52 protein-coding genes, 1 tRNA gene and 1 pseudogene are annotated in these 57108 nt (G+C 69.9%); 30 read left to right on the top strand and 24 right to left on the bottom strand.

The window, feature by feature from the left end; translation table 11 throughout:
• The 9 genes from CXP56_RS08110 to CXP56_RS08150 form a co-directional block, all read left to right on the top strand.
• The coding region (locus tag CXP56_RS08110) for a cytochrome P450 (protein ID WP_286900617.1) at positions 1-733 on the top strand (733 nt) is incomplete at its 5' end.
• Positions 734-1148: 415 nt separating this feature from the next.
• A complete protein-coding gene (locus tag CXP56_RS08115; protein ID WP_028847477.1) occupies positions 1149-1610 on the top strand; it encodes an NUDIX hydrolase in 462 nt (153 codons plus the stop codon).
• 56 nt (positions 1611-1666) lie between these two features.
• The gene (locus CXP56_RS08120; RefSeq protein ID WP_028847476.1) at positions 1667-2107 is read left to right on the top strand and encodes a helix-turn-helix transcriptional regulator; all 441 of its coding nucleotides are present in this window, start codon (positions 1667-1669) and stop codon (positions 2105-2107) included.
• Positions 2108-2117: 10 nt separating this feature from the next.
• The gene (locus tag CXP56_RS08125; protein WP_286900619.1) at positions 2118-2528 is read left to right on the top strand and encodes a VOC family protein; all 411 of its coding nucleotides are present in this window, start codon (positions 2118-2120) and stop codon (positions 2526-2528) included.
• Positions 2525-3058, top strand: a complete 534-nt coding sequence (locus tag CXP56_RS08130; RefSeq protein ID WP_286900621.1) for a pyridoxamine 5'-phosphate oxidase family protein — start codon at positions 2525-2527, stop codon at positions 3056-3058. The genes CXP56_RS08125 and CXP56_RS08130 overlap by 4 nt, the downstream gene beginning before the upstream one ends.
• 118 nt (positions 3059-3176) lie before the next feature.
• Positions 3177-5564: an ATP-binding cassette domain-containing protein gene (locus CXP56_RS08135; RefSeq protein WP_286900622.1), complete on the top strand. Its 2388-nt coding sequence runs from the start codon at positions 3177-3179 to the stop codon at positions 5562-5564.
• Between the two features lie 134 nt (positions 5565-5698).
• Positions 5699-6397: a hypothetical protein gene (locus tag CXP56_RS08140; protein WP_286900623.1), complete on the top strand. Its 699-nt coding sequence runs from the start codon at positions 5699-5701 to the stop codon at positions 6395-6397.
• 222 nt (positions 6398-6619) lie between these two features.
• On the top strand, positions 6620-7135 hold the full coding sequence (locus tag CXP56_RS08145; RefSeq protein ID WP_028847471.1) for a putative immunity protein: 516 nt from the start codon (positions 6620-6622) through the stop codon (positions 7133-7135).
• A 157-nt stretch (positions 7136-7292) separates the two neighbouring features.
• Complete coding sequence (locus tag CXP56_RS08150; RefSeq protein WP_286900626.1) at positions 7293-10547, top strand: serine/threonine-protein kinase; 3255 nt, start codon at positions 7293-7295, stop codon at positions 10545-10547.
• 172 nt (positions 10548-10719) lie between these two features.
• Here CXP56_RS08150 and CXP56_RS08155 read toward each other — a convergent pair whose 3' ends face one another.
• Positions 10720-10863, bottom strand: coding sequence for a hypothetical protein (locus CXP56_RS08155; RefSeq protein ID WP_156899178.1), 144 nt, complete (start codon positions 10861-10863; stop codon positions 10720-10722).
• Between the two features lie 102 nt (positions 10864-10965).
• A tRNA-Gly gene (locus CXP56_RS08160) sits at positions 10966-11039 on the bottom strand.
• 330 nt (positions 11040-11369) lie between these two features.
• On the opposite strand from CXP56_RS08160, the gene CXP56_RS08165 reads away from it, so the two are divergent.
• Positions 11370-12632: an oxygenase MpaB family protein gene (locus CXP56_RS08165; protein WP_286900628.1), complete on the top strand. Its 1263-nt coding sequence runs from the start codon at positions 11370-11372 to the stop codon at positions 12630-12632.
• On the opposite strand, the gene CXP56_RS08170 is transcribed toward CXP56_RS08165, so the two are convergent.
• Positions 12575-13537, bottom strand: coding sequence for a DMT family transporter (locus CXP56_RS08170; protein ID WP_084609149.1), 963 nt, complete (start codon positions 13535-13537; stop codon positions 12575-12577). The genes CXP56_RS08165 and CXP56_RS08170 overlap by 58 nt on opposite strands.
• Between CXP56_RS08170 and CXP56_RS08175 the strand changes: the two genes are divergently transcribed.
• On the top strand, positions 13536-14948 hold the full coding sequence (locus CXP56_RS08175; protein WP_028847469.1) for an aminotransferase-like domain-containing protein: 1413 nt from the start codon (positions 13536-13538) through the stop codon (positions 14946-14948). The genes CXP56_RS08170 and CXP56_RS08175 overlap by 2 nt on opposite strands.
• Here the strand turns inward: CXP56_RS08175 and CXP56_RS08180 are convergent.
• Complete coding sequence (locus tag CXP56_RS08180; protein WP_051310111.1) at positions 14857-16125, bottom strand: MFS transporter; 1269 nt, start codon at positions 16123-16125, stop codon at positions 14857-14859. The genes CXP56_RS08175 and CXP56_RS08180 overlap by 92 nt on opposite strands.
• 145 nt (positions 16126-16270) lie before the next feature.
• On the opposite strand from CXP56_RS08180, the gene CXP56_RS08185 reads away from it, so the two are divergent.
• Genes CXP56_RS08185 through CXP56_RS08200 form a run of 4 tightly spaced genes read left to right on the top strand, consistent with a single transcriptional unit; the run spans position 16271 to position 18858 of the window.
• The gene (locus CXP56_RS08185) at positions 16271-17254 is read left to right on the top strand and encodes a GlxA family transcriptional regulator (protein ID WP_038044916.1); all 984 of its coding nucleotides are present in this window, start codon (positions 16271-16273) and stop codon (positions 17252-17254) included.
• Positions 17255-17263: 9 nt separating this feature from the next.
• Positions 17264-17845: a dCTP deaminase gene (gene dcd, locus CXP56_RS08190; RefSeq protein WP_028847467.1), complete on the top strand. Its 582-nt coding sequence runs from the start codon at positions 17264-17266 to the stop codon at positions 17843-17845.
• 57 nt (positions 17846-17902) lie between these two features.
• Positions 17903-18232, top strand: a complete 330-nt coding sequence (locus tag CXP56_RS08195) for a DMT family transporter (protein WP_028847466.1) — start codon at positions 17903-17905, stop codon at positions 18230-18232.
• On the top strand, positions 18229-18858 hold the full coding sequence (locus tag CXP56_RS08200) for a TetR/AcrR family transcriptional regulator (RefSeq protein ID WP_051310110.1): 630 nt from the start codon (positions 18229-18231) through the stop codon (positions 18856-18858). The genes CXP56_RS08195 and CXP56_RS08200 overlap by 4 nt, the downstream gene beginning before the upstream one ends.
• 18 nt (positions 18859-18876) lie before the next feature.
• On the opposite strand, the gene CXP56_RS08205 is transcribed toward CXP56_RS08200, so the two are convergent.
• Positions 18877-19428, bottom strand: coding sequence for a YbhB/YbcL family Raf kinase inhibitor-like protein (locus tag CXP56_RS08205; RefSeq protein WP_245566627.1), 552 nt, complete (start codon positions 19426-19428; stop codon positions 18877-18879).
• 162 nt (positions 19429-19590) lie between these two features.
• Between CXP56_RS08205 and CXP56_RS08210 the strand changes: the two genes are divergently transcribed.
• From CXP56_RS08210 to CXP56_RS08230, 5 genes are all read left to right on the top strand, one after another.
• The gene (locus tag CXP56_RS08210) at positions 19591-20310 is read left to right on the top strand and encodes a DUF4097 family beta strand repeat-containing protein (RefSeq protein ID WP_038044913.1); all 720 of its coding nucleotides are present in this window, start codon (positions 19591-19593) and stop codon (positions 20308-20310) included.
• 201 nt (positions 20311-20511) lie between these two features.
• Positions 20512-22398 carry a molecular chaperone DnaK gene (gene dnaK, locus CXP56_RS08215; RefSeq protein WP_028847463.1) on the top strand — a complete coding sequence of 629 codons (1887 nt, stop codon included), beginning with the start codon at positions 20512-20514 and terminating at the stop codon, positions 22396-22398.
• On the top strand, positions 22395-23087 hold the full coding sequence (gene grpE, locus CXP56_RS08220; RefSeq protein WP_286900629.1) for a nucleotide exchange factor GrpE: 693 nt from the start codon (positions 22395-22397) through the stop codon (positions 23085-23087). Before dnaK ends, grpE begins: the two co-directional genes overlap by 4 nt.
• A 27-nt stretch (positions 23088-23114) precedes the next feature.
• Positions 23115-24272 (top strand): molecular chaperone DnaJ, encoded by a 1158-nt coding sequence (dnaJ, locus tag CXP56_RS08225; protein ID WP_028847461.1) that lies wholly within the window; start codon positions 23115-23117, stop codon positions 24270-24272.
• On the top strand, positions 24269-24685 hold the full coding sequence (locus CXP56_RS08230; protein WP_028847460.1) for a heat shock protein transcriptional repressor HspR: 417 nt from the start codon (positions 24269-24271) through the stop codon (positions 24683-24685). Before dnaJ ends, CXP56_RS08230 begins: the two co-directional genes overlap by 4 nt.
• Positions 24686-25000: 315 nt before the next feature.
• Here CXP56_RS08230 and CXP56_RS08235 read toward each other — a convergent pair whose 3' ends face one another.
• Positions 25001-25327: a PepSY domain-containing protein gene (locus tag CXP56_RS08235; protein ID WP_286900631.1), complete on the bottom strand. Its 327-nt coding sequence runs from the start codon at positions 25325-25327 to the stop codon at positions 25001-25003.
• A 151-nt stretch (positions 25328-25478) separates the two neighbouring features.
• Positions 25479-26669, bottom strand: coding sequence for a globin domain-containing protein (locus tag CXP56_RS08240; RefSeq protein WP_286900632.1), 1191 nt, complete (start codon positions 26667-26669; stop codon positions 25479-25481).
• 238 nt (positions 26670-26907) lie between these two features.
• Between CXP56_RS08240 and CXP56_RS08245 the strand changes: the two genes are divergently transcribed.
• On the top strand, positions 26908-28164 hold the full coding sequence (locus CXP56_RS08245) for a pyridoxamine 5'-phosphate oxidase family protein (RefSeq protein ID WP_286900633.1): 1257 nt from the start codon (positions 26908-26910) through the stop codon (positions 28162-28164).
• Here the strand turns inward: CXP56_RS08245 and CXP56_RS08250 are convergent.
• The 4 genes and pseudogenes from CXP56_RS08250 to CXP56_RS08265 all read right to left on the bottom strand — a co-directional run bounded on the left by CXP56_RS08250 (position 28140) and on the right by CXP56_RS08265 (position 32706).
• Entirely contained in the window at positions 28140-29312 is a 1173-nt protein-coding gene (locus CXP56_RS08250; RefSeq protein ID WP_028847458.1) for an FAD-binding oxidoreductase, read from the bottom strand. The genes CXP56_RS08245 and CXP56_RS08250 overlap by 25 nt on opposite strands.
• Before the next feature lie 776 nt (positions 29313-30088).
• A pseudogene (locus CXP56_RS08255) lies at positions 30089-31565 on the bottom strand (aldehyde dehydrogenase).
• Positions 31565-32176 (bottom strand): thiamine pyrophosphate-dependent enzyme, encoded by a 612-nt coding sequence (locus CXP56_RS08260; RefSeq protein WP_286900634.1) that lies wholly within the window; start codon positions 32174-32176, stop codon positions 31565-31567. The pseudogene CXP56_RS08255 and the gene CXP56_RS08260 overlap by 1 nt, the downstream one beginning before the upstream one ends.
• On the bottom strand, positions 32176-32706 hold the full coding sequence (locus CXP56_RS08265; RefSeq protein WP_286900635.1) for a thiamine pyrophosphate-binding protein: 531 nt from the start codon (positions 32704-32706) through the stop codon (positions 32176-32178). The genes CXP56_RS08260 and CXP56_RS08265 overlap by 1 nt, the downstream gene beginning before the upstream one ends.
• 116 nt (positions 32707-32822) lie before the next feature.
• Here CXP56_RS08265 and CXP56_RS08270 point away from each other — a divergent pair, with 116 nt between their 5' ends.
• A complete protein-coding gene (locus CXP56_RS08270) occupies positions 32823-33785 on the top strand; it encodes a LysR family transcriptional regulator (RefSeq protein WP_286900636.1) in 963 nt (320 codons plus the stop codon).
• A 127-nt stretch (positions 33786-33912) separates the two neighbouring features.
• Here the strand turns inward: CXP56_RS08270 and CXP56_RS08275 are convergent, their stop codons facing one another.
• Both CXP56_RS08275 and CXP56_RS08280 read right to left on the bottom strand, forming a co-directional pair.
• Entirely contained in the window at positions 33913-34575 is a 663-nt protein-coding gene (locus tag CXP56_RS08275) for a biotin/lipoyl-containing protein (RefSeq protein ID WP_286900660.1), read from the bottom strand.
• The gene (locus CXP56_RS08280) at positions 34482-35003 is read right to left on the bottom strand and encodes an ATP-binding protein (RefSeq protein ID WP_286900637.1); all 522 of its coding nucleotides are present in this window, start codon (positions 35001-35003) and stop codon (positions 34482-34484) included. Before CXP56_RS08280 ends, CXP56_RS08275 begins: the two co-directional genes overlap by 94 nt.
• 244 nt (positions 35004-35247) lie before the next feature.
• On the opposite strand from CXP56_RS08280, the gene CXP56_RS08285 reads away from it, so the two are divergent.
• Both CXP56_RS08285 and CXP56_RS08290 read left to right on the top strand, forming a co-directional pair.
• On the top strand, positions 35248-36084 hold the full coding sequence (locus CXP56_RS08285; RefSeq protein WP_286900638.1) for an urea carboxylase-associated family protein: 837 nt from the start codon (positions 35248-35250) through the stop codon (positions 36082-36084).
• 119 nt (positions 36085-36203) lie between these two features.
• The gene (locus tag CXP56_RS08290; protein ID WP_286900639.1) at positions 36204-36980 is read left to right on the top strand and encodes a LamB/YcsF family protein; all 777 of its coding nucleotides are present in this window, start codon (positions 36204-36206) and stop codon (positions 36978-36980) included.
• Here the strand turns inward: CXP56_RS08290 and CXP56_RS08295 are convergent.
• Positions 36940-37824 (bottom strand): SDR family oxidoreductase, encoded by an 885-nt coding sequence (locus CXP56_RS08295; protein ID WP_286900640.1) that lies wholly within the window; start codon positions 37822-37824, stop codon positions 36940-36942. The two genes, CXP56_RS08290 and CXP56_RS08295, sit on opposite strands and share 41 nt — an antisense overlap.
• 123 nt (positions 37825-37947) lie before the next feature.
• Here CXP56_RS08295 and clpB point away from each other — a divergent pair, with 123 nt between their 5' ends.
• From clpB to CXP56_RS08325, 6 genes are all read left to right on the top strand, one after another.
• A complete protein-coding gene (clpB, locus tag CXP56_RS08300) occupies positions 37948-40542 on the top strand; it encodes an ATP-dependent chaperone ClpB (RefSeq protein WP_286900641.1) in 2595 nt (864 codons plus the stop codon).
• Between the two features lie 27 nt (positions 40543-40569).
• Complete coding sequence (locus tag CXP56_RS08305) at positions 40570-41289, top strand: TtfA family protein (RefSeq protein ID WP_245566623.1); 720 nt, start codon at positions 40570-40572, stop codon at positions 41287-41289.
• A 280-nt stretch (positions 41290-41569) separates the two neighbouring features.
• Entirely contained in the window at positions 41570-42340 is a 771-nt protein-coding gene (locus CXP56_RS08310; RefSeq protein ID WP_286900642.1) for an SDR family NAD(P)-dependent oxidoreductase, read from the top strand.
• Between the two features lie 166 nt (positions 42341-42506).
• Entirely contained in the window at positions 42507-43082 is a 576-nt protein-coding gene (pyrE, locus tag CXP56_RS08315) for an orotate phosphoribosyltransferase (protein ID WP_028847455.1), read from the top strand.
• On the top strand, positions 43079-43732 hold the full coding sequence (locus CXP56_RS08320; RefSeq protein ID WP_028847454.1) for a TrmH family RNA methyltransferase: 654 nt from the start codon (positions 43079-43081) through the stop codon (positions 43730-43732). The genes pyrE and CXP56_RS08320 overlap by 4 nt, the downstream gene beginning before the upstream one ends.
• A gap of 73 nt (positions 43733-43805) precedes the next feature.
• Entirely contained in the window at positions 43806-44858 is a 1053-nt protein-coding gene (locus CXP56_RS08325; protein WP_286900661.1) for a glycoside hydrolase family 76 protein, read from the top strand.
• Positions 44859-44864: 6 nt separating this feature from the next.
• On the opposite strand, the gene CXP56_RS08330 is transcribed toward CXP56_RS08325, so the two are convergent.
• The 10 genes from CXP56_RS08330 to CXP56_RS08375 form a co-directional block, all read right to left on the bottom strand.
• Positions 44865-45500 carry a DedA family protein gene (locus CXP56_RS08330; RefSeq protein ID WP_286900643.1) on the bottom strand — a complete coding sequence of 212 codons (636 nt, stop codon included), beginning with the start codon at positions 45498-45500 and terminating at the stop codon, positions 44865-44867.
• 142 nt (positions 45501-45642) lie between these two features.
• Positions 45643-47268, bottom strand: coding sequence for a DHA2 family efflux MFS transporter permease subunit (locus CXP56_RS08335; RefSeq protein WP_051310109.1), 1626 nt, complete (start codon positions 47266-47268; stop codon positions 45643-45645).
• Positions 47265-47828 carry a MarR family winged helix-turn-helix transcriptional regulator gene (locus CXP56_RS08340; protein ID WP_051310108.1) on the bottom strand — a complete coding sequence of 188 codons (564 nt, stop codon included), beginning with the start codon at positions 47826-47828 and terminating at the stop codon, positions 47265-47267. Before CXP56_RS08340 ends, CXP56_RS08335 begins: the two co-directional genes overlap by 4 nt.
• A gap of 690 nt (positions 47829-48518) precedes the next feature.
• The gene (locus tag CXP56_RS08345) at positions 48519-49211 is read right to left on the bottom strand and encodes a DedA family protein (RefSeq protein ID WP_286900644.1); all 693 of its coding nucleotides are present in this window, start codon (positions 49209-49211) and stop codon (positions 48519-48521) included.
• Positions 49212-49604: 393 nt separating this feature from the next.
• A complete protein-coding gene (gene shbA, locus CXP56_RS08350; RefSeq protein ID WP_084609155.1) occupies positions 49605-50285 on the bottom strand; it encodes an RNA polymerase sigma factor ShbA in 681 nt (226 codons plus the stop codon).
• Between the two features lie 243 nt (positions 50286-50528).
• Entirely contained in the window at positions 50529-50795 is a 267-nt protein-coding gene (locus CXP56_RS08355; protein ID WP_156899174.1) for a hypothetical protein, read from the bottom strand.
• 3 nt (positions 50796-50798) lie between these two features.
• On the bottom strand, positions 50799-51416 hold the full coding sequence (locus CXP56_RS08360; protein WP_028847450.1) for a SigE family RNA polymerase sigma factor: 618 nt from the start codon (positions 51414-51416) through the stop codon (positions 50799-50801).
• A gap of 579 nt (positions 51417-51995) precedes the next feature.
• Positions 51996-55049 carry a beta strand repeat-containing protein gene (locus CXP56_RS08365; protein WP_028847449.1) on the bottom strand — a complete coding sequence of 1018 codons (3054 nt, stop codon included), beginning with the start codon at positions 55047-55049 and terminating at the stop codon, positions 51996-51998.
• A 178-nt stretch (positions 55050-55227) separates the two neighbouring features.
• Positions 55228-56223, bottom strand: coding sequence for a hypothetical protein (locus CXP56_RS08370; protein ID WP_286900645.1), 996 nt, complete (start codon positions 56221-56223; stop codon positions 55228-55230).
• Positions 56224-56606: 383 nt separating this feature from the next.
• Positions 56607-56867: a hypothetical protein gene (locus CXP56_RS08375; protein WP_038044912.1), complete on the bottom strand. Its 261-nt coding sequence runs from the start codon at positions 56865-56867 to the stop codon at positions 56607-56609.
• Between the last annotated feature and the right edge of the window lie 241 nt (positions 56868-57108).

Raw genomic sequence — 57108 nt, forward strand, 5'->3', positions numbered from 1 at the left:
GCTGCGGAAGTTCGGCCCGTGGCGGCGGTTCCGGGAACTGGTCGCGCACGTGGACGGCCTGCTGTATGCCGAGATCGCGGAGCGGCGGCAAGTCGGCGACCTGGCCGACCGGACGGACGTGCTGTCCCAGCTGCTCAGCGTGCGCATCGACGGCGATCAGCTCTCCGACGCCGAGCTGCGAGACCAGATGGTCACGTTGCTGCTGGCCGGCCACGAGACGACGGCGACCGCCCTGGCGTGGGCATTGCACGATCTGGCCAGGAACCCCCGGCTGCAGAACCGCGCGATCCAAGCCGCCGAGGAAGGCGACGAGAAGTACCTGGAAGCGGTGCTGAAGGAAGCCATGCGGCTGCACCCGGTGATCTACAACGTGGCCCGCACGCTGACCGAGGACATCGAGCTGAACGGCTACCGCATCCCGAAGGGCCACACGGTACTGCCGGGCATCGGCGTCATCCACTTGAACGGCGCGTATCACGAGGACCCGGGGGTCTTCCGGCCGGAGCGGTTCCTCGACGGCAGCGCCACACCGGCGACATGGTTGCCGTTCGGGGGCGGGGTGCGGCGTTGCCTCGGCGCCGGGTTCGCCCAGCTGGAGGGCACGATCATCCTGAAGGAGATCCTGTCGCGGTATCGGTTGGAGCCGGAGCGCCCGGCACCGGAACGCACCAAGGCGCGGCACATCACCCTGACCCCTGGGCGAGGGGCACGCATCCGAGTGCACCGCCGCTAACCCGGCCAGACCGCGCACGCATCACCCCCACCCGGCTGGCCGACCCCCGACTCCCGCACCCGGCCGACCCGACCCCCGCATCCGGCCGGGCCCACCTCGGCCCCCGGCCGGGCCGCACGTCCGCCCCCGGCCAGCCCACCTCCGCACCCGGCCGGGCCGCACCTCCGTACCCGGCCAGCCCCGGCCTCCGTCCCCACCGGCGCCAGCCGAGCCGAGGCACCACTCGCCACCGCCGACATCCACACCCGCCACCACCAGCCACAACAAAGCACACCCGCGAGCGCCAACCACACCCATCGACACCGACCGACGCACACACCAACCGCCACCGCCGACATGCATGCCCGCCGCGTTCACCGGCGCGTTCGCGTCCGGGCTCGTCGCCGCACGGCCGGCAATGGACGAGGATTGACCCGTGGCAGTACAGCGCAGCGCCGGCATCCTCGTCTATCGCCATCCACCCCAGCCCGAAGTTCTCCTCGGCCACATGGGTGGGCCGTTCTGGCGGCGCAAGGACAACGGGGCGTGGACCATCCCGAAGGGCGAGTACGGCGACTCCGAAACCCCGGAGGACGCCGCCCGGCGCGAATTCACCGAAGAACTCGGCATCCCGCTGCCGCCGGGAGACCTGCAGCCGCTGGGCGAGATCCGCCAATCAGGCGGCAAAGTGGTCACCGCGTGGGCGCTGCACGCCGACGTCGACTTGTCGGCGTTTTCCCCCGGCACGTTCGAGATAGAGTGGCCGCCGCGCTCCGGCCGGCGGCAATCCTTCCCGGAGCTCGATCGGGTGGCGTGGTTCGACGTCGCCACGGCCCGCAGCAAGGTGGTCAAGGCGCAAGCGGTGCTGCTGGATCGGCTCGTCGAGCTGCTGCAGTAGGTGGATCCTGAATCATGTCCCGGCCGGGTGTCGGCCGATCGTGGCACGATGAGCGCATGGCGAGGTCAGCCGAAGAGGAGCGCCTGCGCGAGCTGGTGCTCATGCGGCGCGTGCGCGACCGGATCGACCGCGAGTACGACAAACCGCTCAACGTCGAGGCGCTGGCTCGCGGCGTGAACATGTCGGCGGGCCACCTGAGCCGCCGCTTCAAGGCCGCCTACGGCGAGTCCCCGTACGGCTATCTCATGACCCGGCGGATCGAACGAGCCAAAGCGCTGCTGCGCCGCGGCGATCTGAGCGTCACCGAAGTGTGCTTCACCGTGGGCTTTTCCTCTTTGGGCACGTTCAGCACCCGGTTCACCGAACTGGTCGGGATGTCACCGAGCACCTACAAGCGCGGGTGCGCCCAGGAGCTCGCCGGGCTGCCCACCTGCGTGAGCAAGCACGTCGCCAGACCGATCAGGAATCGAGAAGCAATGCCCGCGCAACGCGTCTAGCGTTTTCGGCATGGATATCACGATTGCCCATTCGTTCCTCCCCCAGAACGACCCGGACGCCGCGTTGAAGTTCTACCGCGACGCCCTCGGATTCGAAGTACGCAACGTCGTCGGCCACGGCGACATGCAGTGGATCACCGTCGGTCCGCCCGCCCAGCCCGACACGTCCATCGTCCTGCACCCGCCGTTCGCCGACCCGGGCATCACCGACGAGGAGAAGCGGGTCATTCAAGAAATGATGGCCAAGGGCACCTACGGGATGGTGGTGCTGGCGGCGAAGGACGTCGACGCCGCGTTCGAGCGGATCCAGTCGCACGACGTGGAAGTCGTCCAGGAGCCCACCGACCAGCCGTGGGGCGTGCGCGACTGCGCGTTCCGCGACCCGGCAGGCAACATGGTCCGTCTCCAGCAAGCGCAATGACGGACACGGCAAGCCCAGCGCAGGAAAACACGGCGGCCGGTCCGCTGACGGAGCCCACCGCAGCCCCTTCGCCGGGCCGGCTGCCCGAACCCCGGTCCCGTGCCCAGCGACGCCGCGACACGGAGTACCGGCTGAACCACGACATCGACCTGTGGGTGAGCAGCGCTTCGCCGGACGGCGTGCCGCACCTGGTGCCGTTGTCGTTCGAGTGGGACGGCCGGACGCTGCTGATGGCTACCCCGACCGACAGCGTCACCGGCCGGAATCTCGCCTCGGCCGGGCAGGCGCGGGTGGCGCTCGGGGACTTCCGGGACGTCGTGATGATCGACGGCACCGTCGAAGTCTTCGCCATCGACCAGATCCCCCGGGAACGCGCGGACCGCTTCGCCGCCAGGGCGGGCTTCGATCCACGGCCGCTGTCCGAGCCGTTCAGCTGGTTCGTCATGACCCCGCGCCGGATTCAGGCGTGGCGCGAGGTCAACGAGATGTCCGGCAGGTTGCTGATGAAGGACGGCCGGTGGCTGGCCTGACCGGCCAGCCCCGCCAGCCGGGGCGCTTCGGCCGGACGACGGGGTAACGCCACCCGCAGCCCGCACCGACAACCCACGAGCCACACCTGCCCGACCGCAGGTCCGACGAAGGAGAGCGATGAGCACCGCCAGCCAGGACGGAACGACGACCGTCGGCCATCCCGCCGACGTCCACGACGTGATCCGCGTGCAGGGCGCGCGGGAGAACAACCTGCGTGACATCGACGTGGAGATCCCCAAGCGCAGGCTCACCGTGTTCACCGGGGTCTCCGGCTCGGGAAAGAGCTCGCTGGTGTTCAGCACCATCGCCGCCGAATCGCAGCGGTTGATCAACGAGACCTACAGCGCGTTCGTCCAGGGCTTCATGCCGTCGCTGGCCAGGCCGGACGTCGACGTGCTGGACGGGCTGACCACCGCGATCATCGTCGACCAGGAGCGGCTGGGGGCCGACACCCGGTCCACCGTCGGCACGGTCACCGACGCCAACGCCATGCTGCGCATCCTGTTCAGCAAACTCGGCGAACCGCACGTCGGCTCGCCCGCCGCGTACTCGTTCAACGTGCCCTCGGTGTCGGCCAGCGGGGCGATCAAGATCGAACGCGGCAACAAGACGATCGCCGAGAAGGCCACGTTCAACCGCCTCGGCGGCATGTGCCCGCGCTGCGAGGGCAAGGGGTCGGTCACCGACTTCGACTTGACCGCCCTCTACGACGAGAACAAGTCGCTGAACGAGGGCGCGATCACCGTCCCCGGATACAGCATGGACGGCTGGTACGGCCGCATCTACCGGGGATGCGGCTTCTTCGACCCGGACAAGCCGATCAAGAAGTTCACCAAGAAGCAGCTGCACGACCTGCTGTACAAGGAGCCGACCAAGATCAAGGTCGATGGGGTCAACCTGACCTACGCCGGCCTCATCCCGCAGATCCAGAAGTCGTTCCTGAACAAGGACCGGGAGGCGATGCAGCCGCACATCCGGGCCTTCGTCGACCGGGCGGTCACGTTCACCACCTGCCCCGAGTGCGACGGCACCCGGCTGGCCGAGCACGCCCGCAAGTCCAAGATCCACGGCAAGAGCATCGCGGACGTCTGCGCGATGCAGATCAGCGATCTGCCGGAGTGGCTGGCCAAGATCGACGACCCCGGGGTGGCGCCACTGGTGCAGGGGCTGCGGCACCTGGTGGACTCGATGATCGAGATCGGATTGGGCTACCTGTCGCTGGACCGGCCGTCCGGCACGCTCTCCGGTGGCGAGGCACAGCGGGTGAAGATGGTCCGCCATCTCGGCTCGGCGCTGACCGACGTCACGTACGTGTTCGACGAGCCGACCATCGGCCTGCACCCTCACGACATCCGGCGGATGAACGACTTGCTGATCCGGCTGCGGGACAAGGGCAACACGGTGCTGGTGGTCGAGCACAAGCCGGAGACCATCGCGATCGCCGACCACGTGATCGACCTGGGGCCGGGCGCGGGCCACGACGGCGGCCAAGTGTGCTACGAGGGTGACGTCGCGGGACTGCGCGCCAGCGGCACCATCACCGGCCGCCACCTGGACGACCGGGTCTCGCTGAAGGAGACGGTGCGGGAGCCGACCGGGAAGCTGGAGATCCGCGGGGCGAACGCGAACAACCTGCAGAACGTGGACGTCGACATCCCGCTCGGCGTGCTGTGCGTGATCACCGGTGTGGCCGGGTCCGGGAAGAGTTCGCTGATCCACTACTCGATGCCGAAGGACGCCGACGTCGTCACCGTCGACCAGTCGCCGATCAGCGGCTCGCGGCGCAGCAACCCGGCCACCTACACCGGGCTGCTCGACCCGATCCGGAAGGCTTTCGCCAAGGCCAACGGCGTGAAACCGTCGCTGTTCAGCGCGAACTCCGAAGGTGCGTGCCCGAACTGCAACGGCGCCGGGGTGGTCTACACCGAGCTGGGCATGATGGCCACCGTCTCCCACCCGTGCGAGGAGTGCGAGGGGAAGCGGTTCCAGGCGGCGGTGCTGGAGTACACGTTCGGCGGCCGGAACATCAGCGAAGTGCTGGAGATGTCGGTGTCCGAGGCGGAGGCGTTCTTCGCCGAGGGCGAGGCACGAGTTCCCGCGGCGCACAAGATCCTGCAGCGGCTGTCCGACGTCGGCCTGGGCTACCTGACCCTCGGCCAGCCGTTGACCACGCTGTCCGGCGGCGAGCGACAGCGGTTGAAGCTGGCGACGCACATGGGCCAGGAAGGCGGCATCTACGTCCTGGACGAACCCACCACCGGGTTGCACCTGGCCGATGTGGAGCAGCTGCTCGGCCTGCTGGACCGGCTGGTCGACTCGGGCAAATCGGTGCTGGTGATCGAGCATCACCAGGCGGTGATGGCGCACGCGGACTGGATCATCGACCTGGGCCCGGGCGCAGGCCACGACGGCGGCCGGATCGTGTTCGAAGGTACTCCGGCGAAGCTGGTGGCCGACCGGTCCACGCTGACCGGGCAGCACTTGGCCGAGTACGTCGGGGCGTAGCAGAGGCGCCACGAGTCGCCCGCCGCGACAGCGGCGGGCGCCTTGCTCTGTGCGCGTGAACTTGGCGCCAGCAGCTCCGCGGGCGTGACCTGCGATGACATCATCGCCGCGGGCAGTACTGGGGGAGGAGGAGCATGACGCCACCGATCAGAACCAGACCGGACGGCACGAAGTATCCGATCACCGGAAAAGGCGGCGGCAAAGCGCGCACGGTCGTGGCGGCAGGTGCGGCGGCCACCCTGATCGCGGCCGGCCCGAGCCTCGGCGGCATCGGAGTCGTCGGCGGCACGGGAGCGAGCGTGACCGGTGGCTTCAGCTCGATCACCAGCTCGGTCATGCGGGCCAAGGTCGTCAAGGCCAAGAAGGTGATGCGGAGCGGGAAGCCCGCACGGGCGTGGCGGCAACTCGGGCTCCGCAAGGGCAAGCCCCGCCGCATTGCCCGGGCGTCCTGCGTACGGAATTCCTACGGCCAGGTGCAGACCTGGCTGCGCTTCCACCCATGTCGGTCACTCAAGCGACTGGCGCTTCCGCTGACCGACGGCCGCGGGAACACGGTGCTCCTCACCGTCGCCTGGGTGAAGATGCGGAACGCGAATGATGCGCGCAACTTCAAACGCTTGATCGACGTGCACGGCACGGGCGACATCAAGCCCGTCGCGATGGAAATGTGGGAACGCAAGTTCGGCGTGGAGTTCACCGGGCTCAACTACGAGTCGCGGAGGAGCCGCACGACGGTCGTCGTGGCCGAATCCGAGCCACTGCGTGGCAGTGCATCGCGCGATCTGTTGCAGGCGACGGCAAGCGTCGGCGCATATCTCCGGTGGCCGGGCTGAGACCCGGCGCTGGCCGTTCGAGCTCACATCCGGTCGCGAGCGGCCGAACGGAGAGCCAGCGTCGACCGGCGCGGCCGCTTGCGAGCTCACCCGAAGCCTTCGACATGTCGCCCGGACCGCAGCAATGAGCGGAGCGTCGGGCCGACGGCGGTGTTCTGCCACCACACATGGCCCGCACACCGGTTACGCTTCGCGGCGAGGCGCCGCCGGAAAGGAGTGCCGGTGATCCTGCCCAAGGTGCGCGACCCGCGGTTCATCACGATCCGCCGGGGCGGAACGCTGACCGACGAGCACCACCACCTGCTCGCCTTGTGGGCAGCCACATGCGCCGAGCATGTGTTGCCGCTGTTCGAAGCGGCTCGCCCGGACGATCCTCGCCCGCGCGCGGCGATCGAGCACGCTCGTGCCTGGGCGCGCGGCGCGGTCAAGATGATGCAGGCGCGGGCAGCGGGCGGGCACGCCATGGGGGCCGCTCGCGACCTGCGCGGCGCTCCGCGCTTCGCCGCATATGCGGCCGGTCAAGCGGCCGTCGTGGCACACGTCGCCGAGCACGAGCTGGGCGCTGCCGCATACGCGATCAAGGCGGTTCGTGCTGCGGTGCCGCCGGAACAAGCTGACGCCGCAGGCCGCGAAGAGTGTCGATGGCAGCGCGACCAGCTTCCGCCGGAGATTCGCGACCTGGTGCTGGAGGATCAGCGGCGCCGGAACGACCTGTGCTGGTCGGTCTTCGACGTGTGACCGCTGCCCCGGCGGCGGCTCGCCGCTGCACCCGCTGCATCCCTCCGACCCACTTTCGGTCGACTTGTGATTGACCGGGCACCGAAAGTGATCACGCTGCGTCCAAGACGGCGTTCGGGAGATCTTCAGGCCTTGGGTTGTTGTCAGAGGTGCGGTTGTGGGACAGCTGGCTGGCTACACCGAGTTGCAGACGGTGGGTACCGGCGGGTTCGGCCGGGTGGTGCTCGCCCGGCATGACGCTTCGGGCACGGTGGTGGCGATCAAGTACCTCCACCAGCGGTATCTGACGAACTACGCGGTGCTGGAGGGCTTCCGCCGGGAGGCGGCGATGATGGCGGCGGTCCAGTCGCCGTACGTGGTGCGCTTGTTCGACTTCCACGTCTCGCCCGATGTCGCCGCGCTGGTGATGGAGGCCGTGCCCGGCGTCTCACTGCGCCAGATCCTGGAAGCCGAGCGCGCCCTGATGGTCGAGGCGGCGCTGTCGGTGCTCAAGGGCTCGCTGTTGGGCCTGGCCGCCGCCCACCAGGTCGGAGTGGTGCACCGCGACTACAAGCCCGACAACGTGCTGGTCACCAGCCAGGGCGTGTCGAAGCTGGTGGACTTCGGCCTGGCGGTCCTCGACGGCCAGCTCGGGCTCACCGCCGGGTCGCCGTCGTACATGGCGCCGGAGCAATGGGCCGGCCAGCCGGGCACTCCCGCCACCGACGTGTATGCCGCGACCTGCGTGTTCTACCAGTGCATCACCGGCAAGAAGCCGTTCGTCGCCGAGTCGAACGAGGAACTGCGCAGGATGCACGAAATGGCCGCCCCCGACCTGTCCCAGGTACCTCAGCACCTGCACGGGCTGATCGCCGCGGGCATGGCCAAGAACCCGTATGCCAGGCCCACGAACGCCGGGGTCTTCGTCGCCGAGTTGGAACGCGTCGCCGTGGCGGTCCACGGCCCCGACTGGGAGCGGCGCGCGTGGCACGCGCTGGCCACCGCAGCGGGCACCCTGGTGGCTCTCACCCCGCTGGCCATCCTGGCCGGCACCGCGACGACCACCGTTGCCGGAACCGCGACCAGCGGGCTCTCCGCCCTCGGGGCTACCGGCACCACCGCCGGCACCACCACCGTCAGTGGGTCCGCGACCGCCGTAGCGGAGTCGGCCAGCACTGCCGGGACCGGTGTCGGGTCCGCCACGAGCACCGTGAGCGGCGCCGGTGTCGGCAGCGGCTCCGCGGGGACCGTCGGCTCCGGAACCACAAGCACCGCGGCTGGCACCGGTGCAGGGTCCGGCGCGTCCGGATCAGCTGCCTCGGCCGGAACGTCCGGTGCTGGTACTGCCACGACCGGCGCCGGTGGCACAGCGGGCGGAACGACGTCGGCAAGTACCGGGACGGCCGGCACTGCTGGAGGTACGGGCACCGGTGCATCCGGCGCCGGTGGCACGGCCGGTACCAGCTCAGCAGGCGGCACAGCCGGGACCACATCGACGAGCGCAGGCAGCACGACATCCGGCGCGAGCTCCGCAGGGACCGGCACGAGCGCGACATCCGGAAGCGGGGCCGGATCGGGGGCCACTGGCGGCACCACGACCGGCTCGGGCACCGGGACCTCGGCCGGAAACACGGGGTCCACTGGAATCGAAGCGACGAGCAGCAGCGGCGGAACCGGCTCCACCGGCACAGGCTCGACCGGCACCGGCTCCGGCCCGACCGACGGCACTGGCTCACCCGGACCGGACGCCACGCCGGGCGGGCCGGGAACCGAACCGATCGACGGCACGAGCAGCCCAGGAACGGGAGGCACCGACCCCGCCGGTGCCGCTCATCCGGGCACGGTCCCGGACTCCACCGGCGCCAGCACAAGCGGCGCACCCGAGCCCGGCGGCCCCGCCACACCAGCCAGTGACCCCGCCGGTGCCGTTCACCCCGGCACAGTCCCCGACTCCACCGGCGCCAGCACAAGCGGCGCACCCGAGCCCGGCGGCCCCGCCGGCCCGGCCGACGCAGGCTCGTCTGCGGGCTCGGCAGGAGCGGGAACTGGCACGGGAAGCGGAACCGGTGCTGGAACGGCCGCCGGTGCGAAAGCGACGGTGGCCGGGGTCGCGGGAGCCGGTGCCGCGGCCGCGGGCGGCCTGCTGGCAGGCACCGCGGCCAAGCTCATCGCCGCAGGACTCGCCGCGGCTGCAGTCGTCACCGGCGGTGTGGTCGTCGCGAACAGCCTGGGCGAGGAAGCCCGGCCCGCGGCCACTGCTTCGGAAGGTGGCGAAGCCGCTCCGGCTGCCGACTGCTCGACGACTCCGCCGGAGAATGCCATCCCCGGCGCCGACCGCGAGGCCTGCCAGTGGCAATCCACCGCCGAACAGATCGTCGGCTACCAGGACAAGGTCGTCCTCGTCGGGCACGACGGCGAGAACTTCGAAATGCGCGCGGTCGACGGCAAGACCGGCAAGGAGCTGTGGTCGACCGGACCGTTCCCCGGCCGCGTGGAAGCTCCTTACACGCCGCAGACCGAGGACGCACCCCGCACATTGAAGATCATCCAGCATGAAGGCAAGCCGTACGCCGCGTTCATGTACACCACCGACGACGGCGTGGCCACGACGATCATGCCGATCGACGCCGGCCCCGGAACCCAACCGGTCCACTGGGAGCTGGAGTCTCTGACCTACGACTGGGTGGACACCGACGACGCGGCTGCCTTCTACGACCACCGCATGCTGTCCGGGACGGTGGTCGACCCGGACACCGGCGACCCGATCGAATTGCCGGTGGATCTCGATCTGCGGGTGCACGCCATCGGCGACGGCTGGTTCGCCGAAGGGTGGGACGATTCGCTGGTCATTCGTGACTTCGACGGCGGCCTGCTGTGGGAGGTCGCGAGCTACCGGCCGGGTGACCTGCACAGTACGGTCGAGAACCGGTGGATCATCGGCGCCCACGGCGAGTACGTGCTGCTGCTGACCGTAGTCCGGCCGCCGGAGGGCGGTCTGGCGCCCATCCTGTCCGTCCACGACCGGACCGGGCGCGTCGTCGCCGAAACCTTGTACGGCGACAACGCGACTTTCGACGCAACCGTGGTGGCCTCACCGAACCAGCAGTGGCTCGCGGTCCATGCCGGCACGGCCTCCGCTGCGATCAACCTGGAGACCGGGCACGCGCAGGTACTCGACGACGCGGTGCGGCCGCTCACCATCAGCGACGACGGACAGGTCGTCGGCGTGGTGCCCGGTATCACCGACAAGGCGGTCGTCGCCGACGGCCACACCGGGCAGATCACGTGGGAAGGCGACCGCGAGACCCGGCTGCCCCATGTCGTCGGCGATGGCTACCTGGTCATCAACGACCGGATCCACCCGGTGCTGTCCAACTATCCGATCTACCAGACCGGCCCGGTGTGGGCGCTGCGCGGATCCCTCGGCGGATGAGGTCAGCGCCTGGCCCGGACGACCGGCGGTCGGTAGGCGCCGTTCGCGCAGCAGTCGACGAAGCTGGTTGGTCGTGGCCAAGTCGACAGCATCGACCAGTTCGGCCAGCCTGCGAATGGTCACGTAGTCGATGCCGCGGTTCGCATCGACGACGTCGTAGCAGACCGCGAGACTACGTGACCTGCTCCCAGCACCCGCGGCTGACGACCAGCGTGCCGTCGAGCACTTCGAAACCCACCGCCCACGGCGAACCGTTCTGCCGCAGGGTCCACGCGAAGATGGGCTTCGAGGTGGCGAAGACGCGAACGATCGACACTCGGACGACGTTGCCTGCCGTGCCGCGTCAGGCCGGGCTCACCCCACTCGTCACGAAGGCCCAGGTCCGAAGTGGATGGCTTCTGACCTGGGCCTTCGTGCGTGGAGCGGATGACGGGAATCGAACCCGCGTCTTCAGCTTGGGAAGCTGACGTTCTACCATTGAACTACATCCGCATCGCCGCTCCAGCATACAAGGCGGCCTTCGCATGGTGCACCGAACCCCGGGTTCGGCGTCGCTTCTCTTCTCGATCTACCGCATCATCCGCTCGCGATCAACGTCGCACGACCGTCCTTGCCGCTTCGCGAGCGCTGTACCTGGCGCTCCGCGTCGGCGCAAGGCCGGGGAACCCCACGCACCATGACGCCCGTGTGCGGCTGTTCGTCGCGCCGCCAGCATCGGCCAGGGAACCCCACGCACCTTGACGCCCGGCCAGAAAGTGACAACACTTGTTGTCGCTAGCGAGGCGTCCGCGGCGCCGGCGCGACAACGACGGGGAGAACGCGATGCCCGAGGAGCTCACAGCGGAACCCACCGAGCTGCCCGAGCCGGAGCTGTTCGCCCGCGGGCCGCTCCGGCTGGCGGCCCGCCTGTTCGGCCCCGGCGAGCTGCGCGCGGACCGCACCCAGGTGGCCCGCCTCCGCTCGTTCGCCGAGAAGGCCGACCCACTGGCCGACCGGCTCGCCGCCGTGTTACGCCGCGACCCGCGTGCCGGGGAGCTGTTCGAGCAAGCCCTCAAGCACGGCGTCGACAGCCTGGACACCGCCCCGGAGGAACTGTGGGAGTTCTTCCACGAAGTGGAGCGCACCCCGTACTGGGTCGACCACGACCGGATCGACCGCGGCGCCCGCGCCATCGTCCGCACCGGGCTCATCGGGCTCATCCCGCTCGGTGACATGTCCCTGATGGGCGGCTACCTGGCCTCCCGTGCGGTCAAGACCCTGATCGGCACCGGTGACCTCGAATACGCCGCGGCTCGCAGGCTGGCGGAGACCGCAGCGTGGTGGATCGACGTCACCACGCCAGGCTCGCTACGGCTCGGCGGTGACGGTTACGCGGCGGCCCTGCGCGTACGCCTGGCGCACGCGCACGTACGGGCGGCGATGAATCGCCGCGACGACTGGGACTACGAGAAGTGGGACCACCCGGTCAACCAGGTGCAGACAGCCGGCACACTGCTGCTCTTCTCGCACGTCTTCCTCCTCGGCATGCGCATGCTCGGCGTCCGCTACACCCAGCGCGAGCGGGAAGACGTGCTGCACCTGTGGCGTTACGTCGGCTGGCTGCTCGGAGTCGACGAGGCCCTCCTGCCCGCCGACGAGGACGACTCATGGCGGCTGCTGTGGCTGTTGGCCGCCACCGAGTTCATCCCGGACGAGGACTCCCAGCGCCTGGCCCGCGTCCTGCTCGAGCAACACGCCGCGATCGGCCGCCACTTCGGCCCGCTCGACAAGGTCGTCGGCCGTGCGGCGGTCAACCTGCACGCCGCGGTGAGCCGCATGCTGCTCGGCGACGCCAACGCGGACTACCTCGGCTTGCCGCCCGCACGGATCTCCTCAGCGGCGGTGCTGACCTTCGCGGCGGTGAACTTCCTCGCCGAGACGGCGCGCCAGGCGCTTCCCGGTGCCACCACCGTCCAGCAGTTCCTGGGGAAACGCTCCCTCCGGTGGTATCTCAAGCAGGTCGACCGCGCCTTTCGGCTCGACCGTACCTACTCCCGCCCGGCGCGAACCGCAGCCCGCTCGCCCGCAGGCTCGTCGGCGGCATGACGGGGACCCCGCGAAACCCGGGCCCGCTGCGTCCACACCACGGTGGCCAGCACGGCGAGGGCAACGCACACGGCCAGGAGCGTTACCTCCTCGCCAAGTAACACCGCCGACCACCCGAGCGTCAGCACCGGCTGCATCAATTGCACCTGTCCCATGCGGGCGACGCCGTCCCTGGCCATCGCGGCGTACCAGGCGAAAAACCCCAGATACATCGTGCAGATCGCCAAGTAGCCGAACGCGATGCCTTGCGACCAGGTCACCTCGCCGATCCCGTCGGCGGTCAGGACGGCCACCGGCAGGGTCAGCGGCAGCGCCAGCACCACGGCCCACGAGATGGTCCGCGCCCCGCCGATCTCGCCGGCGAGCACGCCCCCTTCCGCATACCCCCAGCCACCGAGCACGACCGCGCCGAGCAGAAACACGTCCGCCCAGGAGAAGGCCCCGTCGAGCCCGCCGCTGACCGCGACGAACACCAGGACCGTGGCCATTCCCAGCGCGCTGGCCAGCCAGAATTCGGCGTGCGGCCGCTCCTTGGCACGCAGCACGGCGAACGTGGCGGTGGCCAGCGGCAGGCACGCGATCACCACCGCGCCATGAGCGGAACTCTCGCTGACCAGAGCCACGGAGGTCAGCAGCGGGAATCCGACACCCACCCCGACAGCGACCACCAGCAGCCGCCGAACCAGCCGCCGTCCGGGCCACGGTGCCCGCGTCAGAAGGAGGTATCCGAGCGCAAGCAGGCCCGCAACGGCCGCACGCCCCAGCCCCACGAAGAACGGGTCCATCCCACCGACCGCGACGCGTGTGGCGGGCAGCGACAAACTGAAGCAGACGACGGCGAGCACCGCCAGCCCCAGGCCGCCCGTTATCCGCCGCGGCGCAGTAACGTTATCATTGGCTCTCATGTCCAATGATAACGCCGTCGCACGCGTCACCGCTGCGCTGACGGCGGTGATCGAGGCAGGCAGCCCTGGGGACAAGCTTCCGTCGGTGCGCGAGCTCATGGCGCGGTACCGGGTTTCCCCCACCACGGTCCAGACCGCCGTGCAGCACCTGGCCGCGCGCGGCCTGGTCGACGTGCGTCCCGGACGCGGCACTTTCATCGCCGTTCCGCCCGCGCCCGAGTCCAGCGCACCGCCCGACCTGTCCTGGCAGAGCGTCGTGCTGGGCGACGCCCGTGCCGGGGAGGAGGAGCTGGCCGCCCTGCTGGCCACCCACCACCCGGAAGCCATCCCGCTCAGCTCCGGCTACTTCGACCAGCAGCTCCAGCCGCACGGCGCGCTCGGTGCGGCGATGGCGCGCGCGGCACGAAAGCCGGCGGCATGGACCCGGCAACCCACCGAAGGGCTGCCCGAGCTGCGGGAATGGTTCGCCCACGACATCGGCGGCGGATTGCGCGCGGCGGACATGACCATCTGCTCCGGCGGTCAGCCCGCCCTGGCGGCGGCATTCCGCGGCCTGGGCCGTCCGGGCGACGTGGTGCTCGTGGAAGCGCCCACCTATCTCGGCGCGATCGCCGCTGCCCGCGACGCCGGCCTGCGGGTCGTCGGCGTCCCGGCCGACGAGCACGGAGTCCGGCCGGACCTGCTCGCCTCGGCGTTCCGCTGCACGGGCGCTCGGCTGTTCTACTGCCAGCCCCTGCACGCCAACCCGCACGGTGCGGTGCTGTCCGCCGAGCGGCGCGCCGCGGTACTGGACACAGTCGCGAAGGCGCACGCGTTCCTCATCGAGGACGATTACGCGCGCGGACTCACCCTCGACGGCGTCGCCCCGGCTCCGCTCGCGGTGGACGATCCCGACGGCCATGTCGTCTACGTGCGTTCGCTGACCAAAGTGGTGGCCCCGGGCATGCGGTTGTCCGTCATCGGCGCCCGGGGCGTAGCGGCGGCGCGCTTGCGCACGGCCCGCCTGCTGGACGATCTGTTCGTCGCGGGCCCGCTGCAACACACGGCGGTCGAATTCCTCACCTCGCCCTCCTGGCCACGGCACCTGCGGGCGCTGCGAGCCGGACTCCGGCAGCGGCGCGACGCCCTGGTGCAAGCCCTGCGCACACACGTCCCGTGGCTGCACGTACCGCGGCCGTCCGGCGGCATGCACCTGTGGGTGCGGTTGCCGGACGGCTCGGACGAGCAAGCGGTGACGGCCAAGGCGATGGCGCGCGAACTCGTCGTCTTCCCCGGCCGTCCCTGGTTCCCGGCCGAGCCGACCGGGCAGTACCTGCGGCTCAGCTTCGGCGCGCTGACTGCAGAACTGGCGGCTGCGGCGGCAAGCCGGCTGGCCGAGGCGCTTCGTGCCGCCGGATCAGGCCCGACATGAGTGCGGCGAACCCGCACAGGCCGCCCGCCACGTACCACGCGAGGTCGTAGCTTCCGTGCACGTCCCGGATCGCCCCGGCGCCGTAGGCGGCGGCCGCGGCGCCCAACTGGTGCGCGGCGAACACCCAGCCGAAGACGATCGGCCCGCTCATCCCGAAACGTTCCCGGCACAGGGCCACGGTCGGCGGCACGGTCGCGACCCAGTCGAGCCCGTAGAAGATCACGAACACCCACAGGCTCGGCTCGACGTGCGGCTGCAGCAACGACGGCAGAACCAGCAGGGACAGCCCGCGCAGCGTGTAGTAGCCCACCAGCAGGTAGCGCGCATCGAACCGGTCGACGAGCCATCCGGACAAGATCGTCCCGGCGATGTCGAACACGCCGACCAGCGCCAACAGTCCGGCCGCCGTGGTGTGCGGCATTCCGTGATCGTGGGCCGCGGACACGAAGTGCGTCCCGACCAGGCCGTTGGTCGACGCACCGCACACCGCGAACCCACCGGCCAACATCCAGAAAGTCCTGGTCGGGATCGCTTCCCGGAGCGTGTGCAAGGTGCGCAGCACGCTGCTGCCTGCCACCGGGCGAGCGACTTCGGCCGCTTCGGTCGCACCGTAAGCGGTGGTGCCCACGTCGCTCGGGTAGTCCCGCAGGAACAACACGACCAGCGGAACCACGGCGAGTGCCGTAGCCGCCACGGTGATCGACGGGACCCGCCAGCCGTGTTCGGTGGCCAGCGCGGCCAGCAATGGCAGGAAGATCAGCTGACCGGTCGCCCCCGCGGCGGTCAGCACGCCGCTGACCAGACCCCTGCGCTTGACGAACCACCGGCCGGTGATGACGGCGACGAACGGCATCGACATCGACCCGGTCCCGACGCCGACCAGCACACCCCAGCACATCAGCAGCTGCCACGGCTCGGTCATGAACACCGTCAGCCCGGCCCCCGCCGCCACCAGAACCAGCGCCCCGGCGACCACCCGGCGAACACCCAACCGGTCCATCAACGCCGCGGCGAACGGCGAAATCACCCCGAACAGGATCAAGTTGACGGACACCGCGGAGCCGATCGTGCCGCGCGACCAGCCGAACTCGTCGTGCAGCGGATCGATCAGGACCCCGGGCACGGTGCCGAAGGCCGCCGCCGCGATCAGCGTCAGGAACGCGACCGCGGCGATCATCCATGCCCAGTGCAGCCGCCACCGCCGAGATCCGGCAGGCGCACTCGCTTCGATCTCAACCCCTCGCTGAATCACGCGGCCAGTGTTGATCAACAAGCACGTCGGCAACAGTGGCCTGATTGCCAATATGTGAAAGAATCTGGCCATGTTCCGCGACCTGCACCGCGTCGTCGTGCTGGCTTTGGATCCGGTGGTCGGCTTCGACCTCGCCATCCCGCCGATGGTCTTCAGCTGCGCCACCGACGCCGACGGCTCACCGCTGTACGACATCCGCGTCTGCGGCCTCGGCACGGCGCCCATGCCGACACCGTCGAACTACGCGATCGTTCCCGGCAGCGGCCCGGAGGCACTGCGCGACGCGGACACCGTGATCATTCCCGGCACCAAGATGCCGGGGCCCTTCCGGCACGGCGTCCTGCCGGACGACGTCGCTCGCGCGCTCGACATGATCCCGTCGCACGCCCGCGTGATGTCCATCTGCACGGGCGCGTTCGTGCTCGGCGCGGCAGGCATCCTGGACGGCCGCCCGGCGACCACGCACTGGCATCACGCCGACGAGTTTCGCCAGCTCTATCCGCGAGTGAAGCTCGACGAGACGGTGCTGTTCGTGGACGACGGCGACGTACTGACGTCGGCCGGCCTGTCCGCAGGGATCGACCTCTGCCTGCACGTGGTGCGCTCCGACCACGGGAGCGAAGTCGCCAACCGTGCCGCCCGCTACTGCGTCGTCCCGCCGTGGCGCGAAGGCGGGCAATCGCAGTTCATCGAACGACACGTGCCCGACGACGACACCGCCAGCACGGCCCCGACCAGGGCGTGGGCCTTGCAGCACCTGGCCGAGCGGCTCGACCTGGCCACGCTGGCCGCGCACGCCCACATGAGCGTGCGCACCTTCTCCCGGAAGTTCCGGGCGGAGACCGGGATGTCGCCCGGTGCATGGCTGACCCAGCAGCGCATCGACCACGCCCGGCACCTGCTGGAGACCACCGACCTGAGCATCGACGAGGTGGCCAGGGTCTGCGGGCTGGGCACCGCGGCGTCGCTGCGCCAGCACCTGAGGTCGAGCATCGGGGTGAGTCCGCTGGCCTACCGGCGCACGTTCCGTGCCCCGGACGAACGCGCGGGCTAGGGTGAGTCCGTGCTGCTGAGTGACCGCGACCTGCGCAAGGAGTTGGAATCCGGGCGGCTGGTGCTCGACCCGTACGATGCGGAGATGGTCCAGCCCTCCAGCATCGACGTGCGGCTGGACAGGTACTTCCGGGTGTTCGACAACACCAGGTACACCCACATCGACCCCTCCCAGCAGCAGGACGAGCTCACCTCGTTGGTCGAGAAGTCCGGTGACGAGCCGTTCGTGTTGCACCCTGGCGAGTTCGTGCTCGGCTCGACGTTCGAGATGGTGACCCTGCCCGACGATCTGGCCGGACGGCTGGAAGGCAAGTCGTCACTGGGCAGGCTGGGCCTGCTCACCCATTCCACCGCGGGATTCATCGACCCCGGCTTCTCCGGGCACATCACCCTGGAGCTGTCCAACGTCGCCAACCTGCCGATCACGTTGTGGCCGGGGATGAAGATCGGGCAGCTGTGCCTGTTCCGGCTGTCCAGCGCCGCGGAGCACCCGTACGGCTCGGAGCGGGCCGGGTCGCGCTACCAGGGCCAGCGCGGGCCGACGCCGTCGCGTGCCTATCTGAACTTCCACCGCACCGACACCACCCGCTGACCCGGCGGGCACCAGGGGCCAGAACTTCCTGGACGTTCGTTCAGATACTCTGGAGCGATGTACGCCTACCTGCTGCTGGGTCTGGCCATCGCGGCCGAGGTGACCGGCACGGTCGCACTGAAGTTCTCCGACGGCTTCACCAAGCTCGGGCCGTCGCTGGTGGTGGCGGCCGGCTACGGCCTGGCCTTCTACCTGCTGTCCCTGGTGCTGAAGGCAGGGATCCCGGTCGGCGTGGCCTACGCGATCTGGGCGGCGTTCGGCATCGCCCTCATCGCCCTGGTCGGCGTCGTCTTCCTCGGCGAACGGCTGAACGTCACCATGATCGCCGGGCTCGGGCTGGTCGTCGCCGGCGTCGTCCTGGTCGAGTTGGGGAGGTCGGCGACATGACCACCATGCAACGCGACGGCCGCAAGGCCCGCGGCGAGAAGCGCCGCCAGGAGATCATCGAAGCCACCCTGCGGGTGATCGAACGCGACGGCGTCGCGGGCGTGACCCATCGCAGCGTGGCGCGCGAGGCAGGCATCCCCACCGCCTCGATCACCTACCACTTCGCCACGCTCGACGACCTGCTCATCGCGACGCTGATCTCGTGCGCCAGGGACATGGCCACCGAGGTGTACTGGATGATCGACCGCGCCCGCTCGCGCGAGGGCCTGCGCCGGTCGAGCGGTTCCCCGTACAGCGGCCCGAGCGCCGCCGACGAGGTCTCCGCGCTGCTGGCCGAGGCCCTCGGCCCGCGCCGCGGCCGCACCATGGCCGAATACGAGCTCTACCTGCTGGCGGCGCGGCGGCCGTCGCTGCGTCCCGCCGCGCGCCGCTGGCTGGACGTGCTCACCTCGATGGTCAAACACGACGACGAGGTGGCCTTTCGGGTCTTCCTCGCCGGCATCGACGGCCTGCTCATTCAGGGACTGATCGACGACGAGCCGCCGACCGCCGAAGAACTGCGCCCGGTCGTGGAATACCTGCTCAACCCGACCGAGCGCCGCCGGCGTGCCCGGCAGGAGGCCTGAGCACGCCGGCGTGCGGCATCAGCCCTTGTTCTCGTAGACGGGGGTGATGTAGGCGCGGGCCAGGGTGTGGAAGAACAGATTGAAGCCCAGCACCGTCGGCGTGGTGTCCGGGGAGAGGTCGAGCTTTTCCACGTCCACCGCGTGCACCACGAACATGTAGCGGTGCGGACGGTGCTTCGGCGGCGGGGCGGCACCGATGTAGCCCACGTGACCGCTGTCCGCGCGCAGCTGGACAGCGCCCTCGGGCAGGCCGGAGCCGTTCTCGTCCCCCGCGCCGGACGGCAGTTCGGTCACGCTCGCCGGGATGTTGAACACCGCCCAGTGCCAGAAGCCCGCCGCGGTCGGCGCGTCCGGGTCGAAGCAGGTCACCGCGAAGCTCTTGGTCTCCGCCGGGAAACCTTCCCACCGCAGGTGCGGCGAACGGTCCTCGCCGCCCGCGCCCATCTTGCCGGACAAGTGCGGCTGCGGCAGGGTCTCGCCGTCTTTGATGTCGTTGCTGGTCACCGTGAACGTCGGGACCTGGGGCAGGAAGTCGTACGGGTTCGGTGGTGCAGGAGTCTGCTCAGTCACGGGCACCTCCATCCGGTTGGGTCAGATGCGCTTGCGAGGTTAGCGGACCCCGGGGTCCGTTCCCCGGTGACAACCAGGGTCGAACCTGGGGATTTCCCCGATGCCGCGCGGGTTCCCCCGGCCTACCGTGAGCACCGTAAGCACGAACGAGGAGACCAGTACATGTCACGTACCGTCAAATTCGTCGCCGGAGTCGCGCTGCTCGCTGTGGCTGTCGGTTTGGTGACCGGATGGTTCTGGCGGTCGGAGGCCACCACGGTGGAACGCGTCGACCAGCGCATCAACACCGTGGAGATCGACAACGAATCGGGCGACGTGGTGGTGCGTGCCGCGGACGTGACGACCATCGAGGTCCGGCAGAAGTTCTCCTACCGGTTCACCGCCCCCGACCGGGCGTTCTCGGTCGACGGCAGCACCCTCACACTGGACGGCTGCGGCTGGTGGTGCGCGGTCGACTACGAGGTGATCGTGCCGCGCTCGGTCAAGGTCGTCGGCGAGATCGACTCCGGCGACCTGCAGCTGGTCGGAACCATCGGCGGCGAGATCGAACTGAACAGCGGCGACGCCGTGGTGCGCGATGTCACCGGACCGCTGTCGATCAGGGCGAACTCCGGGGACGTCACGGTGACCGGGATGTCGTCCGACCTGACCGTGAAGGCGAACTCCGGGGACGTCACCGCAGAGCTCGCCAAGCCGGCGAACGTCACCGCGGACATCGACAGCGGCTCCATCCAGCTGACCGTCCCGGAAGGCCGCTACCAGGTGGACGGGCAGACCGACTCCGGGCGCAGGGACATCCGGATCGGCAACACCCCCGGCGCGCCGTATCGCCTGCAGCTGGACACCGACTCCGGCAACGTACTGGTGCGCACCGCGAGCTGAGTCACATCGACCCGCCCACCGGACCCTTCGGGAACACACGGCACAGCCCACTCGTTGTCCGGGCAGCAAGGTTGAGTGTGGCAGACTCAAGTTCGCACTCCGTCGCCGAACCGGCGGCATCCCAAACTTGAGCGAGTCAGACTCAGGGGTCGAGTCGCACCCCGACGCAACACCACGAACGACTTACAGGAGGAACACCCCATGGCGCGAGCGGTCGGCATCGACCTCGGCACGACCAACTCGGTCGTCGCTGTCCTGGAGGGTGGCGAGCCGACGGTCATCGCCAACTCCGAAGGGTCCCGAACCACCCCGTCCGTCGTCGCCTTCGCCAAGAACGGCGAAGTGCTGGTGGGTCAGCCCGCCAAGAACCAGGCGGTCACCAACGTCGACCGCACCATCCTGTCCGTCAAGCGCCACATGGGCGAGGACTGGAAGAAGGAGATCGACGGCAAGCAGTACACCCCGCAGGAGATCTCCGCCCGCGTGCTGATGAAGCTGAAGCGGGACGCCGAGGCCTACCTGGGCGAGGAGGTCACCGACGCGGTGATCACCGTGCCCGCGTACTTCTCCGACGCCCAGCGCCAGGCCACCAAGGAGGCCGGGACGATCGCCGGGCTGAACGTGCTGCGCATCATCAACGAGCCCACGTCGGCGGCGCTGGCCTACGGCCTGGACAAGGGTGAGAAGGAGCAGACCATCCTGGTCTTCGACCTCGGTGGCGGTACGTTCGACGTCTCCCTGCTGGAGCTGGGTGACGGCGTCGTCGAGGTGCGCGCCACGTCGGGTGACAACCACCTCGGTGGTGACGACTGGGACCAGCGCATCGTCGACTGGCTGGTCAACAAGTTCAAGATGTCGCACGGCATCGACCTGACCAAGGACCGGATGGCCATGCAGCGCATCCGGGAAGCCGCCGAGAAGGCCAAGATCGAGCTGTCCAGCTCGACGACGGCGAACATCAACCTGCCCTACATCACCGTCGACGCGGACAAGAACCCGCTGTTCCTGGACGAGACGCTGACCAGGGCGGAGTTCCAGAAGATCACCGCGGACCTGCTGGAGCGCACCCGCGAGCCGTTCAACAACGTGCTGCGTGACGCCGGCATCTCGGTCAGCGACATCGACCACGTGGTGCTGGTTGGCGGCTCCACGCGTATGCCCGCGGTGAGCGACCTGGTCAAGGAGTTGACCGGCGGCAAGGAGCCGAACAAGGGCGTCAACCCGGACGAGGTGGTCGCGGTCGGCGCCGCGCTGCAGGCCGGTGTGCTCAAGGGCGAGGTGAAGGACGTCCTGCTGCTGGACGTCACCCCGCTGTCGCTGGGCATCGAGACCAAGGGCGGCGTGTTCACCAAGCTGATCGAGCGCAACACCACGATCCCGACCAAGCGCTCGGAGATCTTCTCCACCGCGGAGGACAACCAGCCGTCCGTGCAGATCCAGGTCTACCAGGGTGAGCGGGAGATCGCCGCGCACAACAAGAAGCTCGGCATGTTCGAGCTGACCGGCATCCCGCCCGCCCCGCGCGGCGTGCCGCAGATCGAGGTCACCTTCGACATCGACGCCAACGGCATCGTGCACGTCACCGCGAAGGACCTCGGCACCAACAAGGAACAGTCCATGACGATCACCGGTGGATCGGCCCTGCCGAAGGAGGAGATCGACCGGATGATCAAGGAGGCCGAGGCGCACGCGGAGGAGGACCGGCGGCGCCGCGAGGAGGCGGAGACCCGCAACCAGGCCGAGTCGCTGGTCTACCAGACGGAGAAGTTCGTCAAGGACAACGAGGACAAGCTGCCGGACGACGTCAAGACGAAGGTCAACGACGCCATCAAGGAAGTCAACGAGGCGTTGAAGGGCAGCGACGTGGCGGCCATCCGCACCGCCATGGAGAAGCTGACCAAGGAGTCGCAGGCCATGGGCACCGCGCTGTACGCCAACACGCAGGCGGCGCAGCAGGCCGCGGCGGGCAGCGACGGTCCCGCTTCCGGCACGAACGCCGGTGGCGCCACGGCCTCGGCGGGCGCGGGCGCCTCGGGCGATGACAACGTGGTGGACGCCGAGATCGTCGACGAGGACGAGAAGAAGTGACTGAACTGCGCAACGACGGCAACGGTGAGGAGCCACGGGTAGTAGTGCGTGACCGTCGCAAGATCGACCCGGAGACCGGTGAGGTCCGGCGGCCGGAGGCCGCCGAGGCCGAGCCCCAGCAGGCCGGTGAAACCGGCCCGGCCGGGGCGCCGGGTGGCTCCGCACCGGCGGCCGGCAAAGCTGACAGCGACAGCGGCGCCGCTGCTGCGGATCTGCAGAAGCAGCTGGAGGAGCGCACCGCGGACCTGCAGCGAGTCACCGCCGACTTCGCCAACTACCGCAAGCGGGTCGAGCGCGACCGGCTCGCGGTGATCGAGTCGGCCAAGGCCTCGGTGCTGACCGAGCTGCTGCCGTTGCTCGACGACCTGGAGCGGGCCGACGCGCACGGCGACCTGACCGGCCCGTTCAAGGCGGTCGCCGACAAGCTGCACAGCACGCTGCGCAGTATCGGCCTGGAGTCCTTCGGCAACGAGGGTGATCCGTTCGACCCGCTGGTGCACGAGGCGGTGCAGCACTCGACGTCACCGGACGTGAAGGAGCCGACGGTGACGACGGTGCTGCGGCGCGGCTACCGGTTCGGCGAGCGGGTGCTCCGGCACGCGCTGGTGGCGGTCACCGACCACGAGCCGGAGCCGTCTGCCGAGCAGACCGCGGACCAGGCGGAGCAGCAGTCATCTGCGGACAACTGACGAAGCGAGCGAAGGGAGGGGCGTCCGGTGAGTGCACGGGAGTGGATCGGTAAGGACTTCTATCGCGAGCTGGGCGTCTCTCCCGACGCGTCGCAGGAGGAGATCAAGCGGGCGTACCGGAAGCTGGCGCGGGACTACCACCCGGACGCCAACCCCGGTGACGCCAAGGCCGAGCAGAAGTTCAAGGCCATCTCCGAGGCGTACGGCGTGCTGTCGGACCCGAAGAAGCGCCGCGAGTACGACGAGGCGCGCGCGCTCTTCGGGTCCGGCGGCCAAGGCGGGTTCGGCTTCCCCGGCGGCGGGGCGGGCGGCTTCGACTTCGGCGACCTGTTCAACGCCGCCAGGGGCAGCGGGCTCGGTGGCCTCGGGGACATGCTCGGCAACCTGTTCAACCGGCGCTCGTCCGCCACGGCCACGTCGGCCCGGCGCGGCGCGGACGTGGAGACGGAGATCCGTATCGACTTCGTCGAGGCGGTGCGCGGTGCCACGGTGCCGTTGCGGCTGTCCAGCCCGGCGAAATGCGGCACGTGCGGCGGGACCGGCGCCCGGCCGGGCACCCAGCCGCGGACCTGCCCGACCTGCGGCGGCGCCGGTTTGGTCAACAGGAGTCAGGGGGCGTTCGCGTTCTCCGAACCGTGCCGTGACTGCCGCGGACGCGGGGCGATCATCGACTCCCCGTGCCCGGAGTGCGCGGGCGAGGGCGTGAGCACCCGGACGCGCACCTTGACGGTGCGCATTCCGCCGGGTGTGGACAACGAGCAGCGCATCCGGCTCGCCGGTCAGGGTGAGCCGGGTCGCGGCGGCGCCCCGGCCGGTGACCTGTACGTGAAGGTCTTCGTCACGCCGCACCCGGTGTTCGGCCGCTCCGGCAACAACCTCACCATCACCGTCCCGGTGCACTTCTCCGAGCTCGCCCTCGGCACCACCCTGAGCGTTCCGACCCTGGACGGCAAGGTGTCGGTCAAGGTGCCGCCGGGCACCAACAGCGGGCGCGTGCTGCGCGTGCGCGGCAAAGGCATCACGAAGCGAAACGGCCAGACGGGTGACTTGCTGGTGACCCTGCAGGTCGCCGTGCCATCGTCGTTGAACGGCAAGGCAAAAGAGGCCTTGCAGGCCTACGCCGATGCGGTGGCGCAACACGATCCGCGGCCGGAGATCACGAGGTTGCTGCAGGAGCGAGCATGAGCGGGCGTGAGGAAAAGACATACGTCATCTCGGTGGCCGCCCAGCTGGCCGGCCTGCATGCGCAGACGCTGCGGGCCTACGACCGGCAGGGCCTGGTGACCCCCATGCGCACGCCGGGCGGAGGCCGCCGCTACTCGGCGCGGGACATCGAGCTGTTGCGCGAAGTGCAGCGGTTGTCGCAGCAGGAAGGCGTCAACCTCGCGGGTATCAAGCGCATCATCGAGCTGGAGAACCAGATCGACGAGCTCAAGGCCCAGGTCAAGCAGCTCACCGAGGAACTGGCCAGGGCGTACGCGGCGGCCGAGCAGGCCGCGGCCGCGGTGCACGCCAGCTATCGCCGGGAGCTGGTGCCCGCGCGGCAGGAGACCGCGTTGGTGATCTGGAAGCCGCGGAGCCGCCAGGGCGGTCGCTGACGCGCGGAGAATGCCAGCCACTGCGCTGTTCGTTCCGAGAGCCGCTGCACAGGTAGCTGCCGGAGACAGCAAGACGGGTAACTGCCGGAGACAGCGCAAGACGGATAACTGCCGGAGACAGCACGGGACGGGCAGCTGCCGGAGGCAGAACGAGACGATCGCCGGCGAGAAGGCCCGCCCAGGCCCGCTGACGAGCGCGGCATCGACCCACGCGGGTTCGTTCCAGTGCGCGGCGCGGGTGAAGCCTCCAGCGGAGCCTCCGGCAGCGCGCCGATCATGGTGTCGAGGCGCTGCCACCCCCGTGGAAGTGACAGGTCAGTCCTCGTACCTGTCGTCGCCGTCCCGGGCCTCCCGCTCGACGCGCAGGACCTTCCCGTCCCTGGCTACCACGTCGACCTCGATCTCCTGACGCTGGTGCACGACCTCCACGTGCCACACGCGGCCACCGAACTCGTAGTCCCGCTCGATGTCGACCACCTTGTCGCCCACATGCCCGACGGCGACCGCGACGGCCTCTTTCGCGCTGATCCCGTCGGCGGTGGACGCTAGCTTGCTGACCGCGGCGAGCTGAGCGGACCTCTCGACGGTCTGCCGCTGCATCGTCAGCTCGACCTGAGCCACCTCGGTGCCGTTCGTCGCCAACGGGACAGCACCGGCTACCACCACCGCAGCCGCCGCCAGGCCCGCGAGGGTCGTATCGGCGTCATGACCGTCCTTTCGTCGATCCTTGCTGTCGCCGACGACGATCCCGCGAGTCGCTCGAACTCCACGCTGCTCGACGGTCGAGACAGCCCTAGATGCGGCCCTCGGTGATGAACGAGTCGTAGGAGATCTGGTCGTACGACGTGCCTTCGACCAGCAGCCGGGAAACCGTCGCGCGGATCATCCCCGGTGATCCGGCCACCAGCACGTCGTGTCCGCTCCACGCACCGCCGAGTGCGGTCACGACCTCGGGCAGCTTGCCGCGCTCGCCGTCGTCGACGCTGCCGTCCTCGGTCACCGGGACGAGCTTCAGCCACGGGAGATCCGCCGCCAGCTCGCGCAGCTCCGGCAAGAAGTACAACGCATCTGCGGTCGGGCCGCCGAAGAACAGCGTCACCGACGACGGCTGCGTGGCACGTCCGGCCAGATCTTCGACCACCGCATGCAGTGGCGCAACGCCCGTCCCGCCGGCGATCAGCACGAGGTCGCGCTGCACGTCGCGGTCCCGCCACAGTTCGCCCATCGGCGCACCGACACGCCACCGGTCACCGGGCACCGTCTGCCGCACCAGCGCCCGGCTCACCCAGCCACCGGCCACGACCCGCACGTGGAAGTCGACGGTCCCGTCCTCGCGGGGCACGTTGGCCGGGGAGAGGTAGCGCCACAACCGCGGCCGTCGGGGCGACTCGACGCTGACGAACTGGCCCGCCAGATAGGGGATCTGCGACTCCGGCCGGACGCGGATGATCGCCGTGTCCCAGTCCCGCCGCTGGTGCGAGACCACCTCGGCGGTCCACCACGCGGGCAGGCTGTCGTCCGCGACGCCCTCCTGCATGATGCGCGCGACGACCTCGTAGGCCTGTGTCCAGGCCTGCTCGACCTCGTCGGTCCACTCGACCGTGGTGTAGGTGCGGACCGCCGCCCGCAGCGCCACCCCGAACGCGCGGAAATGCTCCTGCCGGACGCCGAACTTGCGGTGATCCCTGCCCAGCCGTCGCAGGTACGGAGTCAGTTCCTCCGGCCGATCGGCCGCCTCCACCAGCTGCACCAGCGCCCGGAACAACCTGGTGCGCTGCTTCTGCATGTTCACCGGGAACAGGTCCCTGGCGCTCGGGACGAGCGAGAACAGCACCGCGTAGAAGTGCTCTGCCATCTCGTCCGCCCTGAGCTCGACCGGAGCGAAACTGGCCTGGATGATCCGTACCATGCGATCGCTTCCGGTGCCGCGCGGCCGGGGCTCCGGCGGATCGGCGAAGGAGTTGAGCACAGCGTTAACAGTCATGGACGACGCATTCACTCCAGATGGTGAGGGCGAAGCCCTGCCGAAACGGTGGTCGATACCGATTCTGACGGAAAAATCCGCTGGTGACTGGGGCCAAACGGGGCTTGTGGGGTCTTCCCTGACGGGATTGACACAGAGTGCGGACCGGATGGAAGATGGCGCAATTTCCGCCCAATCGCGTGAGTTCCTTACCCCAGTCGTGGCACAGTAGGCGGCACCCGACCCGAAGTGATCCGGTATGGACCCGACGCTGAAGCACTCGCTCCGGCTGGCCCGCATGGCGCGGATGGACCTGCCGCCGAATCCGCGCCCACGCAGGTCCCGGCGATCCCGGCCCGAAACGCCTGCGGAGGCGGCCCCTTCGACGCACTCCGGCGACCGCGCCGCACGGCCCGGCCGGTCAGCCGCCGACCGTGCGCCCGCGCGGCCGGCGGACCCCGCCCCGCCGACCGAGGCCCAGCAGCAACCCCCACCGGACGAAGAGCCGACCGAACAGCTCCCGGTGGTGCGGCCGCCCGCGTTCGCCGACGTGCCACCACCGGACGACCCGCTCGACGGTGCGGCCGACGACCTGCCCGGATCGGCAGGGGAACACCTGCTGCAGCTCGCCTACGACACCCGGGAACAGGCCGAGCGGTTCTACGCCGAGCAGATGACCGACCGGCTGACGCCGACCATGGTGGAGTTCGTCGGCCGGATGGAGATGGCGTTCATCGCCACCGCCGACTCCCGCGGCGAAGCCGACTGCTCGTTCCGTGCCGGGCCGCCCGGGTTCATCCGCGTGTTGGACGACAAGCACGTGGCCTACCCCGAATACCGGGGCAACGGCGTGATGGCCAGCCTGGGCAACATCAGCGAGAACCCGCACATCGGCATCCTGTTGATCGACTTCGCCCGCGACCGCGTCGGCCTGCACATCAACGGGCGCGCGATGATCGTGGAGAACGACGCGATGCGCGCGGAGTTCCCGGACCTGCCGGTGACGGAGGATCGGGGACGACGCGCCGAGCGTTGGGTACTGGTGGAGGTCGACGAAGCCTACATCCACGGCAGCAAGCACATTCCGGCGATGCAGCCGGTCGCCGCCGACCCCGGGCCCGAGCACGACGACTACTTCTGCGTCCGGGCATCACGGCTTGCCGACGCGCGAGCCGCACGCGACACCAGCCAGCCGAAAGCGCCGGCGGCCGATGGTGCACCTGATCCGCAGCCTGCGAACGCCGAGGCGGCACCGGATCGCAAGGCGCAGCGGGCGAATGGCAGTCCGGCGCGCAACGGACGGCCGAATCCGCCGGAGACCGATCCGGCCGACGGCGATCACCAACGGTCCGAGGCCGCCGGGAGCAGCCCCGCGCCGCAAGCCGGATCAGCCGGGCCCGATCGAGGCCGGGACGGCCGCCCGGACAGCAGGCCCGACGTGCCAGGGCGGTCCAACGGTGCGGCGCGCCGACGGTCCACGGTTGCGGCCGGTCAGTCCAACGTGAACGGGTCGTAGGCGATCTGGTCCAGCGACGTTCCGGCCACCAGCATCCGTGACACGGTGGCCCGGATCATCTGCGGCGAGCCGGACACCAGGATGTCGTGATCCGGCCAGGCACCTCGGCGGGTCACCGCTTCGGCCAGCGTGCCGCGCTCCGCGCCTGCCACCTCGCCGCGTTCCACCACCGGAATGACGCGCAGCCACGGGTTCGCCGACGCCAGGCGGTGCAGGTCGTCCACCACGTACAGGTCGTCGACCGTGCGACCGCCGAAGAACAGCGTCACGTTCGGGTTCTTCCCCCACCTGGCCAGGTCGTCGAGCAGCGCCAGCAGCGGCGCCACCCCGGTGCCACCGGCGATCATCAGCACGTCCCGGCCCGACTCCCGGTCCACGCTCAACCGCCCGAGCGGCGGACCGATCTGCCATACGTCCCCGGGCTGGGTGTGGCTCACGATCGCCCGGCTCACCCACCCGCCGTCCACCGCGCGGACATGGAACTCCAGCGAGCCGTCCGGGCGCGGCGCGTTCGCCGGGGAGAGGTAGCGCCACAGCCGTGGCCGCTGCGGGATCTCCACGCTCACGTACTGGCCCGCCCGATACGGCAGCCGGGCCTCCGGTTCGACCCGCACCATCGCCAGGTCCCAGCTCAGCCTGCGGTGATCGGTGACCGTGGCGGACAGCCGCGGCGGGGAGGGGTCGGATGCGGCGGCTTCTTGCATCGAGCGGGCCACGATCGTGTAGCCCTCGGCCCACGCCCGCTCCACCTCGGGTGTCCACGCCGGACCGAGGTGGTCGCGCAGCGCCGCCAGCATCGCGGTGCCGATCGCCTCGTAGTGCCTGCTCTGCACGTTGTACTTGCGGTAGTCGCGGCCGAGCTGGGTGAGGAACGGGACCAGGTCCCCCGGCCGGTCCACCATCTGCACCACCCGGGCGATGGCGCGCAGCAGCTTGCCCCGCCGGATCTCGACGTTCACCGGGAACATCTCCCGGATGTCCGGCGCCAAGGTGAACAACAGACCGTAGAAGCGCTGCGACATCTCCGGCAGATACGGCGACGCCTGCCGCCAGGTGTCGGAAATGAGCCGCACCATCGCGGTGACCGCCGGCGGTGCTTCCCGCGGCGCAGCGGACCGCGGCACAGGGCTCACGTCGTCGGTGCTCATCGATCTCCGGGGGATGGTCTCGCCGCATGTCGGGCGGAGGGGCGAACGGGTGCGCGCACCTTGCCCAGCACAGTATCCGCTGTCGCCAGGAAAAACAGGATCAAGCTGCGGAAAGACCCGACTGGCGCATCCGTGAGAGTAACCACATGATCACGCCATTTCGGCGTGTGATCACCCGAACGAGGACCGTGACCATCCCGCCGTGGCGAGCCCCGGTCGGACGCGCCCGGATCGCCACCGAACACGAGCATCCGACGCCCGTGGTTCGGCGCCGACGCGGAGCCGAGAGTGCCGGGAATCCCGGCCTGGAGCACCACAGGCAGGACAGTTTCCCGGCAATTCTGCTCGACACCGGCTCGGGAAGGCGCGTCCCCTGCCAGGGGTACCCCCGGCGGCGGCGCTCGGGTGTCCGCGACGAGCGGAACACCGGGAGCTCGCGGCAGACAGCAATGCCGTCAGCCGCCGAACCGTCCGGACGTCTTCGGCCTCGCACCTCCGCTTCGCCGGCAACCCCAGCCCTACGGACGCCGGACCGCTCCCGGAGTCCCGAGCCGCCCAGCTGGCTTCGCCGCACCAGCCCGGGTGTCCACGGCACCTCACGCCGGGCAGCGTCAAGTCAAGCAACGTGGGCCCCCGAATCGCCCCTCCTTCCGCCCACGACCACCCGACGTCACCCCGAAACCCCCAACCACCCACCCGACCCCACAGGACGCCCGGTGTCCTGCGCCGCCAGCACGGTCCCGCCGGACGAACCAGCCCCGGCAACCGCCGGCCGCTCAGCCCAGCGTGAACGGGTCGCGGGTGGCGCCGGACAGCTCGACCCACACCGCCTTGTCCTCCAGGTAGGCGTCGATCGCTGCGGTGCCGCTCTCCCGGCCGATACCGGACAGTCCCATGCCACCGAACGGCACGCTCGGAGCCACCGCCCGGTAGCAGTTCACCCACACCGTGCCTGCCCGCAACCGGGCGGCCATGCGGTGCGCGCGGTGCACGTCCTTCGTCCACACGCCGGCGGCCAGCCCCGTACGGGGTGTCGCTGGCGAGCGCCACCGCTTCGTCCTCGTCGGTGAAGGTGTGCACGACCAGCACCGGGCCGAACACTTCCTCCTTGGCGATCGTGTCCTGCGGAGCGACGCCGGTCAGCACGGTCGGCTGCACGAAGTAGCCGCCGAGATCCGGGTCGGCCACGCCGCCGCACACCACGCAGGCGCCCTCGTCGGCCGCCTGCCGCAGCATCGAGACGACCTTGTCGTACTGCGGCCGGTTGGCCAGCGGACCCATCTCCGTCTCGGGATCGTTCGGGTCGCCCAGCTTGATCCGCTTCGCCCGGTCACTGACCAGCCGCACCAGCTCGTCGTGCACGGACTCGTGCACGATCAGCCGGGAGCCCGCCAGGCACGTCTGCCCGGTGGCCGCGAAGACACCGGCCACCAGCCCGTTCGCCGCCGCCTGCAGGTCGGCGTCCGGGAACACCACCTGTGGCGACTTGCCACCGAGCTCCAGCGTGACCGGGTTCAGCTTGCCGGCCGCCGCGCGCGCCACCGCCCGGCCGGTGCTGGTCGCGCCGGTGAAGGCCACCTTGTCGACCCCGGGATGCCCGACGAGCGCTGCTCCCGTCTCGGGAGACTGACCGGTGACGACGTTGAAGACCCCGGCCGGGAAACCCGCCTCGTGGACCAACTGGGCGAACGCCAGGGTCGACACCGGCGCATGTTCCGACGGCTTCGCCACCACGGTGCAGCCGGCGGCGAGCGCGGGAGCCAGTTTCCAGGCCAGCAACAGCAGCGGCGAATTCCACGGGGTGATCGCCGCGACCACGCCCACCGGTTCCCGGCGGGTGTAGACCAGGTAGCCGGGGTTCGGCGTCGGGATCTGCTTGCCTTCGATCTTGTCCGCCAGCCCGGCGAAGTAGTCGAACCAGGCCGCGAGGCTGCGCGCCTGGCCGATCATCTCCCGGTACAGCTTCCCGCAGTCGTCGACCTCGAGCCGGGCGAGCCACTCTGCGTTCTCCGTGATCAGGGCGGCCAGGCGACGCATGAGCGCCGCCCGGCGGAAGCCGGTGAACGAGCCCCATTCGCCGCTCAGCGCCGCGCGAGCGGCACGCACCGCGTCGTCGACGTCCTCCGTGCCGCCGTCGGGCACCAGCGCCCAGGGCCGGCCGGTGTACGGGTTCTGTGATTCGAAGACCGCGGTCGACGTGGCTTCCACGAACTCGCCGCGGATGTACATGCGGAAGCGTTCGAGTTCGGACATCAGAAGGGCTCCAATCCCAGCGCGGCACGGAAGCGGTTCTTGACGTGGACGCCGTCACGGGAGGGCAGCGCACGCGGCGGCTCGTCGGTGTCGATCAGCACCTGGGCGAACAGCGGCCCGGACCTGGCGGCCACCCGCGCCGCGAGCCTGCCGACCTCGGCGGGATCGAGAATCTTCGACGAGTCCGCGATCCCGGACGCGCGCGCGATACCGGCGAGGTCGACGCCCTGGCTGGTGTGGCTGGGCTGCATGCCGGTTTCGCCGTAGTGGCCGTTGTCCAGCACGACGATGGAGAGGTTGGCCGGCTGCTGCACGCCGACCGTGGCCAGCGACCCGATCCCCATCAGCATTTCGCCGTCGCCGGTGATGACCAGCACCGATCGTTCCGGCTGCGCGAGCGCCAGGCCCAGCCCCACCGACACGGCACCGCCCATGGCACCCCAGAGGTAGAAGTTCTCGTCCCGGTCACCGGCCGCGAAGACGTCGTAGGACGGGGCGCCGAGCCCGGTGACGACCAGCGCTTCGGGCACCAGCTCGAGCAGGCGAGCGACGAACGGCCGACGCGAGACACGCGGCTGGGGATTCGTCGTGATTTCCGGTGCGGTGGCCATCAGTTCCTCTCCCACTTCTTGCGTCCGATCAGGCTCTGCGCGAGCAGCACCGCGACTTGTTCGCCCGCGAGGAACGCCGACTCGAGCGCGGCGTTGACCACCTCACCGACTTCGTCGGGATGGGAGGCCCGGTACACGCGGATGCCCATCAGTTCCAGCGCGGCTTGCGTGCGCCGTCCCATCGGGCTCTGCCACGGGTTGAACTCGGCGTACTCGCCGCGCATGGTCACCAGGGCCAGGAACGGGAACCGGCAGCTGTCCAGCAGCGAGAACATGTTGACGCAGTTGCCGACGCCGCTGCTCTGCATGAGCAGGGCTGCCCGCTGCCCGCCGAGCCACGCCCCCGCGACGACGCCGACGCCTTCTTCTTCGGTGGTCAGCACGACGTCGCGCATGTCGGGATCCGCTTGGGCAGCCTGCAGTGCGTAGGAATGCCCGGCGTCGGGCACGTACGCGATGAGCCGGACACCTCCTTGCTTGAGGACGTCGAAGACTTCCTTCTTCCACGGGTGGTCGCTCAGGCCAGTCATTGCTGCTCTCCCTTCCCAGCCATAGTGATGCGTTATTGATGGGAGAGACCAATAGAATCTCGACATATGTGCATGCCGCCGCGTGATGACCCACGCCCGACCCGGGGAGGCAGCGGATGGAGATTCGTCAGCTGGCCGCGATGATCGCGGTGGCGGAAGCGGGCACGGTGACCAGGGCGGCCGAGCTGCTTCGGGTCGTGCAACCGGCCGTTTCCCGCCAGATCCACGCGCTGGAGAAGGAACTGAACACCGTCCTGTTCGAGCGCACCAAGAACGGCATGGTGCTGACCGACGACGGCAAGGTGTTCCTGGAGTACGCCCGGCGCGCGATGCGGGAACTGGACCGGGCCAGGGCCGAGCTGCGGCCCGCCGACTCGACGCTGCGCGGCCTGGTCACCATCGGCCTCCTGCCCAGTGTCGCCGACCCGCTGGCGGACGCGGTGGTGGAGCGGGTGACCGCAAAGCATCCCGCTGTCCGCATCCGGGTCACCGTCGGTTACGGCGGCCATCTCGCCGAGTGGCTGGACACCGCGGAAGTGGACCTCGCGCTGCTCTACGACGTGGCGGTGAAGACCCGCCTGGCAACCGAACCGCTGGTCGAGGAACCGCTGTGGCTGGTCGGCCCATCGGACTGTGGGTTGACCGAGGCAGATCCGGTGGACCTGCACAGCCGGGTCGGCGAACCTTTCGTGCTGCCCGCGCCGCCGCATGCGCTGCGCTCGATCGTCGACCACGCCGCCGCGCGGCACGGCTACGAGCTGAACGTGGTGGCGGAAACCAACGCGATGTCGGTGCAGCGCAGGATGGCGATGCGCGGCATCGGGCTCACCGTCCTGCCGCGCACCGCCGTCGCCGACGAACTGGCCGCGGGGAAGGTGGCCGCCGCGCCGTTGGCCGGTGAACTGCTGCGCCGACGGCTGGTGCTCGCGCTTCCCACGACCCGACGGCTCGGGCCTGCGGTGGAAGCCGTCGCCGACGTCCTGGTTGCCGAGGTCCACCAGGCGATCCGGCAGGGACGGCAAGGCTGGTGGCCGCTGGCGAAGTGGATCGGCCGGCCTCCCGGCGAGCCTCGCCGGTAGCCGCACGCGGCTCACTCGACGCGGGTCGGCGGCTTCCGGGCGCATCGCGCCGATGGCCCCGCACAACCTCACCCGACACGGCGCACACAACTGCCGAGCACACCCCACCGACAGCCCCGCACACGGCTCACTCGATGCGCGCCAGCTCGGTACCTTCCGCCACGAACTCACCGGGCTTCGCCAGGCAGCGGACCGTCCCGGAGCGATGGGCGTTGATCACCTTCTCCATCTTCATGGCTTCCAGCACGCCAAGGCTCTGGCCTTGCGTGACCTGCTCGCCGTCGGAGACGTGCCATGCCACCAGCACGCCGCTGAGCAGCGCCGTCAGCACCGCCGGATCGGGCGGAGGAGCCGGGGGCTCGTCGGCTGGGCCGGCGCGGAAGGCAGGCACGAAGCCGGCCGGCAAGGCCAGCGACATGCGGCGCCCGTCGACCTCCACCCACGTACGGACGACGTCGGAGCCGTCCGGAGGTAGCGGCCGCTTCCCGGCCAGCTGATCGAGCCATTGGCACTCGGTCTCCAGCCAGCGGGTGTGCACGCGCAGTCCGCCGGGGCCGGTGAAAGCGGGATCCGTCAGCAGCCTGCGGTGCAGGTCCACCACGGTGGGGATGCCCTCGATCCGCAACTCGGCCAGCGCCTGACGCGCCCGTCGCAGTGCCTGGTCCCGGGTCGCCCCGGACACGATCACCTTGGCGATCAGCGCGTCGTACTCGCCGGGGACGACCGATCCCGCCTCGACGCCGGAGTCGACGCGAATCCCCGGGCCGCCGGGCAGGTCGAACCGCTCGATCCGGCCAGGGCCCGGAAGGAACCCGCGGGCGGGGTCCTCGCGGTGATGCGGAACTCGACCGCGTGCCGGATCGGCCGCGGGTCGTCGCCGACCTCCATCGGCAGGCCGTCCGCGATGAGCAGCTGCTGCCGGAGCAGGTCGACGCCGAACGCTTCCTCGGTGACCGGATGTTCGACCTGCAGCCGCGTGTTGACCTCGAGAAACGTCACCGCTCCCGATTCGCCGACAAGGAACTCGACGGTCCCGGCACCGCGGTAGTTCACCGCGGCACAGATGTTTTTGGCAGCCGTCCGAAGTAGCTCTTCCTGCTCCGGATCCAGATACGGCGCCGACGACCCGAGTACGGCGCGCCGCCCGAAGACGTCGGACAGCCACCCGGCAACCGGCGTCACCAGGCACACCACCACCATCGCCACCACCGAGGACACCGACGCAGTGTGCGGGGACTCGTCACGGCGGCACCGCGCGAGGGCGGTGCGTGGGCTGGCCACTCCCCGACCCGGCACGGATCCGGCATGCCCCCTGGCCGTCCGCCGCACCGTGCCGAGCCCGGCGCCGACGCGTGCTCCGCCGGCGCCGGGCCTTCCTCCACCGCCCTGCTCGATCGGCCACCGGAACCCGTCCGGCACCGGTGACCGCGCGCACGACCCGCATCCATCCGAGAGGACCGTCATGGGATCTGTACCGGCGCTCTACCGCACCACCGCTGGATCACCGCTGCGCGCCGACACGGAGTTCTACGAAAAACTCGCCGACGACACCGCATCGCGCACCCTGGCACAGCGGTTCGTCGTGCCACCGCGATCGGGACGTGCGTGGGAAGTTCCCGCCGGCTCGATCTGCCGCATCGTCGCGATCGAAGGACCGCAGGTCGCCGACCTCAACGTGTGGAACCGGCACGACCCGCGCGAGCGCATGTGGGCCGCGCGCACCCGTCAGCTGGAGGGGGCGCACGTCACCCGGTTCAACCGCCTCTGGTCGACGCTGCCGTTCCTCCGCCCGCTGGTGACCATCATCGGCGACTCGCTGGAGTCCTACGGCGTGGACGAAGACGGCGGCCGGGTGCACGAACTGCTGGGCTCACGCTGCGACCCGTACATCAACAGCATCCTGTCCGGCAAGGACTACGACTTCCACTGCCACTCGAACCTGGTGCGCGCGGTGCTGCCGTACGGCTTGACCGAGTTCGATGTGCACGACGTGCTGAACGTTTTCCAGGTCGCCGGGCTGAACGACGACGGTCACTACTTCATCAAGCCGTGCCCGGCTCGCCGCGGCGACTACTTCGAGTTCTTCGCCGAACTCGACCTGCTGTGTGCCATGTCGACCTGCCCAGGCGGTGACCTGACCAAGCCCATCTGGGGAGCGGACGAAGCGGAGCTGGATTCGGTCTGCCGTCCGCTCGCCGTCGAGGTCTACCGGCCGGATCCGGCGTTGCTCGAGGGCTGGCGCAGCCCGGAGCTGCCGCCGTACCGGGGCCTGCACGGGATGCGGCTGCCCAACACCTGACCCGCCGAGCATCCGGAGCGCACACCCCGACAGCCCGGCCAAGGGCCACCCATCCGCCGCCTGCGTGCGGCCCTGCCCACCGGGACAACCAGCACGTTCACGCCAACAGGACGGAGCCGATGACCAAGACCATCGACCTGATCGCGGACCTCGGCGAAGGGTTCGGCAAGTACACGGTGGCCGACGACGACGCCCTGCTGTCCATCGTGTCCTCGGCCAACGTGGCCTGCGGCTTCCACGCCGGGGACCCCAGGGTGCTGGATCGCACCGTGCGAGCCTGCGCCGAGCACGGCGTCTCGCTCGGCGCCCACCCCGGCTTCCCCGACCTCCCCGGCTTCGGCCGCCGCACCATCGAGCTGAGCAGGCACGAGGTCATGACCGACACGCTGTATCAAATCGGGGCCCTGGCCGCGTTCGCCCGGCGGCACGACGTCCCGGTCCGGCACGTCTCACCGCACGGCAAGCTGGGCAACCTCTGCGTGACCCACGAAACCTACGCCCGCGGTGTGCTCGACGCCGTGCTCGCGTTCGACCAAGAACTCGTCGTCGTCTGCCAGGAAGGCGTGCTCACCGCGATGGCACGCGAACACGGGCTTCCGGTCGCGGTGATCGGGTTCGCCGACCGCAACTACAACGACGACGGAACTCTGGTCGACCGTCGCCACCCCGACGCGCTCGTGCGCAACGCCGATCTCGTGGTCGAACGCGCTGTGCAGCTGGCCACCAAGGGCACCGTCACCACCGTCAGCGGAACCGAGATACCGGTGCCGTGCGACACGGTGCTCGTGCACGGCGACACGGCTGGTTCTGTCACGCTCGCCCGCCGCGTGCGCGCGGCCCTCGAGGCCGCAGGCGTCACCATCGCCCCGTTCCACGCCCCGGCTGGCGTGCGCTGACCGCGGGCGGAGGCTCAGATCCCCGAGCTTCTTCTTCATGCCCTTCAGGCCGATCCGGCTGATCACGTCGCGCAGCCGGATCGGCGCACCCCGGTCCAGCCACCACGTCACCCGTGCGCCGAGCGGGGCGACGATGACCGGCGCGTCGGTCTCCAGCCCGCGCAATGCGTCGGCGGCCAGCCGCTCCGGCGGGTAGAACTTTGCCGCCCTGCAGCAGCTTCGCCAGGTCGTGGAAGAGCTCCCTGGCTTTCGTCCCGACCGCGGTCTGCGGCAGCCGGTCGTTGGCCTGCGCGAAGATCGGGGTGTCGATCACGCCCGGGCACAGCACGCTCACCTGCACCCCGTGCAGGGCGGCCTCGGCGCGCAGGCTCAGGCTCAACGCCACCACGGCGTGCTTGGTCGCGGTGTACGGGCCGGTGAGCGGGCTGACCACCAAACCGGCCAGCGACGCCGTGTTGAGGATCTGCCCCCGCCCGCGGGCCTTCATCTTCAGGTAGGCGGCGTGCGCGCCGTGCACGACGCCGCGCAGGTTCACGTCGATACAGCGATTCCAGTGCTCGAGCCCGAGCTCGTCGGCCGCACCGCCGACCGCGATCCCGGCGTTGTTCACCATCAGATCCAGCCCGTGCTCGGCGTCGACCTCGTCGACCAGCGCCTGCACGGCTGCCGCGTCGGTGACGTCCAGCCGGCGGGCGAACGCGCGGGACCCGAGCCGTTCGGCCACCCGTGCGGCGCCATCGGTGTCGAGGTCGGCGAGGTAGACGGTGTCGCCGCGGGCCACCAGCTTGTCGGCCAATGCCTCGCCGATCCCGGAAGCGGTACCCGTGACGATCGCAGTTGCCATCAACCGAGCCTACCGATACGAAAGTTGAGCGGAACTCACTCAACTTTTCCGACGTTGACCAGATGACGACGCTGCACACAGCGGTCACACAGGCTTCATCGGAACGCACGGAGAAGGCAGGGGATGGACGCGTTCAACCCGACAACCAAGACGCAGCAGGCGATCTCGTCGGCGGCGCAAGCGGCGACGGTCGCGGGCAATCCGGACATCACGCCCGCTCACCTGCTCGGCGCACTGCTGGCGCAAAGCGACGGCCTGGCCGGCCCGCTGCTCACCGCGGTGGGCGCGGACCCACGGAAGGTGCACGCCGAGCTGGAGTCGATCACCCGCACGCTGCCCACCGCCACCGGTGCGACCGTGTCCGCCCCGTCGTTCGACCGCTACGCGGTCAAGTCGCTGAGCAAGGCGCAGCAGCTGGCCACCGAACTCGGTGACGAGTACGTCTCCACCGAGCACCTGATGGTCGGCCTGGCCTCCGAAGGCGGTCAGGTGGCCGACCTGCTCAGGCGGCACGGCGCCACGCCGGAAGCGCTGCGCGAGGCGTTCACCAAGGTGCGCGGGTCGGCGCGGGTCACTTCGCCGGACCCGGAAGGCACCTACCAGGCGCTGGAGAAGTACGGCGTCGACCTGACCGAGCGCGCCCGCAAGGGTGAGCTCGACCCGGTGATCGGGCGCGACGCGGAGATCCGCCGGGTGGTGCAGGTGCTGTCCCGCCGCACCAAGAACAACCCGGTGCTGATCGGCGAGCCCGGCGTGGGCAAGACGGCCATCGTGGAGGGCCTGGCGCAGCGCATCGTGGCGGGTGACGTGCCGGATTCGCTGCGCGGCAAGCGGGTGGTGGCGCTGGACGTCGGCTCGATGGTGGCCGGCGCGAAGTACCGCGGCGAGTTCGAGGAACGGCTCAAGGCGGTGCTGAAGGAGATCACCGAGTCGGCGGGCCAGATCATCACGTTCATCGACGAGCTGCACACCATCGTCGGCGCGGGCACCACCGGGGAGGGCTCGATGGACGCCGGCAACATGATCAAGCCGATGCTGGCCCGCGGCGAGCTGCGCATGGTGGGTGCCACCACGCTGGACGAGTACCGGAAGCACATCGAGAAGGACGCCGCGCTGGAGCGCCGCTTCCAGCAGGTGCTGGTCGGCGAGCCGTCGGTGGAGGACACCGTCGGCATCCTGCGTGGCCTCAAGGAGCGCTACGAGGTGCACCACGGTGTGCGGATCACCGACAGCGCCCTGGTGGCCGCGGCGACGCTGTCCGACCGGTACATCACCGCGCGTTTCCTGCCGGACAAGGCGATCGACCTGGTCGACGAGGCGGCCAGCAGGCTGCGGATGGAGATCGACTCCCGGCCGGTGGAGGTCGACGAGGTGGAGCGAGCCGTCCGCAGGCTGGAGATCGAGGAGATGGCGCTGGAGAAGGAGCAGGACGAGGCGTCCCGCGAGCGGCTGGCGGCGCTGCGCACCGAGCTGGCCGAGAAGCGCGAGCAGCTGGCCGCCCTCACCACGCGCTGGCAGAACGAGAAGCGGTCGATCGACCGGATCCGTGACCTGAAGGAGCAGCTGGAGCAGCTGCGCGGGGAAGCGGACCGGGCGGAGCGGGACGCGGACCTGGGTCGCGCCGCCGAGCTGCGCTACGGCAAGATCCCGGCGCTGGAGAAGGAGCTGGAGGCGGCCTCGCAGGCGGCGGGCGACAAGGAGAGCCCGATGCTCAAGGAAGAGGTCGGGCCGGACGACGTGGCGGACGTGGTGTCGGCGTGGACCGGCATCCCGGCGGGCCGTCTGCTGGAGGGCGAGACCGGCAAGCTGCTGCGCATGGAGGCCGAGCTCGGCAAGCGGGTGATCGGCCAAGAGGAAGCGGTGAAGGCGGTCTCGGACGCGGTGCGGCGGTCCCGCGCCGGGGTCAGCGACCCGGACCGGCCGACCGGCTCGTTCCTGTTCCTTGGTCCGACCGGGGTGGGCAAGACCGAGCTGGCCAAGGCGCTGGCCGAGTTCCTGTTCGACGACGAGCGGGCGCTCACCAGGATCGACATGAGCGAGTACGCCGAGAAGCACTCGGTGGCCCGGCTGGTCGGCGCCCCGCCCGGGTACGTCGGCTACGACCAGGGCGGCCAGCTGACCGAGACGGTGCGCCGCCGCCCGTACTCCGTGGTGCTGCTGGACGAGGTGGAGAAGGCGCACCCGGACGTGTTCGACGTCCTGCTGCAGGTGCTCGACGACGGGCGGCTGACCGACGGCCAGGGTCGCACGGTCGACTTCCGCAACACCATCGTGGTGCTCACGTCGAACCTGGGCTCGCAGGCGATCGCCGACCCGACGCTGGACGACCGGGGCCGCAAGGACGCCGTGATGAGCGTGGTGCGGCAGCACTTCAAGCCGGAGTTCCTCAACCGGCTGGACGACATCGTGGTGTTCCACTCGCTGGACACCGAACAGCTCGGGTCGATCGTGGACATCCAGGTGCGCAGGCTGAGCGAGCGGCTGGCGCAGCGGCGGCTGACCCTGGATGTCACACCGGCGGCCCGCGAGTGGCTGGCGGTCAACGGCTACGACCCGATCTACGGGGCACGGCCGCTGCGCCGCCTGGTGCAGACCGCGATCGGCGACCAGCTGGCCAAGTCGCTGCTGTCCGGGGAGGTCCGGGACGGCGACAAGGTGCGGGTGGACGTCTCCGACAACCCCACGGCCGACACGCTCGTCGTCACTCGAGCGAGTTGACCTGGATCTGGCGATAGGCTGGCTGACGTGCCTGCCTGGGTTTGGTTCCTGATCGCGTTCATCGCCCTGGTCGCCGGGCTGACCCTGCTGGCGATCGACAAGTCGCGGGAAGGCTCCCGGCATCGTGAGCGGCTGCGCTGGGCGGACTTGCGCGGCTGGAAGTTCGCCGACGAGGACGCCCGCATGGTCAGCCACTGGACCGAGGGCGCGATGGGGTACTACGGCGCCGAGGCGGCGGTCAACGTGGTGGCCGGGTCCACGTTCACCAGCGAGGGCCGCCGCACGGTGTACGTGTTCGACATCGAAGCGGACCGGCAGATCCCGGCGACGGTGGTGGCCATCCGGCTGGGCGAGGTGTTCCCGGTGCTGCTCGAGCTGTGGTTGCCGTCGGTGCCGTTCCAGCGCGCCGAGATGCCCGAGCTGCTCGGGCCGGCAGGCCACCGGTACGCCTTCACCGACGACCTCGAGCTGGCCAAGCAGCACCTGTCGGAGGAGTTGATCGACCACGCCGACGAGCTCGGCGGCGACGTGAGCGTGCTGTGGCTGGAGCAGGACTGGGTGCTGGCCGCGGTGTCGCCGAACGCCGGGCCGACCAGGCTGGAACGGCTGCTGCGCGACCTCGGTGACATCGCCGACATCGTGGACCCGGGTGACGTCAGCGCCTCGGACAAGCACGTGTGGCAGGACCCGCCGGAAGGTGTCCGGCACGTGGATCCGCTCCACGAACGGCCGCACGGCCCGCTGTGAGTGCGGCCGCGAGCGCTGCGATCACCGTTGGTTCGCCGAGCTGCCGGGGCCGTGAGCGGCATGCGCGCCGCCCGGCCCGCGCGCCCGGCCCGTGCTGCCGCGCCACGTTCGACTACGACGTGCTGGTCATCGGGCCCCGCGCGCCCGGCCCGCGCTGCCGCGCCCGGCTGACGCCGCTACGACCGTCGCCCGCGGCTCGACAGGCCGGCGGCGACGACACTCCGGCCACACCGTGGGCTGGAACCGGCACGCTCGGTGATCATGCCGCTAAGCTGGCGGCATGCCGACCGCATTGATCACCGGGGCCAGCGCGGGCATCGGCGCGGAGTTCGCCAGGCAGCTGGCCGGGCGCGGCTACGACGTGGTGCTGGTCGCCCGCACGCGGGAGACGCTGGAGAAGGTGGCGGCCCAGGTGCGTGGCGCGCACGGCGTCGAGGCGCACGTGCTGCCCGCCGACCTCGGCGACGCCGCGCAGCGGCGCACGGTCGAGCAGTGGCTGGCGGACAACCCGGTCGATCTGCTGGTGAACAACGCGGGCTTCGGGCTCAACGGCGCGTTCGCCGACGTGCCGGTCGAGCGGCTGAACGAGCAGCTGGAGGTCAACGTCACGGCGGTGATGCGGCTGACCCACGCCGCGCTGCCCGGGATGATCCGGCGGCGTTCCGGGGCGATCGTCAACGTGTCCAGCTTCGCGGGCTTCTTCCCGGCCGCGGGTGCCGCCTACGGCGCCACGAAGGCGTGGGTGACGGCCTTCTCGGAGGGCTTGGCGGCTTCGCTGGCCGGCACCGGCATCCGGGTGCTCGCCCTCGCCCCCGGGTTCACCCGGACCGAGTTCCACGACCGGGCGGGCGACCAGGATCGCGGTCCACGGTGGATGTGGCTGAACGCGGACCGCGTGGTGCGGGAATGCCTGGCGGACCTCGACCGCGGCAAGGGCGTCTCGGTGCCCGGCAAGCGGTGGAAGGCGCTGCTGGCGCTGGTGCGGCTGCTGCCGCCGCCCGCGCGACGGTGGGTGGGGGCCAAGGTCGCGACGCAGCGCGGCCGCACCTGACCGTGCGGCACCCCGGCAATCCGGCCCCCAAGCCACATACGTTTCATCCACGGCACCCGCGAAACGAACCGTGCGGCACCCGGCAAACCAGCCCGAAGCCACACACGTCTCACCCACGGCACCCGCGAAACGAACCGTGCGGCACGGGCTCGTAGGCTGAAGATTTGTGACGTCATCCCGCCCTACCGCCGCTGTCGACCAAACCGCCCGCGCCCGGCTTGCCCGGCTGATCACCGAGCTGTGCGTCGTGCACGGCAAGGTCACGCTCGCTTCCGGTAAGGAAGCCGACTACTACGTCGACCTGCGCCGCGCGACGCTGCACCACGCCGCCGCCCCGCTGATCGGCAAGCTGATGCGCCAGCTGACCTCCGACTGGGACTACGTCGCCGCAGGCGGCCTCACCCTCGGGGCCGACCCGGTGGCCACCGCCATGCTGCACTCCGCCGCGGCCGACGGCGTGGTGCTCGATGCGTTCGTCGTGCGCAAGGAAAGCAAACAACACGGCCTGCAACGGCGTATCGAGGGCATCGACGTGGCAGGCCAGCGCGTCCTTGCCGTGGAGGACACCTCGACCACCGGCGGCAGCGTGCTCACCGCGGTCGACGCGCTGGAGGAAGCCTCCGCGACCGTGGTCGGCGTGGCGACGATCGTGGACCGCGACACCGGTGCGCGCGAGGCCATCGAGGCCCGCGGCCTGGAATACCGGTCGCTGCTCGGGCTGGAAGACCTGGGACTGGCGTGACGACCGACGAACCGGGCCCCACCGAGTGGACCGCGCGCGGCCAGGTCGGCGTCGGCCCGTGGGAGGGCCCGTGGCCGTCGGACGATCGCTACGACCCCGAGCTGCTGGCCAACGGCGACCGGCGCAACGTGGTGGACCGGTACCGGTACTGGCGCCGGGAGGCCATCGTGGCCGACCTGGACCGGCGCAGGCATCCATTCCACGTGGCCATCGAGAACTTCCAGCACGACCACAACATCGGCACCGTGGTACGCACCGCCAACGCGTTCGCCGCGAAGGCGGTGCACATCGTCGGCAAGCGCCGGTGGAACCGGCGGGGCGCCATGGTGACCGACCGCTACCAGCACATCCACCATCACCCGGACATCGCCGCGCTACAGGCTTTCGCCGACGAGCACGGGCTGACCGTGGTCGCGGTCGACAACACCCCGGGTGCACAGCGGCTGGAACGATGTGAGCTGCCGCTGAAGTCGCTGCTGTTGTTCGGCCAGGAGGGGCCGGGGTTGTCCGCCGAAGCGCAGGAAGCCGCCGCTCTGCGGGTGTCCATCGCACAGTTCGGGTCGACCAGGTCGATCAACGCAGGCGTCGCCGCGGGAATCGTCATGCACGCGTGGATCCGGCAGCATGCCGATCTGAACCAGGCCTGGTAGCCCCGCGACGGCATCGTCATCCATCGCAAGCCTGCCCGTTCGAGGCAGGCGGGCAGGGCGTGTCCGGACTAGCCTGCACAACGTGATCGAGCGGGCGGCCGAGGCGGAAGCCGCGGTCCTCGGGCGGCACCTCGGGTTGCTGTGGGCGCTGCCCGGCACCCGGCTGGGCAGGGACGCGTGGCCGCAGGCCATGCGGCACCGGATGCACGCCGGCTGGAACTACTGGTGGCAGGCGCACCTGCTGGATTGCCTGGTCGACGCCCAGCTACGGGCGCCGACGCCGCGGCGCGCCGGGCTCGTCCGCGGTCTGGCCCGCGGCGTGTGGTTGCGCAACCGCATGCGCTGGATCAACAACTACTACGACGACATGGCGTGGCTGGCGCTGGCCTTGCACCGAGCCGCTGCCGTGACCGGCATGAACACCCGGCGCGCCGTGCGTCGGCTGTCCGCCGAGCTGTGGTCGGCCTGGTCCACTACCGAGGGTGGTGGCATCCGCTGGCGACGCGGCACCGAGTACAAGAACGCTCCGGCCAACGGGCCGGCCGCCATCCTGCACGCCCGCCTCGGCGAGCGGGACCGCGCGGCGGCCATCGCCGAGTGGATGACCGAGCGCCTGGTCGATCCGCGCACCGGCCTGGTGTTCGACGGCCTGGCGATCTACCGCGACGGCCGCCCGGCCAAGCTGTCCCGCCGGATCTACACCTACTGCCAGGGCGTCTATCTCGGCGCGTGCGTGGAGCTGTGGTCGGCGCAGGAGCCGAAGTGGTGCGACCGGGCGGTGCGGACCATCGACGCCGTCGCGGAGCATCTGGCTCCCGGTGGCGTGCTGCGCGGAGAGGGAGGCGGGGACGGCGGGCTGTTTCCCGGCATCCTGGCCCGCTATCTCGCCGATGCCGCCATCCGGCTGCCCGGCGAGGCCGCAGGCACGGCAGCGAACCTGGTCCGGACATCGGCGGAAGCATGCTGGCACAACGCCGCACGCGTACACGGCAGACCCCTGTTCGGCCCGGACTGGTCCCAGCCGCTGCGGATCCCGTTTCCCGAGGCGGCCCGCGACCTCACGGTGCAGCTGAGCGGCTGGATGCTGCTGGAGGCGGCGGCCCGGCTGGACCGGGCGGCGCGGTGACCCGGGTCAGCCGACCGGCTCGTCCTCCACCGGCTTGGCGATCTCCTGCCGGTACTTCCACAGACCCCAGATGGTGCCCGCCACGACGCAGACGACCATGCCCCACATCACCAGCTCCTGCAACCACGGCAGCTGATCCAGCAGACCCGATCCGTAGTAGCCGAGCAGCACCAGCGTCGGCACCCACAGCACCGCTCCGACGGCGGTGGCGAACAAGTACTTGCGCTTGTCCATACCGGCGGCCCCGGCGACCAGCGGCGCCAGCGTGCGCACCCACGGCAGCCACCTGGCCAGCACGATCGCGAACACGCCGCGCCGGTCCAGGAACGCCCTGGCACGTTCCAGGTTCTCCCGGTTGAGAATCTTGCCGCCGCGCCTGGCCACGAACCGGGTGCCGACCTTGCTCCCGATCAGATAACCGACGTGGTTGGCCACGACGGCCACGCCCAGCGCCACCAGCGACAACCACCAGGCACTTGCCTCGGCGTCGTGGTCGGCGAGGATCACTCCGGCGGCGAACAACAGCGTGTCCCCGGGCAGGAACAAGCCGACGATCAACGAGCATTCGATGAAGACGAACGACAGAACCACGACCCACACCACGGTCGGCCCTGCATCCGTCAGCCAGCTCAGTCCCTGCACAATGCGTCAGCCTACGTCGATCGGGTGAAGACGACAGAAACCAGGGGCCCGAAGTGCCGTACCCCACGATACGAGCCGTACGACACCGTTTCCACGAACTCCACGGAATTCGGCGTCGTACGGCTCGATGTCTTGTCGTTTCTCACCCCGCGGTTGTTGCCGCGAGTTCGGCATTCGATTCCCGATCGTGCGGGCCGCGGGCGTCGGCCAGTGGGATTTCCTTCAGGAACAGCAGCACCACGGTCGCCAGCAACGCCACGGCGGAGGCGACGTAGAACACCGAATTGATCGACTCGGTGAAGCCGATCAGGAACGGCTTGGCCTGTTCCAGCGGAATTTCCTGCAGGAACGACGAGTCCGCCATGACGTCCACGCCCTTGGGCACGGCCGCGGGCGAGACGCCGAGCGAGCGGAACGCCGACGCGATGTTGCCGGACAGGGTGCTGAACAGGATGGACAGGAACACCGCCACCCCCAGCGTGCCGCCGACCTGACGGAACAGGGTGGCCGACGCCGTCGAGACACCCATGTCCCGGCGCGGCCCGGCGTTCTGCACCGCGATCATCAGCGTCTGCATGCAGGCGCCGAGACCGGCTCCGATGACCGCCATCAGGACCAGCGCGTGCCACGTCGGGCTGTTCCACTCCAGCTGGGCGAACAGCAGCGATCCGAGCGAGATCACCATGGTGCCGATGATCGGGAAGATCTTGTACCGCCCGGTCTTCTGCGTGATCCGGCCGACGATCAGCGTCGACGACATCATCCCGACCATCATCGGCAGGCTCAGCAGGCCGGCCTCGGTCGGCGAGAAGCCCTGCACGATCTGCAGGTACTGCGGGATCAGCACGATCGCACCGAACATCGCCACGCCGAGGATGAACCCGGCGATCAGCGCCACGGTGAACGTCTTGTTGGTGAACAGCCGCAACGGGATCAGGCCCGCCTCGCCCATCCGGCGCTGGACCAGCACGAAGGCGACCAGGCTGGCCAGGCCGACCGCGACGCAGACCAGCGCCGTGGTGGACGTCCAGCCCCACTGGCGTCCCTGCTCGGCCAGGATCAGCAACGGCACCAGGAACGCGGTCAGCGTGGCCGCGCCCCACCAGTCGATGCGCTGCTTGCGCGGCTGGTGCGGGACGTTGAGCACCCTGGTCACCACGACCAGTGCCACGATGCCGACCGGCAGGTTCACCAGGAACACCCAGCGCCAGCCGTCCAGCCCGACGAACGTGTCCATGCCGGCGAACAGCCCGCCCAGGACCGGACCGAGCACGCTGGAGACACCCCAGACGCTCATCATGTAGCCGGCGTAGCGGGCGCGCCGCCGCGGCGGGATGATGTCGCCGACGATCGTCATGGCCAGCGACATCAGGCCACCGGCGCCGAGTCCTTGCACGGCACGGTAGACCGCCAGCTCGTACATGGACGTGGCGAACGTACAGGCCAGCGATCCGATCAGGAACACGGAGATGGCCGTCAGGTAGAGCGGCTTGCGCCCGTAGATGTCGGACAGCTTGCCGTAGATCGGCGTGGTGATCGTCGCGGTGATCAGGTACGCGGTGGTCGCCCACGCCTGGATGCTGAGCCCGTGCAGGTCGTCCGCGATGGTGCGGATGGCGGTGCTGACGATGGTCTGGTCCAACGAGGCCAGCAACATGCCCATCATCAGCCCGGACAGGATCGTCACGATCTGCCGGTGCGACAGCAGCGGAATCTCGTCCGCGTCAGGGGCCGCCGTCGGCGGCTGATGGGTGGTACCCCTGCTCATGCGGTCCTCTCGGTGTGCGATGCGCGATTGCGTTCGGCGGATGGTTCGGTGGCTGCCAGGTTGCGGGTGATGTCGTCGCTGAGCCGGCCGAGCAGCGTCACCAGGCGGTCGACGTCGTCGTCGGGCCAGTGCTGCAAGATCGTCGCCAGCCATCGGTTCCGTACCGCGCGTACGCGCTCGTGAATCTCGTGGCCGGCCTCGGTGAGGGCGAGCAGGCAGGCCCGTCCGTCGTTCGGATCCGCCTGCCGCTCGATGAACCCGGCCTGTACCAGTGCGGATGTCTGCCTGCTGATCGTGGAGACGTCGGCGTGGACCCGCTCCGCGATGGTCGACGTCCGGCTCGGGCCTTCCCGGTGCAGCACGGCCAGGATGGGGAAGGCGCTCGGCTCGATCTCCGGGAGCTCGCTGGACATCCGGAATTTGGCCTTGGTCAGCACCCGGATCAGCCGGCTGAACGTGTCACCGAGCCGCTCGGCGCTCACCATCTTCTCCGGCGGCATCCCGCCGGTGGAGTCGGTGACGGTCGCCGAAAGGTCGGTGGGGGTGGCGGTACCGGACATCGGATGGCCTCACTAGTTGCTTGCATCAATCAACTAATTTCGTCTGTCAACTATCCAGGAAGTCGGGGCGCGTCGCAACCGAATTTCCTGGCGTGTGACCAGATGCACGATTTCGGCCCTACACCCGGGCGGCGCTGCACACCGTGACGGCCGCGCCCGCTGACCGGCCCGAAAGGGAGGTCGCCGACGATCCGGGCGAAGACCGCAGTGCCAAGGCATCGGTGGGCTGGTGAGCCGGACCGTGCGCAACTCGATCGGCGTCCAACACACCGCAGACCGCTCACCCGACCGCCGCACCGCCACACGCCGTACCGAGCCAAACACCGCCCCACCAACCCAAGCGGCAACCACAGCCTCACGCACCCCGGACTGCAGCGACGACCATGCCCACGCGGCCCGGGCGTTCCCGGCGCGCCGCTGACCGATCGCTCGATCAGTGGCAGTCACGGGCAGGCGCTTCCGCTGGGCAACGCCTGCAGCGCTGTCCACACGTGCCAAGCACCAGGAAAAAGGTCCGGCCGTCGCACTCGCCGAGCGAACCTCTCGGCTTGGACGCTTCAAGCCGGGTGCTCGGCGCGGGCAGGCGGCCGCCGCGAAAACATCGCGTCCAGGCGCAGCAGTTACGCCACTTCGATGCGCCGCGGCCCGGGCATCGCCGTCCGGCGGATCGAGCGCATCACGCCGACGCGATCAGTTCTCCGCTTGCGGGCGCACCGGCTCATCGGCCTGCGACTCGGCCGCGTTCTTCTTCTTGCGGCGCGACCGCACGTATTCGATCACGATCGGCAGTACCGACACGAGCACGATCAGGATCGCCATCGCGTCGATGTTGTCCCGGATGAACGCGATGTCGCCGAGCAGGTAGCCGAGCACGATCAGCCCGGCCGCCCACAGGATGCCGCCTAGCACCGTGAAGGTGAAGTACTTGCGCGGATCCATCCGGCCCACGCCGGCGATCCAGGTGATGAACGTCCGCACGAACGGGACGAACCTGGCCAGCACGACCGCCTTGGCACCGTGCTTGTCCAAAAAGGCGTGCGTCTTGTCCACGTACTGCGGCTTGAAGAACCGCGAATCGGGTTTGAACAGCGCGGGCCCGACCTTCCACCCGATGCTGAACCCGACCACGTTGCCGACGATCGCCGCGACGGTGGCCAGCGTGCACACCAACCACAGCGGAGCGTCGATGGCCCCGGTCGCCACGAACAAGCCCGCGGTGAACAGCAGCGAGTCCCCGGGGAGCACCGGGAAGATGCTGCTCTCGGCGAACAGGATCACGCACAGGATGGCGATGACCGCCGGCGTCAGACCGTCGAGCAGTCGCTCGGGGTCCAGCCACTCCGGCAGCAGCGACGCTTTGGCAATCGGCAACGCGAGGTCCACGGGACTTCACGCTACCCGAGTCGCCGGCCACATTCGCAGCGCGGTCGGCCTGTCACGCACCGTCGAAAGCCCGGGATCCGGCCATCGCGGGCGCATGCCGACAGCTCCGAGGCATCCCCGGTCGATCACCAGCTGAGCGTGACCGGAACCAGGCCACGGCCACGGACAGCCATGCGCTGCCCCCTACGGCGAGACACAACATCGACGCGGGCCAGCTCCAGCGCGCCGAAACCGGCCCCCGACCGCGAGGCACAACACACCAGCGCATGCCGGCAGCCCTGGCCGACACCACCTCAACGGTGATCGAGGCCGAGACCACCGCGCCACCTCTGCCGGGAGCGCTCACCGCCGAGGACGGCCACACCGGTCGCACGCTGCACCGTCGACGACGCCTTACACCTGCGCGGTGACCTGGCGATCGGCCAGCAGTTTCCGCAGCTTGGCCAGCGCACGGTGCTGGCACACCCGCACCGCACCGAGCGACATCGACGTCGCCTGCGCGGTCTCCGCCACCGACAAGCCGACCACGAGACGCAGGGTCAGGACGTCTCGCTGGGTGTCGGACAGTTCCGCGAGCAGCGCACCCACCTGCTGACCCAGCTCGTCGTGCAGCAACCGCCGCTCCGGTTCCGCGGCGGTGGTCACCACGTCCGGGATGTCCGCGACCGGCGTGGACCGTTCCCGGGAGTACTTGCGGTGGAAGTCCATGATCTTGTGGGTGGCGATGCCGTAGACGAATCCGAGGAAGCTGGCGCCGGTGGATCGGTACGACCTCAGGGAGGTCAGCACCGCGATGCACACGTCCTGGGCGACGTCGTCGGCGGAGGCGAAGGTGCTCACCGACCGGCCGATGCGGGCGCGACAGTACCGCACGATCAACGGGCGCAGCTGGGCGATCAGGCGCTCGATCGCCCATTGATCGCCCGCCTTGGCCGCTTCGACGAGCTCCGCATACGGATCGGGGGTGGCTTGCTCCGCGCGGCTCGCTTGTTGCGGCCGGCTTGCTTGCTCCGAGCGGCCGGCCTGCCCCCGGCTGGGAGGCGCGGCTTGCCGGCGCTCACCCCGCGCGGGCATGAAGTGCTGGCGCACCCCGAACGACGGAGCCGCTGCGATGGAACTGGACATAGGAACCCCTAACGAGCGCCGATTTCGCGTGGCGTCGCCGGGGTCCAGGACGACGAGAAAGTGTTACTCAGGGTGACCGTGGACTGGGGCCTTTGTAACACACAAGAAGGAACTGTCTGTCATCATAGCGAAAACGGCCGTTCGTCACGATTGGTACATTCGAGGGATTTCGCCAACGGCGCGTCATCGCGCCTACACCACGGTCAGTAATCCGATGACTGCGCCCGCGGCAAGGCCCAATGCCGCGGCGAGCAGCAAGATCCATCGCGGGCTCGCAGACCCTCCCGCCGACCGCATCCCGGCGTCGTGCACGCTCGGTGACCAGTCGTCGGGAACCACCGTCTGTAGTTCTTGCGTAACTCGTTCGGATGAGCTTTGCCGGAAGAGTGCTCCACCGCCGTGGCCGGCTTTCGCCTTCAGCGCGTCGGCGATCAGTCGTTCCTCGTCACGGTCAGTCATCGGTCACGTACGCTTCATCGTCGCCTGCTCGACCTCACGCATGACGCGCTGGAGGGCGTCCAGGCCCCGGCTGGCCGTCGACTTCACCGACCCCCTGCTGATCCCGGTGGCCTCGGCGATCTGCTGTTCGGTCAAGCCGCCGTAGTAGCGCAGCACCAGGACCTCACGTTGCCGGGGCGGCAGCTTGGCCAACGCCTGCACCACGGCCTGGTGCTCGGCCGACATCATCGCCATGGACTCCGCGGACCGCGCCGTCACCGCATGCGGCGGGACGTACTCCCGTGCCGTCTTCCGGCGGCGCAGCACGCTCCTGGCTCCGTTCACGACCGCCGCACGCAGGTATCCGACGGCGGCCGCGGAATCACGCAGCCCTTTCCAGTTCCGGTGCAGTCCGGCGAACGCCTCCTGCACCACGTCCTCTGCGGTCGCAACGTCGTCCACCAGCAAGATCGCCAGCCGGACCAACCGCATCCGGTGCGTCTCGTACAGATCCGCCAGCGTCAACGGCTTGTCGCGTGCCTTGTCGCCGGAAGCCTCCTCGGGAAACGACTGGGGAGCATCCATTCGTCGCAGCTGTCCGAGTGTCCGCTCGACGGCGCTCTCGACGTCAGCTTTGGTCATGCTTCCTCCCCATTCGCACTGCCGCCCACGATATCGGCCCCCCGGCTCCCGCGTGGGAGCCGAACCGGCGAACACCCGCAGATACACCCGAGCGAGCAGTACCGGTGTACCGATTGACAATCGCCGATTTGGCGATCGACCGCTCCTGATCCCTGCGCGAGAGGCGGCAGCGCTGGACGCCACGGACGCGGTAACCGGTCAGTCTTGCCCCGAGCCCCGCACGAAGCGCACCCTCCCGCACAGAACCCCACGAACACCGCACCCACTCCCGCCCGATCCCCACACGACAAGCACCACTACCGGACCCCACGATCCGGCAACCGAACCGCCCCGAGCCACACAGCACCCTCCGCCCCAGGACCCCCCACACACACCGCACCCACTCCCGCCGACCCCTGCACGCAAGCCACCACTACCGGACCCCACGATCCGGCAATCGGACCTGCCCCCGATCCCGCACGATCCGGCCCCGTAGAGGCACACCGGACACGGCAGGGAGCTCCTCCGACCCTGCACAAAAAGGGGCCCCTCCCCGCTTGGCACCGCGGGGAGGGGCCGTGAGAAGGATCGATGACTCGATCAGCCCTGGATGTGCATCTGCTTGCCGCTCAGCGCGCCGGTCAGCTTGGCCCACAGGCCACGCAGCCCGGTCTGCTTGATGCCGGCGTTCCGCTCCACCGTCGGCAGGTCAGCCGGCGCAGGCAGGTCGACCTGCGGCAGCTGGACGTCCACCGGCAGCTCACCGGCGTCGGGCAGTTCCGGCAGCTCGGGCAGGTCGGCGATCTTCGGCAGCTCCTGGGTGACGTCCGGGGCGCCGGAACGCTGGTACGCCACGGTCTTCACCGGCAGCCCGTTCACCGACGGCAGCTCGGTGGCGAGCAGCTCGGCGCCGTCCAGCACCAGGCTGTGCAGCTCGTCCTCGCCGACGGTGACGTCGACGGTGTTGCCGGTCACCGTGCCGACCGCCTCGCCGAGCACGTCGACGCTGAAGTTGTACACCTGAGCCAGCACACCGACCGGCAGCTGCGCGTCGATCGCGTCGGTGTCGACCGCGCCGCCCGCGGCGCCGACCACCTCGTTCTCGGCGGTGCCGAACGCGTGGCCGCCGACGGCGACCGCGTTGCCCAGGACCTGCGCGATCGCGGCAGCGGGCAGGTCGAAGACGTTGCCGCTCAGCGCCCCAGCCTCGCCGGAGCTGGCGATGTCACCACCGGCGAACGGGTAGGTGCTGTTCTCCGCCCAGCCGTCGGCGAAGCCGGCGACGGTCACCGCGTCACCGAACACCTGGGCCACCGGCACCACGTCGGCGCTCAGCACGTTGCCGGACACCGAGCCACCGTCACCGTTGGTCTCGGTGAAGTCACCGCTGATCGCCGTCACGTCGTTGCCCGCAGCGCCCTGGGCGAACCCGACGACCGAGACGGCGTCACCGAACACGCCGGCCGCACCGCCGATCGGGCCGTTGACCACGTTGCCGCTCAGCGCCCCGCCGGAGCCGTCGGTGGTCGTCATCCCACCGGCGAACGCCTCGGTGACGTTGTCCGAGTAGGCCGTGGTGTTGCCGATCAGCGAAGCGCCGAGGCCGTGTGCCTGCGCGGGCAGCGCGTTGGTCACCGCCGCGACGTTGCCCGACGCCACGCTCCCGGCACCGCTGGTGTCGTTGTCACCACCCGCGGAGGTGGAGCTGAAGTTCTCCGCAGCGGCGGTGGTGATGCCGCCCGCCGCAGCGGACGCGCCGAACACCTGGATCGGAGCCGCGCTGGCCGCCTGGACGATGTTGCCGGAGCCGACCGCGTGCTCACCGGAGCCGGTGTACTTGCCACCGGCGGTGGTCTCGGTGTCCGAGGTGGCGAAGCCGTCGGCGATGCCGACACCGGCAGCGGACAGGCCGAACGCCTGCACCGGCTGCGCGATCGGCGTGGCGATCACGTTGGAGGCCAGCACCGCGTTGTCGTCCTCGGTGTTGCCGTCGCCACCGGAGCTGACGTCCTTCTCCTCTTCTGCCGAGGCGTAGCTGTTGCCGACCAGCGAAGCGGCGCCACCGAACAGCTCGATCGGGGTCGCCACCGGGGTCTGGACGATGTTGCCACCGCCGACCGAGCCGTCACCGCGCGAGCCGTTGTAGCCGCCCGCCTTGATCTCCTTGGTCTCGGTCGCCTCGGCGTCCGCCGTCCCGATCACCGAGCCGGCCAGGCCGAACGCCTCGATCGTGCCGCCGACCGGGGTGGTGGCGGTGGTGCCGCCCAGCACCGAGTCGGTGCCGTCGGTGAACGTCTCCCGGCCCGCCTTCGCCGTGGTCTCGTTGTCGCACTGCGCCGAAGCCTTGCCGACCACACCGGCAGCCGCGCAGTAGCCCTCGACCGGGAACGCCACCGGCGCGTCGGCCACCGTGCCGCTCAGCACACCGCCCACCGCGGAGGTGTTCGAGTAGCCACCGGCCTGCGCGGTCGTGCTGCTGGTGTTGCCTGCCGTGGTGCTCTTGCTCTCGCCGAGCCCCGAAGCGGCGATGCCGCCCACCGCACCTGCCAGGCCGTGCACGTTGACGTCGCTGGCCACCTGCGGCTGGATCAGCGTGCCGGAGGCCACGCCGTTGTCACCGTGGGTCTCCGCGTAGGTCTTCATGACCCGCGAGCCGTGCCGCACGTCGCCCGCCTGGGCCTCCGCGGAGGTGGCGTTGTCCGTGCTCTGGGCCTTGCCGATGCCGGCAAGCGCCGAGTTGTTCAGCTCGACCGGCAGCGCGACCGGCACACCGGCCACGTTGCCCGCCAGCACACCGTCGGTCCCGTCGGACAGCAGCGAGCCGCCGCTCTGGGCCTTCACCTCGCTGGTGTTGCCGCTGGAGTCGGCCTTGCCGATGAGCGCCGCGGCGTTGTTGGTCAGCTGCACCGGGGTGGCGCCCTGCGGGGCGATCACGTTCCCGGCGAGGACCCCGCCGGAGCCGTCGGTGGCGGTGTGGTCCCCGGTCTTGATCTCCTGGGTGGCGTTGTTGCCCGTCGAGGTCGCCTTGCCGCCGACGCCGAGCGCGTTGTTGGCGATCTGCACCGGCAGTGCGTAGTCGACGTCCACCACGTTGCCCGCCAGCACCCCGCCGGAGCCGTCGGTGGTGACGCCCGAGCCGCCCTCGTAGGTCTGCTGGTGGTCGCCGCCCGACACCTCGGCGTCACCGAGCAACGCGATGGCGTTGTTGGCGATCTGCACCGGGACGACGATGTCCACGCTGCCGCGGTTGCCCTCCAGCGTGCCTGCCTCGTGCGACGAGGTGGCCTTCTTGGCTTGCTGCGGAGCGGCCGCGGTGGCCTTCTGCTGCACCCCCTGGGCGACCGCAGCCGCCTTCTCGCCAGCCTGCTGCACCCGCTGGCCGGACAGCTTGGCCGCCGCGCCCTTCAGCGCGTCGGTGACCGGCTTGGTGCTGATGGTCTTCTTGACCTCGGGCAGGTTGACCTGGCCGAGCGGGGTGCCGATCGCGTTGTTGCCGATGTCGATCGGAATCGTCAGCGAAGCGTCCAACGGGTTGGCCGGCTTGTCCGGATTCACCGCGTCCTTCTCGTCAGCGGACGCGATGCCGGTGCCCAGCATCAGCAGGCCGCCGGTGACCAGCGCAGTCTGGAGGCCGCGCTTTGCCCAGTTCTGCATGATGATGATCCTTCTCCTTGATGATGTGAGGTTGTCCTGGTCGAGATCCGGCGATTCGGGGGGTCGCCGGGCGCGCCGCCGTCACGCGGGCAGCGCGGGGAGGCCGCAGCGGCGCGGACGAGTGAGCTGAACTGCGAGCAGCGATCGTCCGCAGGCGCCTACGGCCGCGGGGAGAACCTCAGTCAGGGGTGACACCGGGCTGACCGCCTGGGCGGTACACACCCGGAATGGAACGACGCAGCGTCGACGTGACGCCGCAGGCGGCAACAGCCGCCGTCGCAACGGTGATCGCCATCGGCGACCCGTCAACGTGCCCGCCGTGCGCGACACCGGCGTTCGGTGCCGTCGTCGCGGGCTGCCCGGGCGCGTCCGTCGGAACCTTCTCGCCCGGGAAGTCTTCGTCGGTCGACTGGTCGGCAGAGCCGAACCCAGCCTCGATGTCATCGGCGGCGCCGGTGACGGCGGCACGCCGGTTCAGGTCGTGCAGGGACAGCGGCGCGGTGACGGCCCGGTAGGCGGTCGCGTCGGTGGCCGGCAGCTGCTGGCCGACCGACGGCAGCAGCGGCATCAGCCCGACCGCGGGCAGCGTCGGCAGGAGCGGGGACTCCTCGTCGCCCGGCAGCACCGGGAGCTGCTCCTCCGGCCGGGTCACCTCGAACCAGCCGCACCATGCCCGGAAGCGCTTCGCGCACTGCGGGTCTCCCGGCTGGCCGGGCACACCAGGCGCGTCGGCGAACTTGCCGCCGCCCAGCACGTCGGCCAGCAGACCACCCAAGTCGTGCAAGCCCTTGCCGAGGTGGCGACCCAGCTTGCCGATGTGCGGCCGCGCCGACCCGGCTGCGGGGGAGTCCGTCAGCTGCGGCAGGCGCTCCGCCTCGGACTCGGGCTTGCCCGCCTGCTCGTCGTCCTTGCGGCCGCCGCGGAACGCCTCGCGGGCCTTCTCCGCCCCACGCTCGACCGCTTCCTTCATGGAGGCTGCCGCTTCCTTCATGGACGCGGCCGCCTTACGGGACGCCTCGGACAGCTTCTCCGCTGCCTCGGCGGCCTTCTCGCGGAAGTGCTTGCCCGCCTCGTGCATCGGACGGGCCGGGCTCTCGTCGGCCGTAGCGGCGTGCGCGACGCTGCCCGCCAGCGCCCAGGCAGCGACACAGCCCGCGATCACACCGCCGATCATGACGGCAGCGCGAGCCCACCAGCGCCACACGCGCCGGAGTGTCTGCGAGCCGGACTTAGCCACGGGAACCGGTCACTACCTTCGGGTCGGGTTGGACGAGCAATTCGGACAACTCGGGGTCAATGGGACGCAACGATGATCAAATCGTCGCTCTCCGTGTCTGGTTGAACACTATACGTTGCTCTACTTCGAGCTTCGCAGGGAGGGTCGGGGTTGGCACGTCCGGCACGCCCAGAGTCCCCGATCGTGTGACAAACACTCCGTGCAACCGGGAACCACGGCGGGTGATCGCACCAGGTCGAGCGTCTCCCCGGGCGCGACCGCGCCGGGGCGAGCCCGACCATCGTCGTTCCCGCCCCGGCACCCACGGTCGCTCGGCACGTTCAGCCGCCCAAGTAGTTGCCTGCCTCCTCGACGGCGTCGATCACCGAAGCCGGGACCCCCAGGTACGTCGCCGACACCAGCTGCGCGGCGCCCATGCCCAGGTTCTTGCCGCCTTCGATGAAGATCTGCTGCTGCTCGACCGCGCTCGGGAACGGCGGCACGTCGTAGGTCTCGGCCGCACTGGCCACCGCGGAGCCGCAGACGGCCATCCCGGCCGCGATGCCGAAAGCGGCACCGACCCGAATCAAGTTCTTGCGCATGATGTCGTTCTCCCTATCCGCCCGATGACGGGAATCGCAGGTGTTTGCCGAAACCAGGCCGGTGCGCCGGTTTCCGGCAATTGCTTTCCGAACACGGCAACTCAATCACGAGGCATGCCGGACGGCCACCCGAAGATCACACTGACGGGGTCGCCGAGAAGTGTGATGTTTCCGCTGGCAGGAGCGCTCTCAACGGATCACCCCCGACAAACCTCGGCGACCGAGGGCATCCGACGTCGGA

Origin of the sequence: Thermocrispum sp., from assembly GCF_002919275.1 — a bacterium.
In the GTDB taxonomy this organism is placed as follows: Bacteria; Actinomycetota; Actinomycetes; order Mycobacteriales; family Pseudonocardiaceae; genus Thermocrispum; species Thermocrispum agreste.

Bases quoted from the DNA above. Each gene is read 5' to 3' on its own strand.
- CXP56_RS08120 (WP_028847476.1), top strand. From the start codon at position 1,667: ATGGCGAGGTCAGCCGAAGAGGAGCGCCTGCGCGAGCTGGTGCTCATG.
- dnaK (WP_028847463.1), top strand. From the start codon at position 20,512: ATGGCGCGAGCGGTCGGCATCGACCTCGGCACGACCAACTCGGTCGTC.
- CXP56_RS08335 (WP_051310109.1), bottom strand. From the start codon at position 47,268: ATGAGCAGGGGTACCACCCATCAGCCGCCGACGGCGGCCCCTGACGCG.
- CXP56_RS08130 (WP_286900621.1), top strand. From the start codon at position 2,525: ATGACGGACACGGCAAGCCCAGCGCAGGAAAACACGGCGGCCGGTCCG.
- CXP56_RS08180 (WP_051310111.1), bottom strand. From the start codon at position 16,125: ATGATCGCCGCGGTCGCGTTCCTGACGCTGATCGCGGCGGCGGCCTTC.
- CXP56_RS08340 (WP_051310108.1), bottom strand. From the start codon at position 47,828: ATGTCCGGTACCGCCACCCCCACCGACCTTTCGGCGACCGTCACCGAC.
- CXP56_RS08295 (WP_286900640.1), bottom strand. From the start codon at position 37,824: ATGGCAACTGCGATCGTCACGGGTACCGCTTCCGGGATCGGCGAGGCA.
- CXP56_RS08355 (WP_156899174.1), bottom strand. From the start codon at position 50,795: ATGACTGACCGTGACGAGGAACGACTGATCGCCGACGCGCTGAAGGCG.
- clpB (WP_286900641.1), top strand. From the start codon at position 37,948: ATGGACGCGTTCAACCCGACAACCAAGACGCAGCAGGCGATCTCGTCG.
- CXP56_RS08125 (WP_286900619.1), top strand. From the start codon at position 2,118: ATGGATATCACGATTGCCCATTCGTTCCTCCCCCAGAACGACCCGGAC.
- CXP56_RS08260 (WP_286900634.1), bottom strand. From the start codon at position 32,176: ATGGCCACCGCACCGGAAATCACGACGAATCCCCAGCCGCGTGTCTCG.
- CXP56_RS08250 (WP_028847458.1), bottom strand. From the start codon at position 29,312: ATGAGCACCGACGACGTGAGCCCTGTGCCGCGGTCCGCTGCGCCGCGG.
- CXP56_RS08360 (WP_028847450.1), bottom strand. From the start codon at position 51,416: ATGACCAAAGCTGACGTCGAGAGCGCCGTCGAGCGGACACTCGGACAG.
- CXP56_RS08185 (WP_038044916.1), top strand. From the start codon at position 16,271: ATGTTCCGCGACCTGCACCGCGTCGTCGTGCTGGCTTTGGATCCGGTG.
- CXP56_RS08285 (WP_286900638.1), top strand. From the start codon at position 35,248: ATGGGATCTGTACCGGCGCTCTACCGCACCACCGCTGGATCACCGCTG.
- shbA (WP_084609155.1), bottom strand. From the start codon at position 50,285: ATGCCCGCGCGGGGTGAGCGCCGGCAAGCCGCGCCTCCCAGCCGGGGG.
- CXP56_RS08170 (WP_084609149.1), bottom strand. From the start codon at position 13,537: ATGAGAGCCAATGATAACGTTACTGCGCCGCGGCGGATAACGGGCGGC.
- CXP56_RS08365 (WP_028847449.1), bottom strand. From the start codon at position 55,049: ATGCAGAACTGGGCAAAGCGCGGCCTCCAGACTGCGCTGGTCACCGGC.
- CXP56_RS08175 (WP_028847469.1), top strand. From the start codon at position 13,536: ATGTCCAATGATAACGCCGTCGCACGCGTCACCGCTGCGCTGACGGCG.
- CXP56_RS08290 (WP_286900639.1), top strand. From the start codon at position 36,204: ATGACCAAGACCATCGACCTGATCGCGGACCTCGGCGAAGGGTTCGGC.
- CXP56_RS08375 (WP_038044912.1), bottom strand. From the start codon at position 56,867: ATGCGCAAGAACTTGATTCGGGTCGGTGCCGCTTTCGGCATCGCGGCC.
- CXP56_RS08200 (WP_051310110.1), top strand. From the start codon at position 18,229: ATGACCACCATGCAACGCGACGGCCGCAAGGCCCGCGGCGAGAAGCGC.
- CXP56_RS08135 (WP_286900622.1), top strand. From the start codon at position 3,177: ATGAGCACCGCCAGCCAGGACGGAACGACGACCGTCGGCCATCCCGCC.
- CXP56_RS08310 (WP_286900642.1), top strand. From the start codon at position 41,570: ATGCCGACCGCATTGATCACCGGGGCCAGCGCGGGCATCGGCGCGGAG.
- CXP56_RS08230 (WP_028847460.1), top strand. From the start codon at position 24,269: ATGAGCGGGCGTGAGGAAAAGACATACGTCATCTCGGTGGCCGCCCAG.
- CXP56_RS08210 (WP_038044913.1), top strand. From the start codon at position 19,591: ATGTCACGTACCGTCAAATTCGTCGCCGGAGTCGCGCTGCTCGCTGTG.
- CXP56_RS08270 (WP_286900636.1), top strand. From the start codon at position 32,823: ATGGAGATTCGTCAGCTGGCCGCGATGATCGCGGTGGCGGAAGCGGGC.
- CXP56_RS08165 (WP_286900628.1), top strand. From the start codon at position 11,370: ATGCCCGAGGAGCTCACAGCGGAACCCACCGAGCTGCCCGAGCCGGAG.
- CXP56_RS08140 (WP_286900623.1), top strand. From the start codon at position 5,699: ATGACGCCACCGATCAGAACCAGACCGGACGGCACGAAGTATCCGATC.
- CXP56_RS08195 (WP_028847466.1), top strand. From the start codon at position 17,903: ATGTACGCCTACCTGCTGCTGGGTCTGGCCATCGCGGCCGAGGTGACC.
- CXP56_RS08265 (WP_286900635.1), bottom strand. From the start codon at position 32,706: ATGACTGGCCTGAGCGACCACCCGTGGAAGAAGGAAGTCTTCGACGTC.
- CXP56_RS08370 (WP_286900645.1), bottom strand. From the start codon at position 56,223: ATGATCGGCGGTGTGATCGCGGGCTGTGTCGCTGCCTGGGCGCTGGCG.
- CXP56_RS08245 (WP_286900633.1), top strand. From the start codon at position 26,908: ATGGACCCGACGCTGAAGCACTCGCTCCGGCTGGCCCGCATGGCGCGG.
- CXP56_RS08240 (WP_286900632.1), bottom strand. From the start codon at position 26,669: ATGACTGTTAACGCTGTGCTCAACTCCTTCGCCGATCCGCCGGAGCCC.